This window comes from Defluviimonas sp. SAOS-178_SWC (assembly GCF_039830135.1).
Taxonomy (GTDB): Bacteria; Pseudomonadota; Alphaproteobacteria; order Rhodobacterales; family Rhodobacteraceae; genus Albidovulum.
Window position 1 is genome coordinate 2,278,015 of record NZ_CP156081.1, and the last position, 57,671, is coordinate 2,335,685.

The following is a 57,671-nucleotide window of genomic DNA, read 5'->3' on the forward strand; positions in this document are numbered from 1 at the left end:
GCAGGAGGCCGGGCGGCCCAAGCGGGCAACGTCTCGCGGAGCGCGGGCACGAGGCTCAGGGCCGCGGTCAGGCCAAGACCGATGAGCAGGATCCGGCCCGGCGGCAGCGTCGATCCGGTGGACTGTTGCGACTTCTGGTGCACGGCCGCGACCATCACGCCGCACCGTCCGCGAAGATCGTCGAGATCACCCGCTGCCGGTCGATCGCGCCGATGATCGCGCCCCGCCCGTCCGTGACCGGCACCGGCTGATCGGAGGCCAGCACCCGCGGCGCGATGTCGGCGACCAGCGCCGAGGCGGGGACCGGCGCGCCGGTTGCCAGTTCGGTGGCCGGTCCAACCAGCGATCCCGCCCGCATGACCCGATGGCGCGGAATCTTGCGGGTGAATTCGGCGACATAGGCGTCGGCGGGGTTGAGGATCAGCCCCTCGGGCGTGTCGACCTGCACGATGCGGCCATCATGCATGATCGCGATGCGGTCGGCGATGCGGATCGCCTCCTCGAAATCGTGGGTGATGAAGACGATGGTCTTGTGCAGCGTCCCCTGCAGGCGCAGGAACTCGTCCTGCATCTCGTGCCGGATCAGGGGGTCGAGCGCCGAAAACGGCTCATCGAGGAACCAGACCTCGGGATCGGTGGTCAGGCTACGGGCGATGCCGACCCGCTGCTGCTGGCCGCCCGAAAGCTCGTGCGGAAACCGGTCCTCGCGACCCTTGAGCCCGACGAGTTCGGCCAGTTCGCGTGCCCGCGCCAGCCTTGCGTCGCGGCGCATGCCCTGCACGCGGAGCGGAAAGGCGATATTGTCGAGCACAGTCAGATGCGGCAGCAGCGCGAAATCCTGGAACACCATGCTGATCCGCCGCCGCCGGATCTCGATCAGACGCTGGGGATCGACGCCGCGCAGGTTGTCCTCGCCGATGAAGAGATCGCCGCGCGTCGTGTCCACGAGCCCGGTCATGCACCGCACCAGCGTCGACTTGCCCGAGCCCGACAGGCCCATGATGACAAAAATCTCGCCCTTGCGGATGTCGAGCGTAGCATCGCGCACCGCTGGGATCAGCCCGTGGGCTTGAAGATAGGTATCGTCGAGCGTATCGGCGGGCAACCTCCCGGCTGCTTCGGCACCGGGGCCGTAGAGCTTCCAGACGTTGCGGCAGCGGATGATCGAAGAAGTGTCGGGCATGGCAGCGCCTCGGTTCTCTGGCTTGGTTACGGGTCCCGCGCGCGCATGGGCGGGGCGGATCGTTCTACGGTGAGACGGACGCCGGGCAAGACCTGCCCGGCGCCCAGAGTCGTGGTTTCCGGATGACCTTTACTTCAGCCAGCCGCGCCACACGGTTTCGTTCGCGTCGACCCAGTCCGCGGCCATCTGGTCGTAGGACACGCCCTCGACATCGACCCGCTCCATGCCGTCGGCGACGGTCCGGGCGTCGAGGGTGAAGAGGTAATAGATTCGCGCCGTCGCCGGAGCTTTGAGCGATATGTCACGGTTCATCAGCTTCCAGAGAAAGCCCGACGGCGTCGCGCAGTCATGCGTCTTGTCGGCGATGGGGCCCCAGGCCGGGTCGGTGAAGCAGGCCGGCTCGTAGGCCGGGAACGCCACATAATCCCCCTCGGCCTTGTCGAAGAACCAGTGCGGGCTGTAGCCCCAGCCCATGATCGGCTGCTGCCGGTCATACGCGCCCTTCAGAGTGGCGATAAGCGCACCGGAACTGCCCGAGGTGATCGGTTCGATCTGGAACCCGAAGGCGTCGATCGTCTCGTCGACATAGGTGATCCAGTCGGCCGGCGCGGCGACGAACTGCGCCTTGGGTTCGGTCTCGGCCGTGGCGAGCGCCTTCACGCAGCCCTCCTCGAGGAGCGCCTTGTAGTCCGGCAGACCCGGACACATCGCTTCGAGCGATTTCGGATACCACCAGCCCTCTCGCACCCCGATCCCGGAGGAGCCGGCATTGATGACATCGCCGCTGCCGACCGCTTCCTGGCAGGCGTCCCAGGTCGTGTCCCAGCACAGGAATGTGTGAAGATCGCCCAGTTGCAGCCCGGTCAGGCCGGCGGTGTAGTCCGCCGACACGAACTCGACTTCGAAACCCGCCTTCTGGAGGACATGACCGAGTATGTAGGTCGGCACGTCGGTTTCCGACGAGTTGATGACCGTCAGCCTGATCGTCTCGTCGGATCCGGCAGCCAGGCCCATTGCGGGCATCATCGCGACCGTAGCCACTATGGCAGCGCGGCATCCCGTGCCGACACGCGGTAGTTTCATTTCAGGTTCCCTCCCGGTTCGTATTGGCTGGTCCGAAGACTGCTTTTGACACCACGACGATAGAGCATTTACCGTCCCAGACCAGACGTTAGACAGTCGCCGACTGTCGCAGAAAAAGCGACATTCAGCTACATGCACTACGCAGTCAAACAATCAGCCGGTGCTGTCAGACGGATTCGAACCGGTCTCACCAAGGGCAGGATGTCTGTCCCTTATGCCGCGCCGAGTTGACTCCACTCGGCGAGAGCGGCGGCTCGTTTGGCCTTGAAGTCGGGTCTGCTGGAGAGGCTGTGTTCCGTGTTGAAGAGATTGTAAATCGAGGCGTGAACCGAAGCGAACTTCTGCAACGTTCGCACGCGCCGAAACCGGAGCATCGCCCGCTCCCGCCTTCGGAATGGCAAATGAGAATTCTCTGTTCGGTTGTTCAACCAGCGACCAGTTTCTTGCAGATCCGCCACGCCGATCACCTTCATGGCCGCGCCGGAGGATCGCAGAAGATCAGTGACGATGGCCTCGGGCCGGCCGTAGCGCTTCATTGTTTTATTCAAGAATTTCAATGCGGCTTTCTTGTCCCGTGTCCTTGTGACGAAGCTTTCCAGAACCTCGCCCTCGTGATCGACCGCCCGCCAGAGGTAGTGTCGTTCGCCGTTGATCTTCACGAAAACCTCGTCGAGGTGCCATCGCCATTGGGCCCGGAACGCAGACGCTCGGCGCGCTTATTTCGGATCTCGGAGACGAACATCGGGCCGAAACGCTGCCACCAGAACCGGACCGACTCATGGCTGATATCGATCCCGCGCTCGTGCAGCAGGTCCTCCACGTTGCGGAGAGACAGTGGGAACCGGACGTACAGCATCACCGCCAGGCGGATGATTTCAGGGCTGCTGTGAAAGCCCTTGAACGGGTCAGATTGGATCATGTTCAGACGCTACGAGACCGCCCTGCCCGTCTCAACCGGAATCCTTCTGACAGACCCACCACGGTCGTTCCGCCCGATCAGCCCGTGTAGTCGGCAAGGACCACGCGCACACCGTCTGACCACAGCCGTGCGAGATGGGCCGAGAACGCGGCGGCAAAACGGGGATCGTCGCCGAGTGAGCCGAATACGGTGCGATTGGAGAGGAAGGCCGAGGGGTCCGACTTCGCGGCAAGCGCGCGCGCCTTCAGGTCGGCCGCATTCTCGTCATTCGGCGGGATCGTCTGTCCCGCCTCGTCGGTCCCGGCGCAGTAACGGCACCAGAGCGCGACTTCGAGCGCCAGCCCCTCAAACGGCATCCCTTTTGCCAAGGCATCGGCCAGCGTCGGGAGAATGAATTTCGGCTGACGGTTCGATCCGTCGAGGCAAAGCCGCGGGATCGTGTCGCCGACGGCGGAATTGCCGAAACGCTCAATCACCTTTGCAAGATATGCGCCGTAGCTGACGCCGGGGATCGGCGACAGCGTCGGGATGATCTCGCGCCGTTCCAGCCGGTCGAGCCAGGCCGCGATCAGCGGATCGGCCATTGCGTCGTGAACGAAGTGGTGGCCGAGAAGGGCCGAAGGATAGGCGATGGCCGCATGGCCGCCGTTCAGGATGCGAAGCTTCATCAGTTCGTATGCGGCAACCTTCTCGACGAACTCGACCCCAACCTTTTCAAGGGGCGGTCGTCCGGTCGGGAAATGATCCTCAAGCACCCATTGCCGGAACGGTTCGCAGACGACCGGCACGGCGTCGATCAGCCCGAACTGATCGGCAACCAGTTTCCGCTCCCGGTCGGAGGTGGCCGGGGTGATGCAGTCCACCATCGAATTCGGAAAGGCGACGTTTGCAGTGATCCAGTCGGCAAAGGCCGGATCGGAGAGCCGGGCGAGCCCCGTCACCGTGCGCCGGGTCACATGGCCGTTTTCCGGCAGGTTGTCGCAGGACATCACCGTGAAGGGCGGAATTCCGGTGGCGCGGCGGCGGCGGAGGGCGGCAAGGATCATGCCGAAGACGCTCCGCGGCGCGTCCGGGTGCGCGGCATCCGCCGCCATGTCCGGATGATCCGCGTCAAACCCGCCCGTGCGGGCATCGACGTAATAGCCGCCCTCGGTGATCGTCAGCGAGACGATGCGGACCGACGGATCGGCCATCGCGGCGACAGTCGTCTCGGCCTCAACCGGGACGAAGCCGGTCATGGAACCGATGACGCGGGCGCTCAATCCCTTCGGGTCAAGCTCCACCACCGTCGTCAGCCAGTCCTGCGCGGCGAGCCTTTCGCGCATCGCCGCGTCGCCGGACCGGACGCCGGCGCCGAGGATCGCCCAGTCGTACCCTTCGCCCGTGCCAAAGAGCCGGTCGAGATAGACCGCCATATGGGCACGGTGGAAATTTCCCACGCCGACATGGAGGATGCCGGCTGTCAGCTGTGAACGGTCGTAACCGGGGCCGGAAACGCCCTTGGGCAGCTTGCCGAGCGCGCTGGCGGTTAGCGAAACGGGCATATCGGGCTCCCCTCTCATGTAGTATTCAGCATTCCGCCGTCGACAAAACCGGTGCAGCCGGGCGCGCGGGCGCGTTCGGCAAAAGCGGGTTTCTGTTGCGGCCGAGGTCCATCAGCTCATCCAGTTCCCGCCATCGACGTTGTAGGTCTGGGCGACGATGTAATTGGCCTCGGATGTGGCGAGGAAGATCGCCATGCCGGTAAGGTCCGCAGCCGTACCCATGCGTCCGAAAGGGACGGCTGCGCCGACCTCGCGTTTCTTCTGGCCGGGTGCCTTGCCTTCATACTTCGCGAAGAAGGCGTCGACCCCGTCCCAGTGTTCGCCATCCACCACGCCGGGCGCGATGGCGTTCACGTTGATGCCGTGGGCGATAAGGTTGAGGCCCGCCGATTGGGTCAGGCTGATCACCGCGGCCTTGGAGGCGCAGTAGACCGCGACCAGGCTTTCGCCCCGCCGCCCGGCCTGGGAAGCCATATTGATGATTTTGCCACCTTTCCCCCGCGCAATCATTCCCTTAGCCACGGCTTGCAGCGTGAAAAGCGTGCCGGCCACGTTGACCGCGAAGATGCGGTCGTAATCGGCACGCGTGATCTCGGCGATCGGGGCGGCTGAGAAGAGCGCGGCGTTGTTGATCAGGATGTCTATGCCGCCCAGCGCCACTTCGGTTTCGGCCACGGCGGAGTCAATGCTCGCCTGATCGGTCACGTCCATGCGGACCGCGACCACCGCCGCTCCGATCCCTGCTGCGGCTTTGCGGGCCGCGTCGATATTGATGTCGGCAATTGCCACCCGTGCGCCCTCGGCCACATAGGTCCGCGCGAATTCGAGTCCGATGCCCCGCGCGGCACCTGTGATGAGCGCGGTCTTGCCAGCCAGCCGTTTCATTCGAAGCGCAGGCCTTCCTTGTCGAAGCGGTGGATCTTTTCGGAGTCCGGGGTCAGGTACACGGTGTCGCCGTGATGAAGGCTGACCTCGCCCCCTGCCCGCACCGTGATCGCGTCCCCCAGCCCGGTATCGAGGACATGGAAGAACGTGTCGGAGCCGAGATGTTCGGACACGCCGATCTTTCCCCTCCAGGTGCCGTTCTCGGTCGAAACACCGATATGTTCCGGTCGGATGCCAATGGCCGCGGCGCCATGCTTGGAAGCCTCGGCCCCCTCGATCAGATTCATCTTGGGGCTGCCGATGAACCCCGCGACGAACTTGTTGCGCGGGCGGTGGTAAAGCTCGAGCGGTGAGCCAACCTGCTCAATCCGGCCGGCATGGAGGACGACGATCTTGTCGGCCATCGTCATCGCCTCGACCTGGTCGTGCGTCACATAGATCATCGTGGTGGCAAGCCGGTTGTGAAGCTCCGAAATCTCCAACCGCATGCCGACGCGCAAGGCCGCGTCGAGGTTTGAGAGCGGCTCATCGAAAAGAAAGGCCGAGGGTTCGCGCACGATGGCGCGACCGATAGCCACGCGCTGGCGCTGACCGCCGGAAAGCTGGCCCGGCCGGCGGTCGAGGTAGTTGGTGAGGTTCAGGACAGAGGCAGCCGCCTCGACCTTCTTGTCCTGCTCTTCCTGGCTGAGCCCAGCCATGCGGAGTGGGAAGGCGATGTTCTTGCGCACGGTCATGTGCGGGTAGAGCGCGTAGCTCTGGAACACCATGGCAAGGCCACGCTTCGCGGGCGGAACCGAGGTAGCGTCGTTGCCGTCGATGCGGATCTGGCCGTCCGAGACATCCTCCAACCCTGCGATCAGCCTTAGGAGCGTGGACTTGCCGCAGCCAGAGGGACCGACAAAGACGACGAACTCACCGTCTTCGATTGTCAGGTCCAGAGGGGGGATGACTTCCACGTCGCCGAAGCGTTTGGCAACCTTGTCGAGTGTGATGCGTCCCATCGTTCTTTTCCTTATTTCACGGCGCCGAAGGTCAGACCCCGGACGAGTTGTTTCTGGCTGAACCAGCCCATGACAAGGATCGGCGCGATCGCCATCGTCGAGGCAGCCGACAGCTTGGCGTAGAAGAGCCCCTGCGGCGCCGAGAAGCTTGCGATGAAGGCCGAGAGCGGCGCGGCTTTGGTTGTCGTCAGCGTGATCGTCCAGAACGCCTCGTTCCAGGCCAGAATGACGTTGAGGAGCATGGTCGAGGCGATGCCGGGGATGGCCATCGGGGTCAGGACATAGAGGATCTCGTTGAGGAGACTGGCGCCGTCCATTCGCGCCGCTTCGAGGATTTCGCCGGGAATTTCCTTGAAGTAGGTATAGAGCATCCAGACGATGATCGGCAGGTTGATCAGCATGAGTGCCAGCACGAGGCCGATCTTGGTGTCATAGAGGCCAATGCGCTGGAAGATCAGATAGAGGGGGATCAGCACGGCCACCGCAGGCATCATCTTCGTGGACAGCATCCACATGAGAAGGTCCTTGGTGCGCTTGCCCGGAACAAACGCCATCGCCCAGGCGGCAGGAATCGCCACCGCAAGACCGAGGAGCGTGGATCCAACTGAGATCACGACCGAGTTCCAGAAGAACCGGGGATAGTCCGACCGTGCCCAGACCTCGGCATAGTTCCCAAGCGTCCAATCCGCGGTGAAAAGTTGCGGCGGCGTCGCGACGGCCGACGCCTCGGTCTTGAGGCTGGTCAGGATCATCCAGAGGACGGGAAAGAAGATCAGCAGGGCCACGCTCCAGGCGGCGGCGGTGGTGATCAGTTTGCGGCGGGGTGTGACGGCGCGTGCCATGAGCGTGCCTCCTCAGGCGTCCAGGTTCTTGCCGATGCCACGCATCAGGAAGTAGGCGACGATATTCGCGAGGATGACGGCAATGATCCCGCCCGCCGCGGCGCGGCCGATGTCTTTCGCGACGATCGCCTGCTTGAAGATCATGTACGGCAGCGTCGTCGAGGCGGAGCCGGGACCACCTTGAGTGGTTGTGAAGATCTCGCCGAAGATTCCAAGAAGGAAGATCGTCTCGATCAGGATCACCACCGTGATCGCGCGGGTGAGATGTGGCAGGATGATGAATCGGAACCGCGACATGGCCGAGGCGCCGTCCATCTCGGCCGCCTCCAGTTGCTCGGACGACAGCGACTGGAGCGCGGTCAGCAGGATCAACGTGGCGAAGGGCAACCACTCCCAGGCGACGATGCCTATAACCGACGCCATCGGGTAGCTCTCCAGAAAGAGGATCGGTCGCGCACCGAACCCCTGCGCCAGGGCTGCGAACAGTCCGTTCTGCGGGTGCATGAAGAGGTTTTCCCAGATCGACGCAGCGACGGGCGGCATCACGAAGAATGGCGCGATGACGAGGATGCGGAGTACACCCTGCCCCTTGACCGGCTGATCTATCAGGAGCGCGATCAGCGTGCCGAGGACGACCGTGATGATCAGCACTCCGAGCACCAGCATCAGGGTATTGCCGATCGCCATCCAGAAGTCCGGAGCGTTCAGGAACCATGCGTAATTCCGCACTCCGCTCCAGCCGGTGCGATCGGGCGAGATCAGCCGGTAGATGCGAAACGAGAAGTATAGGGTCATCGCCAGCGGCACGATCATCCAGAACAACAGCAGGATGACCGAGGGAGCGATCATTATGCGGGCGGCGGTACGGGTGGATTGCGTGGACATGTCGAACTTGTCCTCCGGATCGGGGGGGCCGGTGAGCGCGCGGCTTGCGGGCGAGGCGCCGGGCTGGCCGGCGGCGGGAAAGGGACCGGCCGCGAGGCCGGCCCCGGACATGGAGTTACTGGATGTAACCTGCGTCCTTCATCTCGGACGTGACCAGATCCTGGGCTTCGGCCAGCGCGTCGTCGACGCTCTTCTGCCCGGCGAGTGCCGCAGAGAAGATTTCACCGACCGCAGTGCCGATCCCCTGGAATTCCGGGATCGCCACGAATTGCACACCGACATATGGCACCGGCTGGACGGTCGGATGGATCGGATCGGCGGCGTTGATCGAGTTGATCGTCATCTTCGCAAACGGGAGATCCTTGTACTCGGGATTCTCATAAAGCGAGGTGCGGGTTCCCGGCGGGACGTTGGCCCAGCCTTCCTTTGACGCGACAAGGGCGAGGTAGTCCTTGTTCGTCGCCCAGTCGATAAAGGTCTTGGCGGCGTCCTGCTTCTTCGAGGACGACGGGATCGCCAGCGACCACGCCCAGAGCCAGTTCGCGCGCTTGCCCAACCCGGCGTCTGGGGCAAGGGTGAAGCCGACCTTGTCCGCGAACTCCGACTGCTTCGGGTCGAGGAGCGAGGAGGCCGAGACGGTGGCGTCCATCCGCATCGCGCACTTGCCCTGCAACGACAGGGTTAGGTTCTCGTTGTAGCCGTTGCCGCTCGCGCCCGGAGGCCCGTAGTTGGTCAGCATGTCGACGTAGTCCGTCAGAACGGCCTTCCATTCCGGGCTGTCGAATTGCGGGTTCCAGTTTTCGTCGAACCAGCGCGCACCATAGGAGTTGGCCATCGTCGTCAGGAACGCCATGTTCTCGCCCCAGCCCGGCTTGCCGCGCAGACAGATGCCGTAGACGCCATTGGCGGGATCGTTCATGGCGGCGGCGGCGGCCTTGATGTCGTCCCAGGTCGGCGCGTCGGGAATCGTCACGCCCGCCTTTTCGGCAAGGTCCTTGCGGTAGTTGACGAACGAAGATTCTCCGTAGAACGGCGAAGCATAGAGAACGCCATCAACGGAAAGCCCCGCACGGATCGGCGGAAGCAGGTCGTCGATGTCATACTCGGCAGGCAAGTCGTTCAACGGGACAAGCCAACCCAACTTGGCCCAGATCGGCACTTCGTACGTGCCGATGGTCAGAACGTCATACTGGCCGCCGCCCGTGGCGATGTCCGTGGTCACGTTCTGGCGCAGGACGTTCTCCTCCAGCGTCACCCACTCGACGTCGATGTCCGGGTGCTTGGCCGTAAAGTCGTCCATCAAACCCTGCATGCGGATCATGTCGCCATTGTTCACCGTGGCGATGGTCAGCGTCTCTGCCTGCGCCATTCCGGTCGCCATGCATAGCGCCGTTGCGCCCAGAAGGGCGCGCATCGTCGTAGTCATTCTCTCCTCCCTCTTGCCCGTTTTGAGCAATTGCCAACCTGGTGGGCAAATACTCGCTGCGAGAGTGAGTCGTGTCAACAGCAGAGTTCGCGCCGGGGCAGCACCCCGGCGAAAAACCTCACGACGTAAATTTTGGCAGTTATTCTCCCGAGAGCAGTTTCTCGGCCATCGCCTCGTTGGTGATCAGGCCGTTCACCAGCCGCCCGTGGAGAGCGGACGACAATGCCGGTCGTTTTGCCTCGCCCACGGCGACGGCGATCACTCGCCGTTCTGCCGCTTTCGGCAACGGCACGGACGCGACGCGTCGGTTCAAGTCGCAATCGAGCAGGTGGCCTTCTCGGTCGTAGATCCAACTGGTGATCTCACCGGTTGCACCATCTGCGACCAGTTGCTCCATCTCGGCCTCGGCGACGAACCCGTCGACAACCAGCGGAGCCTGCCGCCCCATCTGGCCAATACCCACCAGCGTCAGGTCGGCTTGCTGACCAAGGCTGATCGTGTTGCGGACCGCCTCCTGCGCGTGAAGGATCTCCAATTCGTCGGTGTCGCTCGCCAGAACCGGCAACGGGTAAGGATAGTGCTTCGCCCCGACCCGCTCGGCCATCGCGATGGTTGCGTTATAAGGCGTGGCGGACCCGTCCGACATCATGTTTCCCAGAAGCGAGACAATCCGGTGCTGAGGGCAGGAAAGGCGCGGCAGTTGTTCCACTGTTGCCTTCAGCGCCCGGCCCGTGCCGAGCGCGATGATGCGGCCCTCTTCGGATTTCAGCACCCGTTCCAGTTCAACCGCAGCCGCGATCGCGACGCCGGTCAGCAGACCCGGCGCGTCTGGATCGGAGGGAACGATGTCGCAGAATTGGAGCCCGAAACGCTCTGTCACCTGCCCGGCCAGATCCATGCAGCGACCGATCGGATGATCCAGACGGACCTTCACCAACCGTTCGGAAACGGCAAGCGACACCAGCCGCTGTGCAGTCTGGCGCGATACGGAGAGCTTCCGGGCGATTTCGTCCTGGGTATTGCCGGCAACGTAATAGAGCCATCCGGCCCTCGCAGCATCGTCGAGCCGTGTCGTCTCGGCCGTAAAGCGTCCCTGCGTCACCCGGTCATCCTCAGTCTGCGTTCAACAACACCTGCGGGAAATCCCGCCAGTTGTCAAAACTTCCCACACCGGCCGGCGGAACTGGCCGGTGCCCGCCTCCAGTATAGACCAGAACCTGCATCCCGGCCGCCACTGCCGCCTCGACACCCGGCCGGCTGTCCTCGATGACAAGCGTGCGGGCCGGATCCGCCCCCATCCGCTCGGCTGCGAAAAGGAAGAGGTCCGGCGCCGGCTTGCCGCGCGCGACTTGCGACGCGGTAAAGACATCGGGCCCGAAGACCGGGGCGAGGCCGACGATGTCCAGCGATCGGGCAACGCGCTGCGGGCTGGAACTGGTGGCGACGCATTTCGCCGGGCGGAGCCGGTCGAGCAGCGCTTCGACCCCTGCGGTCGTGCGGAGTTCGGTTTCGAAGCGGGCGAGGAGCGACCTTCGGTATCGCTGTTCGAGATCGCCCGGCAAGGCAATGGCGAACGCCTCGCGGATGCCGCGCGCGACCGTTGGAAAGCTGCGGCCGAGGCAGTTGTCCCGAACATAGTCCGGCGTGATCGTCAGGCCGAGCCGTGCAAGCTCTGCGATCAGCACGGCGGCAGAGATCGGCTCGCTGTCGACGAGCACGCCGTCGCAGTCGAAGATCACGAGATCGGTGTCAGACATGGTGTGGATCACGCGGCGGCTCCGTTCCTGCACATCTCCTTTGACTATCGCGTTTCTGCCTCGCGATGAATCGGAATTCATGCCGGGCGTCGCCGAGGGCGTCCGTGGTGCAAAGCGCCCGAACGCTGGGCCGAGCAGAGCCCGGTGGGCGAACCTTGATCGGTCTCGTTGCATTTTGGCGATTTCCGGCGGATAAATCCGGCATGTCCAAATACGCCTATCAGTTGAAAATGCAGTCGCTTTGCGCGGGTTGATCTCGGTCGGCGAACTTTCAGAGCTACTTGGCGTCTCCGACCAGACGATCCGCCGGGTGATCCGCCCCCTGGTCGACGAAGGCAAGGTCCGCAAGGTTCACGGTGCGATCATCAGCGTCGAAAGGCCGGTGGACGCGCAGTTCCATGCCCGGATGCCGTTGATGCGCGCGGAAAAGACAGCCATCGCAACCTTTGTCGCGTCGCAAATCGCGGATGGGGATTCCCTTGCGATCGCCACCGGGTCCACCTCGGGGTTCATCGCGCAGGCACTGAAGATCCGGCGTAACCTGATGGTCGTTACCAACTCGATCTTCGTGGCGAGCACCCTTTCGACGGTCCCGGGCAACCGCGTCTTCATGGCCGGAAGCCAGCTTCGCGACCATGACGGGGCCGCGTTCGACCGCCAGACCTTCGCCAGGTGCTGTCAGACAGAATCGAACTCGTCTTCGCTAATCGGGTTGCATGTGTGGGCGGCACTGGCCCGCGCGATCGCGGCCATGGCGGCCCGGGCGGACGCGCCGTCACCTTCAAGTCCGCGCTTGGCAAGGTGCAGCAGGAACGGTGGTGTCAGACCAATGCGAACCGGTCTCCACAAGGGCAGGATCGCTGTCCCTTATGCTGCGAAGAGGCCGCGCCACTCGGCGAGAGCGGCGGCGCGGTTTCGTTTGAAACTGGCTCGGGGTGGAGGCTGCGTTCCGTGTCGAAGAGGTTGTAGACCGAGGCGTGGACGGCGGCGAACTTCTGAAGACTTCGCATCCGCCGGAAGCGGAGCATCGCCCGTTCCCGTCTTCGAAATGGCTGGGGCGAGTTTTCCGCCCGATTGTTCATCCAGCGGCCAGTCCGCTGGCGATCGCCAATGCTGAGTTCGCCGAGCGCGGCGCCATAAGAGCGTAGACGGTCAGTCACGAATTCGTCGACGCGACCGTGCCGCCTCATCGATTTTCTCAAGAATTTCAAGGCGGCTTTCTTGTCACGCTTCTTGGTCACGAAGCTCTCGAGCACTTCGTCTTCGTGATCGACCGCCCGCCACAGGTAATGCTGCTCGCCGTTGATTTTCACGAAGACCTCGTCGAGGTGCCAGCGGCTCGAGCGAATACCGCCGACGCGCCGTTTCCGGATCTCGGCGGCGAACATCGGGCCGAAGCGGTTCCACCAGAACCGGACCGTCTCGTGACTGATGTCGATGCCGCACTCGTGCAGCAGGTCCTCCACGTTTCGGAGCGAAAGCGGAAACCGGATGTACATCATCACCGCCAGGCGAATGATCTCTGGGCTCGTTTTGAAGTAGCGAAATGGGGAGCGCTTCGTCATCGGCGGAGGCTACGAAACCGCCCTACCCGCCTCCAGCACAGTTCCTTTGACACTGCCGTTTGACATGTTCGAAACCGGCTAAGCAGTGACAAGGTATTTCCTTCTTTAGCCCTTCCTCTGATCGATCTACTGACGCCGAAGAGATTCCAGGAAACAACCCAAGCAGCACCCTGTTGCCTGTTCGGGCTCGAAGGAAAGGGAGTAAAACATGAAAAATAGGCTTACTCGTCGCAAATTCCTGCGGACGACAGCAGCCGCCGGCCTCGCATCCCCGATGGTGATCGGAGCCACGCGTGCGCACGCCCAAGATTCGCTGATCGTCGGCGACATGGGCGGCGCCTTCTACGAGGGCTTCAAGCTCGGCTTCTATGACGAATTCGAGAAGGAATTCGGGATTTCCATTTCGGCGACGACCATGCAACCCGACCCGCTGCCGCAATACAAGATGGCGGTGGACACGAACACCAACTTGTTCGACGTCGCCCTGATGACCCCCGAGCATGTCTTGCGCGTGCAGAGCCTGGATGGCGAGTATTTCGAACCGCTGAACCTGACCATCGACAATCCGGACGATTTCATCGAAGGCAATTTCACCGACCATTTCGCCGGAGTTGGCATCTACGCGATGGTCATGGGCTACCGGCAGGACACGATCGGGGAAAACGCGCCGAAATCCTGGTCGGGTTTCTGGGATACGGAGGCCTTCAAGGGCCGCCGCGGCCTGTGGCGCAGCCCGGTCATCACCCTGGAAACGGCGCTGCTGGCCGATGGCGTGGCGCCGCAGGACATCTATCCGCTGGATGTGGACCGCGCCTTCGCCGCGCTGGATCGGATCCGGGGTGATATCGACATCTGGTGGACCAGCGGCGCCCAGGCGACGCAGCTCCTGCAGAATGGCGAACTCGACCTGATGTCGGCCTGGTCAACCCGCGCCTATGCCGCCATCGCCAGCGGCGCCCCGGTCGGCCTGATTTGGGAAGGTGTCTACAACATTGACGGCTGGACCATTCCGAAAGGCACACCCAAACCCGACCTCGCGCGCGAGTTCATCAAGTACACCATGGACCCGGAGCGCCAAGCGAAGTTCACCCAGAAGCTCGCACTCGGCCCGACCAACCGGACGGCTTATGACTTCATCGACCCAGAAGTGGCCAAGCAGTTCCCGACCGCACCGGGCAATTTCGACAATCTGATCCTGCTGAACGCCGGATATTGGGCCGAGAACCAGGACGCGCTGACCGAGCGGTTCGAGCAGTGGATCCTGTCATAAAGCCGAACCATCCACAGACATCATCGACCATCGGGCGCGCTGCGGCGCGCCCGTGCAAGGATACCTGGCCCATGCGCGTTTCCCGCGACCCTGCCACCAGCAAGCCCAGACGGCCGTCGCGCAGGATCGATTCGATCTTCCTCGCCGGTCCCGGTCTGCTCTATGTCGCCCTGCTCCTGCTCCTGCCGGCCGGAGCCCTTGTCCTGCTGTCGCTCCAAAACCCCGAGACCGGGCGCCTGGAACTCGCCGTTTATCGCGATCTGTTTTCGGCCGGGATCTATGTGCAGACCCTGCTCAACACCTTCGTGATTGCCGCCCAAGTGACGGTAGTCTGCATTTTCGTGGGATACGTTGTCGCCGCCTGGCTGACCGTCATGTCGGAGGAACGCCGGCGCCTCGCGATCTGGTTGGTGCTTCTGCCAGTCTGGGTCAGCCCGCTTCTGAAGAACTTTGCCTGGATTGTCCTTCTGGCACGGCGCGGTATCGTCGCCCAGCTCCTGACCGGACTCGGCTACGAGGGCGAGATCAACCTGCTATTCGGCCGCGGCGCAGTGGTCTTCGGCATGGCACATGCGCTCCTGCCGATCGCCATCCTGACCATGCTGCCGACCATGATGGGTATTGACCGGCGCCTGCTCAGCGCATCGCAGACCATGGGTGCCAGCCGCAGTCAGTCGTTCTGGCGGATCTTCCTGCCGCTGTCGATGCCTGGTGTCACCGCAGCGGGGCTGTTGATTTTCATCATCGCTATCGGCTTCTTCATCACGCCGGCACTGCTAGGCTCGCCGTCCGAGACGATGATCGGCCAGATGATGATCACCCAGGTGCAGCAGTTTTTCAACATGCGCCTCGCCGGGGCTCTGGCAACCCTTCTGCTGGCGGTTACGCTGGTGGTGGTGGTGGTCTATGACCGAATATTCGGGATTTCCGCGGCCTCCGGCGGCGGTAGTGGCGACGCCCGGCCGCGCAGCACCATCTTGCGGCGGATAGGCCATGGGGTACTTGGCACCGCCTCGGCGCTGACCGATCTGCTCGGGCGCGTCGGCTTCGGCGCCCTGGGTATGCAGGGTCTGTCGATGGCCGCGATCCTTGTGGTCGCGCTGCTGATCGTGCCGGTGGTCGCGTTTCCGCCGATGGCCTTCTCCGGCTCGTCCTTCCTGGAGTTTCCGCCGAAATCTTTCTCGCTCCAGTGGTTTGAACGCTACCTGACCGATCCTCTCTGGACCGGCGCGACGCTGCGATCGATCGGGATATCGATCGTCACCGGCATTCTGGCGACGCTGCTCGCCGGACTTGCCGCCTACGGCATGGCCCGCACCAAGACGCGTCTGGGGAGCATCGCCTTCCTGCTGTTCCTGATGCCGATGATCGTGCCCAATATCGTGATCGCCGTGGCGCTCTTCTACATCTTCGCCAAGCTCGGACTGGTGGCAACGGACCTTGGTATTGCCCTGGGACACACGCTGACCGCCATGCCCATCGTCTTCGTCATCATGCTCACCACATTTCGTGGCTTCGACTGGCGGCTGGGCGATGCCGCCGGCACGCTGGGCGCCTCGCCCTGGCAGCGCATCCGCCATGTCTTCCTGCCGCTGGTGCGGGGGGGAGCCATGTCCGCCTTCCTGTTCGGCCTGCTGCATTCCTTCGACGAGTTGACCATCGCGCTCTTCGTCGGCGGCGGGGTGAAGCAGACTCTTCCCAAGAAGATGTGGGACGACATTCTTCTGAGCGTCAGCCCGACGCTCGCCGCCGCTGCGGTGGTGGTAATCCTTCTGGTGACGATCCTCTTTGTGATCGCCGAACGTTCGAGGCCGAAATGACCTTAGTTCAGACCCAAGCGACCGACCCCTGTGCCGATGGCACCCGAGCGCCGGCCACCGCCGCCACTGAGCGTGCCAAGCTCAGCGTGAACGGCCTCACCAAGTTCTACGGAGACGTCGCGGCACTCGACCGGGTGTCTCTGGATGTCCGCGAGGGCGAGCTGATGACCCTGCTCGGCCCCTCCGGCTCTGGCAAGACCACTCTCCTGCAGCTGATCGCCGGCTTGGTCGAACCCAGTGAGGGCACTGTCATCGTCGACGGCAAGAACTACACCGGGACGCCGATCCACACCCGCGACATCGGCGTAGTGTTCCAGAACTACGCGCTGTTTCCGCATATGACGGTGGGCGAAAACGTGGGCTTTCCGTTACTGATGCGCAAGACGCCGGCGGACGAGACGGCACGCCGCGTGGGCGAGGCGCTGGAGATGGTCGGGCTGTCGCATGCCCACGACCGGTTTCCGCAGCAACTGTCCGGAGGGCAGCAGCAACGCGTCGCCCTGGCCCGCTGCCTCGTCTACAAGCCGGCGATCATCCTGCTCGACGAGCCGCTCGGCGCGCTCGATGCCAAGCTGCGCGAGGTCATGCAGATCGAGATCAAGCGCATCCACCGCGAGACCGGCACCACGATGATCTTCGTCACTCACGACCAGGAGGAAGCGCTGGCGCTGTCCGACCGTGTCTGCCTGATGAACGAGGGTCGCATTGCCCAGGTCGGCACGCCACAGGAGATGTATGATCGGCCCAGAAACCGCTTCACCGCGGATTTCATCGGCCGCTCGACGATCTTCGACGGCACCGTGAGGGACGGCAAGCTGGACACAAAGGTCGGCGCGCTGCCGCTTCCCTCCGACGCCGATGCCGCGGAAGGCGAGACCGGCGCCCTGATGGTGCGGCCCGAATACCTGACCCTGGGACAGGGCGAGCTGCGCGGCCGGGTCGTGGAAACCGTGTTCAACGGCGCGGAAATGCGCGTCCTGCTGCGGGTCGGCGATGTCGAGATCACCGCCTCGGCGCCGGCGCGCAATGCAAGCTATGAAGTCGGCCAGGACATCGCCATCGGTTGGGCGCCAAACGATGCGAGATATGTCCTCAATGACTGACAACCTCTTTGCCCGCCCGATCTTGCTGGACTGCGATCCCGGCGTCGACGACGCGATCGCGATCGCCATGGCGCTGGCCCTGCCCGAGGCGGTGGACCTGCGCGCCATCACCTGTGTCGCGGGCAATGTGCCGCTCAGCGCAACGTCGCGCAATGCACTGCGGATTCTGGAGCTGCTAGGCCGCACCGATATCCCCGTTCATGCCGGAAGTGCGCGGCGGATCATGTCTCCCGAGGGGCGCAATTCGTCGGCCCACGGCGCCGACGGGCTCGGCGGGATCGACCTGCCGGACCCCAAGGCTGCGCTCCAAGACGAGCACGCGGTCGATGCCATTCGCCGGATTGCGCGCGAGACGCCGGGCGGGCTGACGATCTGCGCCATCGGTCCGCTGACCAACATTGCCCTGGCCCTGCTGCGGGACCCCGGCTTGGCCGATCACCTGCGCGAAATCGTGCTGATGGGCGGCGCCTGCTTCGGCCCGGGCAACACCACGCCGCTGGCCGAGTTCAATTTCTACGCCGACCCGCATGCCGCGCAGATCGTCTACGACTTTGGCATCCCGATCGTGCAGTTCGGCCTCGACGTGACCCGCAAGGCATTGCTGAGCGACGGCTTCAGCGCCGCCCTCGCGGAGTCGGGCAATGCGGTGAAGAGCGCGCTCGGACGGATGCTCGGCGCCTACGAGAGCCGCGATCCCTGCCTGCACGATCCCTGCGTGATCGTCTGGCTGGCCCGGCCCGAGTTATTCCAACTGATCGAGGCCCATGTCGAGGTCTTGCATGGCGAAGGTCCTGGGTCCGGGCAATCCCTGGCACGGGTGCAGGAGCGCCACCTGCAGGGCCGAAAGCCGAATTGCCGGATCGCGACCGAGGTGGACCGGGCCGGACTTGAGGCGATATTGTCGGATTGTGTCGACCGGCTTGTCCGGATGCAGCAAGGGGCATGACATGATCACAGTGTTCGGCTCGCTAAACGCAGATCTGTGTTTCGAAATCGCCCGCTGTCCGCAAGCGGGCGAAACCATCGCGTCGACGTCCATGACCATGCATGCCGGAGGCAAGGGCGGGAATCAGGCGCTTGCCGCCGCGAAAGCGGGGGCACAGGTGACTTTCGTCGGGGCCGTTGGCAGCGATGACCTGGCTGCCCTGGCTCTGTCGGGTTTGAAAGCCGCGGGCGTTGATCTGTCCGGCGTTCGGCGCGACCAGGGCAGGACAGGCTGTGCCGCCATACTGATCGACGAAAGCGGCGACAACCGCATCGTTCTGAGTGCCGGCGCGAATGGCGACGTGAACGCTGCGCAACTCTTGGACAGCGACCTTGCGAAGTCGCGCTTTCTGCTCATGCAGATGGAAATCCCAGAGCAGGCGGTTGTGGCTGCGATCGACCTTGCCAGGGAAGCCGGTGTGCGCACCATCCTCAACCTTGCCCCCGCCGGTCCTTTGCCACCGGACGCACTTCGCAAGGTCGATCTTCTGGTGGTGAACGAATCCGAGGCGGAATTCGTGGCTGGGATGTGCGCCTCCCCGAGTGACGCCAGATCCCTCGCCGCCGCCCTGGGTACCGGCGTGATCCGGACCCTGGGGGCGGATGGCGTCGAAGCCTGTATCGACGGCATCTCCCACCGCGTTGCCGGAATTCCGGTCGACGTGGTCGATACGACCGCGGCGGGCGATTGTTTTATCGGCGTTCTGGCGGCCGAACTCGATGCGGGCCAGGAGATAGGTGCGGCGTTGAGCCGCGCGACCACGGCCTCGGCCTTGACCTGCACGAGGCGCGGCAGTCAGACGAGCCTGCCGAGTACAATAGAAGTGAATGATTTCTTGTCGTTGATCCACGCGTGAATGGATTCTGCCGAGGTACGCCGAGATTTGCAGAGGCGTTGCCCCCTGGGACGGTGACCGTATCCGTGTGCCGGCTGGTTTGTAGGATTTGCTCTGACCCCCGATGCTCATCCATCTGTGACCGGAGTCCTCGGATGAATTTGGCGCCGTTGCGCCGAGGGAGCAATTGGCGAGCGGCGCAACGGTTCAGTTGCGTGGACCCGGTCGCCCATTGCGGTGAGTTTGGCGGCGTATTCCATCGGCGTCTGATAGCCGAGGGCCGAGTGAGGGCGTGCCGCGTTGTAGTCTTCGACCCATCGCGCGATGGCTGAGCGGCCCCGTCGCTTGCGCACCGACAGGCCCTCCTCGCGGTAGAGCCGCTGGGCCTTCTTCCGGTTCACGACATGTCCCTCCTGCCTGAGCAGCACGTGCAGCCGCCGGTAGCCGAACCGACGACGTTCGCCGGCCAGCGTGCGCAGGCGCTCGCGCAGCTCGGCATCGTCCGGACGACTGCTGCGGCAGCGGATCGTCGAGCGATCCGCCCCGATCACGGAGCGCGCCCGCCGCTCGCTCATCCGATAGGTCTTCACCAGATGCGCGACGGCTTCTCGCCTGACAGCGGGCGTCACCACTTTCGTGACAGAAGATCTTTCAGCGCCGCCTGATCCAGCATCGCCTCGGCGAGGAGCCGCTTCAGCTTCGCGTTCTCCTCCTCCAGCGCTTTGAGCCGCTTCGCGTCGGTGACATCCATCCCTCCGAACTTGGCCTTCCAGGCGTAGAAGGTGGCCTCCGACATGCCGTGCTTGCGGCACAGCTCCGCCGTCTTCGTCCCGGCCTCATGCTCGCGCAAAATGCCGATAATCTGCTCGTCCGTGTATCTCGATCGCTTCACTGTCCGGTCCTTTCGTTGGGCCGGACTCTAGCATCAGATGGAGGAGCTTTCGGGGGTCAGAGCAGCTCGATGCCGAGCTCGGCACAGACGCGGTCGAAATAGTGGCTGCCCGTCGCGGGGCGTTTGCGCAGGCCAAAGAGCCGGTCGGTGAACTCCTTGCCGTTGTCAGTCAGCACGCGGATGATCTTCATCGGCGCGCTCCAAGTCTCGCAGGAACCGCCGCGCGTTGACCTTGCGAATTAGTTTAATGCCGTACCGGGGCCGATGTTCGAGATACGACGCTTCAGAAACTGCCGCGCAGCTGCGCCGCCGTGCGGGCCATGTCGGCCTCGGGTAGTGCCGGCGGAACCGCGAACCTGCCCGGTTCGTCGGACAGATAGGCCTGCGACGTCACGTCGTGGACATCGTGCATCGGCACCACATGGGCATGGACATGCGGCACATGGGTGCCGGTGTAGAACATCGCCACGCGGTCGACCCGGTAGAGCGCCTTCAGGCCGCGCGCGATCCGCTGGGCCAGATGCGTGATTTCGGACGCCAAGTCGGCCGGCAGATCCTCGAACCAGCGGTGATGCTGGCGCGGGACGATCAACGTATGCCCCTCGCGGATCGGATGCAGGTCGAGAAACGCGACGATGCGGCCGTCCTCGTAGACCCGATAGGCGGGCAGGTCTCCGGCGGCGATTCGGCAAAAGAGGCACGAACTCGACAAAGCTGGTCTCCGGAAGCGGGGCAGGAAGTTGTGTGCGGTAGGCTGCTTCAAACGCGCCAAAGCGTCAATCGGCTGCTCAGCGCAGGAGACGCAAGACCGACGCTGGCGGAGTTTCCTGGGCGAAGACTGGCAGATTGGGTTTCCTATTGGCACGGAGCGGCCAAGCACCGCGACGAAGCCGATTTCCAGGACCTGTTCGAAATGTCGCGCCGGGCCGGAATGGAGCGGTGAGACTTGGCCGGAACACGTGCAGAGGTGTCGGCAGACGAATCCACCCGGAATCCACCTCGCAAGCGCCGGGCGGAATACCGCATCCAAGCCAAAGGTTTACGGAATCACGAACTGGCCGGGGCGACTTCCCGGCGGCAAGTCAGGAAGCCGCGTCGTCAAAGCCTCACAAGCCGTCCATCTCATTCTTCCGGCGGCGAAGCTTCGGGAGAACGCGGCGATCCGGCGAATGCCTACGCCTCTTCTGCCAGCGCTGCGGCGAGACCGGTCAGGACCTTGTCGGCCTCCTCGGTATCGAAGTCCATCTGGTACCGCTTCCTGACACCATGATCGGAGAGAAGATGGTATTCGGATGGCTCGACGCCGTGGCGCGCGAGGCAGTTGCGGACGCAGGCCAATGCGCAGCCGTCGATGCCAATGATGCGGCGTCCGGATTTGGCAAGGCGCACCAGCTTGGACACATCACCACCGACACCAGCAATGCAAGACATCTCGGCCAGCCCGCGCCGGTCCAGTGCAATTGCCAGATAGTTGGCCATCTGTGCCGCGCTGGAGCAGCCCGAACAGGAATAGACCAAGGGAAGATGGTCGCGTGAGGACATGGCGGGCTCCAGCGGTGTTTCATTGATCCGAACACGGGTCTGACGAATTGTCGACTGACAAAGAGTCGCGGCGCCGGTGTCATTTGTGGACGTATACCTCATTCCTCGTAGCCCCCATCCCCGATCATAGTTTTTCAGAAGTCGGTTCTCGAGTGTCAGCTCGGCGACCACCCCCTTGCTGGTGCGCGAGGAATGCAGAGATCTGTTGCAGCAGATTGAAGACAAAACAGTTCGCGTCGACGCGAGGACCCAGAAGGCGCATCGAATTTCTGAAGATGCAGAGACGGCGAAACGCCTGCGAACTCTTCCGGGCGTCTGCCCGATCACCGTCTTGGCTTTTGAGGCCTTTGCACCGGATATGAGAACCTTCCGGCGCGGACGGGACTACGCTGCCTGGCTGGGGCTTGTGCCGCGCCAGCACTCCTCGGGAGGCAAGGAGCGATGGGCGCGGGTCACGAAAGCGGGTCAGGCGGACATCAGGCGCCTGCTCATCATCGGTGCAATGTCACAACTTAACCGGTTGGGACGATTATGCATCGCGCAAGGTTCGTGGCTAGAGCGGATGCTCGCAAGGAACCGGCCAAACCGCGACGATGTCGATTCCAGCGGCGTACCGTTTGCGCGAACCTTGGAAACATCTGCGTCGCTGACCGGAAGGCAACTTTGGGGGCAGCACGTCAGGGGAAGATCACCTGCGACAATTGCCGCCGCCCCCGATGAAAGGACCAGGGTGTTGTCAGAAGAACTTGAACTGCTAGGCTGGTAACGGCTCGGGTGTTGGTCTCGTCGGCGCTCTGCAAGGTCTTTTCCCTTACAGATCAACTTTTTGCGTCTTATTTCCACAGTAAGAGGCAGGAAGGGGCGGCTAGGCCCGATTCCTCTGACATTACCCCGGGTCACGCCGCCAACGCGGTCGAAGTTGCAGACTGGGTATAGGGTTGCCGGCCACAACCAGAGGGCATTACGGACCCAATACAGCATCGTCGATCAGCCGTCGTCATTATTTGTATTTATCTATTTAGCATAATCTTTTGGCCCCAAGATGTCTGGGAGGGAACCGGGAGGCGGGACGGGTGCTGGCATGTGTGGACGGCTCCGTTTGCGCAAGGGTTGATTTAAGCTGAGAACGATCGTTGCGGGGTGCGGTTATGTGTCCGGCCTCTGCGCGCGGTGCTTGTGACCGCTGGCCCAGATGAAGTCCGCTAGGTTCCGGACTTCGGTAACGGGGCGGTCCTGGTCAAGCACTTTTGCGCATGCCACAAGGGCCGCCGAGCTGCAGCCTTGTCGTTCTTGCGATTGACATGCTTCCCTGTTTGGCGGCCTTTGTCTGAGATCGACCCGGGTGCATGCTTCGGTCCGTGGTCGGCGCGACGGCCGCCAACATGATGCTGGTTCAATGCAATTCCGGTGTGCCCATCTCATTGGCGTGCTCGACATGGTCGGCAACAGTCCTGAGCACGGCATCACCGCAATCGCGTCCCGTGGGGACCTCGAAGGCCCGCGATCAGGCGGGCAGCAGTCTGGAACTGTTATCTTCAGCCGGCGTGTATCACCGGAGTATCGAAGCGGAAGTCGGCGTCGTCTGTCCACATGCGGTGCAGGATCACGGCGATGCGCCGCGCCAGTGCAACCATCGCGCGCTTCGCGCCACGGCGCCGTGCAAGTTTTGCGGCCCAGGTTCTCAGCCATGTTGCCCGTCCGCGATGCATCATGACGGTTGCCGCCTGGCACAACGCACGGCGCAGGTTGACGTCACCCGCCTTGGTGATCCCACCAGTGACATCCCGCTCGCCCGATTGGTTGCGAGATGGCGTCAGGCCGACCCACGGCCCGACCTTCTTCGAGGACGTGAACCGGGCCGGGTCATCGACCGCAGATCGATATGTCAGTGCCACGACCGCGCCGATCCCGGGCATCGACATGAGGCGCAGACAGACGGGATCCTCATGGGCGAGTTCGCGGACATGGCGTTCAAGGCCCGCCAGCTCTCGTCGCAGCACCGACCGTGCGCGGAGCATGGGTTCGGTTGCAGCTTCCAGCATCGGATTGCCTGCCGCCAGTTCTCTGATCCGTTGTTCGAACCGGCCACGAGATATGGTGCCGACCTTGAGGCCGAAGTTTCGCAAGAGCCCGCGCAGGGACATCTCCAAAGTGATGAATCCTTGTTGCACGGCCTTGCGGGCGGTGAGCACAGCGCGAACCTCTTGTGCCGACACCGATTTGCAGTGAACCGGTCGGAACCAGCCGAGGTGGAGCAGACGCGCGATCCCTTCGGCATCACGACGGTCCGTCTTGATCGGCATCGCCTTCAGGGCGCCTTTCACTTGCCGGGTTTCCATCAGCACGACAGGTTGTCCCGCCTCGGATAACCCGCGATGCAGCCACTGCGACAAGAGGCCAGCCTCAAGTCCGATGGCCGCAATGACGCCGTCCTGTTCGCGGATCCAGCGCAACAGCGCTTCGGGCTCGCTGGCCGCCTGCGCCTCCCTCACGATCTTCCCATGCTCGTTGATCACGCAAATCGCGGTTTTCTCCAGTGACACATCCAGCCCGACAAACAACCTCATCCCGTAGTCCTCCCTTTGGATCCGATATGGGAATGGCGCCAGCTTGCCCTCGATCGTGCAATGGTAACGGGCAGGTTGCGACGCAGGCCCCGTTACGGCATCTCATTGAGTTTCAAAGCCAGAACAGAATGGTTGCGGCCAGCATGATCGCGGAGAAGAACGTTTCCGGGCATCGGTCGTATCGGGTGGCGACGCGCCGCCAGTCCTATAGGCGACCGAACATGATCTCGATGCGGTTGCGCCGTTTGTAACGTCGCTTGTCGTATTGGATCGCCTTCTCTCGGGACTTCCAGCCTGGGATGCAGACTTTTATCCCCTTGCCTTTCAATGCATCTCTGAACCAATCAGCATCACAGCCGCGATCTGCCAGCAGCCAGCCCGCCTTCGGCAGGCTGCCCAGCAGAGCCGCCGCGCCAGTGTAATCACTCACCGGACCGGCTGACATGTAGAACCCGATCGGTCGCCCCTTGGCGTCGGCCACGGCGTGCAACTTGGTATTCATACCGCCTTTTGTCCGCCCGATCTGGCGTCTGCGCCCCCCTTTTTCACGCACAGGCTTGAAGCCGTGCGGTGCGCTTTCAGATACGTCGTGTCGATCATGATCGTCCTGTGCTCGGCGCTTTCGGCGGCCAGGCCGATCATGATCCGGGCGAAGACACCGTTGTCGCTCCAGCGCTTCCAGCGGTTGTTGAGCGTCTTCCCGGGCCCGTATTCCCTTGGCGCATCGCACCAGCGCAAACCATTGCGATTGATGAAGATTATACCGCTCAGGACGCGCCGAGGTGGTGTCAGACCAATGCGAACCGGTCTCCACAAGGGCAGGATCGCTGTCCCTTATGCTGCGAAGAGGCCGCGCCACTCGGCGAGAGCGGCGGCGCGGTTTCGTTTGAAACTGGCTCGTGGGTGGAGGCTGCGTTCCGTGTCGAAGAGGTTGTAGACCGAGGCGTGGACCGAGGCGAATTTCTGGAGCGTTCGCATCCGCCGGAAGCGGAGCATCGCCCGCTCCCGTCTTCGGAATGGCTGGGGCGAGTTCTCCGCCCGATTGTTCATCCAGCGGCCAGTCCTCTGGCGACCGCCAATGCTGAGTTTGCCGAACGCGGCGCCATAAGAGCGTAGACGGTCAGTCACGAATTCGTCGACACGACCGTGCCGCTTCATCGATTTCCTCAAGAATTTCAAGGCGGCTTTCTTGTCACGCTTCTTGGTCACGAAGCTCTCGAGCACTTCGCCTTCGTGATCGACCGCTCGCCGTTGATCTTCACGAAGATCTCGTCCAAGTGCCAGCGCCAGCGGCTTGATTTCATCCCCTCGATGCGCCGCTTGCGGATCTCGGCGGCGAACATCGGGCCGAAGCGGTTCCACTAGAACCGCACCGTCTCGTGGCAAATGTCGATGCCACGCTCATGTAGCAGGTCCTCGACATTGCACAGAGAAAGCGGAAAGCGAATGTACATCATGACCGCCAGACGGATGATCTCGGTGCCCGTCTTGAAATAGCGGAAGGGCGATCGTTTCGTCATCCCGAAAGGCTACGTGACCACCCTGCCCCGCTCAAGCCAAGTTTCTTTGACACAGCCCACGAGAAGGACAATTACCCTAGTCATTGGATAGGCGCTCTCTATATCTTGTCTCGCTGTGGCGGCGGGCAGCGGGCAGCAAGATCCGGTGATGATTTCCAATTGGCGTTTCATCTCCTGCCGGAACAAACCTTGCAGACCGTTTGCCGCCATGGCATGAGCCCAGCCTGGCGTCGAGGAAGTCGGCTCGCGGCCCGGTGTGTGGACCTTGATCTGCTCTCCGACAGGCCAAGGGTCGACTGGCAGCGGGTGGGCCGCTGATCCGCCATGTCGGTCTTGAGAATCGCGTCCCAGTGCCGCCGAATTCAGGCACGGCGCACTCTGAACGCGAAACCGGTCGGACGCGATTGCTTCGTCGGCCGGGGACATGCCTCTCAGAGGTAGAGCTGCCGGACGGTATCGTCGCGGAGCAATTCCGCACCGGCGCCACTGGCGGCGATGCGGCCGCGGACCAGAAGGTATCCGCGATCCGCGATGGACAGCGCCGTCTCGGCGTTCTGTTCGATCAGCAAGACCGTGGTGCCACTCCGGTGGATATCGGCGACGACAGCGAAATACTCGTCGATCAGCTTCGGCGAGAGGCCCAGCGACGGTTCGTCCATGACGACGAAGGCCGGGTCGCCGATCAGCGCGCGGGCCAGCGCCACCATCGCCTGCTCGCCGCCCGATAGGGTGCCTGCCTGCTGGCCCAGGCGTTCGCGGATGCGCGGGAACAGCTCGCCCATCGCCGCAAGCCGTTCCTCGAACGGTACGGCGCAGGCCGAGGCATCGTAACCGAGCCGGAGGTTCTGCCGCACGGTGAGCGAGGGGAAGAGCCGCCGGCCTTCCGGCACAAAGCCGACACCAAGCGCGCCGAGCCGCTCGGTTCCGGTTGCCGCGACGTCGTGGCCCATGATCGTCAGCCGCCCCCGGTCGGGCGCGATCAGGCCGCAGATCGTGTTGAACGTGGTGCTTTTGCCTGCGCCGTTCGGGCCGAGTAGGCAGACCAGCTCGCCCTTCGCCACGGTCAGCGACACGTCGCGCAGCATCGGCACGGGACCATAGCTCGTTGAGATGTCGGAAAGCTCAAGCATGGGCTGCCTTCTGGCCCAGATAGGCCTCCTGGACACGCGGATTTAGCCGCACCTCGGCGAACGGCCCCTCGGCGATCTTCTCGCCGTAGTCGATCACCATCACCCGTTCGGGCAGTGCCGCGACCAGCCGCATGTCGTGTTCGATGATGACGTAGGACAGACCGGGCCGCTCGGCCATCGTCATGTGGATGTCCTCGATCAGCGCGTCGGTGTCGCGATCATCCATGCCAGACGACGGTTCATCCAGCATGATGATCTTCGGCTCGGAGGCGAGCGCGCGGGCGATCTCCAGCCGCCGCCGGTCCGCCTGCGGCAACGATCCGGCAAGCGTGTGGCGGCGCGTGTAAAGGTCAGGCGAGACCAGCCGGAGCAATTCGCCCGCGCGCTCTGCCGCCGCCTCCAGTTCGGCGCGGGCGCTGCCCGGGCGCAGAAGCGCGTCGAGCACGCCGCTGCGGGTCCGGCAGTGCATGCCGATGACGACATTGTCGATCAGCGTGAGGTCTGTGAACAGGCGGCTCGACTGGAAGGTGCGCGCGATACCCGCCGCCGCGATGCGGTGGGCGGGCTGGCCGGTGATGTCGCGGCCGGCGAGGCGCACGCTGCCCGAGCTTGGCCGGTAGATGCCCGAAATCAGGTTGAACAGCGTCGACTTGCCGGCGCCGTTCGGGCCGATGATGCACAGGACCTCCCCCGCCGAGAGGGTAAGGTCGACGCCGGAAACGGCGACCAGGCCGCCGAAGCGGATGGACAGGTTGCTTGCCTCGAGAACCGGCACGGCCATCACCGCCCTCCGTAGCTGCGTGGGCGCTGCGGGAACAGGCCCTGTGGGCGCAGCACCAGGAACAGGATGACGACGACGCTGACGAAAAGCAGGCGATATTCGGCGAAGATGCGCAGCTTTTCGGGCAGCAGCGTCAGCAGCAACGCCCCGAGGATGACGCCGAGCGTGTTGTCCATGCCGCCGACGATCACCATGGTCATGATCGTGACCGAGACGAGGAAGGTGAAGTTGTCCGGTGAGATATAGCTGACATAGGCGGCATAGACCGACCCGGCGAAGGCGGCGAGGAAGGCGTCGACAGCGAAGGCCAGCATCTTGTACCAGACGACGTTGATGCCCTGGCAGCGCGCCGCGAGTTCGTCGCCCCTGAGCGCGTTCCAGGCCAGCCCGACGCGGCTGTCGTGCAGCCGGCGCGCGCTGACGATGGCAAGTGCCACGAGCGCGGCGGCAAGGTAGTAGAAATTGGCCTGGCTCGGCAGGCGCCGGCCGAACAGTTCGATCGGAGCGGTGAAGGAATGCCCGGCAATCGACGGCGCGGGAATGCCGACAAGGCCGTTCGGCCCGCCGGTCCAGTCGAAATTGTTGAGAAGCTGGTGGACGACGATGCCGAAGGCGATCGTGACCAGCGCCAGATAGGTCTCACGCGTGCGCATCGAGGGGAATCCCAGGATGAAGCCGAAGGCGGTGGCCACGGCCGCCGCGATCGGCAGCGTCAGCCAGAACGACACGCCGAAGTTGATCGCCAGCAGCGCCGAGGTATAGGCGCCGATCCCGTAGGAGGCGCCGGTGGCGAAGTTCGGAATATTGGCGCTGCCGAGCTGGAAGTTCAGCGCCAGCGCGAGCACGGCGTAAAGCTGGGCGACGACGAGCAGATGCAGCGCGTAGCTGCTGCCCTGCATCATGAACGGGTAGACGAGCACGATCGCCAGGCCGAGACCGAGTGCGGCCGCCCGCGCGCCGCGGAAGGCGCCGACAATGCGGTCCTCGATCGCCGGACGGACCTGGAGCAGCGCGAAACCCGCGGCGAACACCGCAAGCAGCACCACGATCAGCCGCCAGTCGTCGGCCAGGAGGAAAAGACCGAGCAGGACGGCCGCGCCGATCTCGGTGGCGGCGACGATCGCCAGATCCGCGCGGTAGGACCGGCGGTCCGGCGCGGCGATCAAGGGAGCGGTTGCCATCATCTCACACCTTCTCCATGACCGGCCGGCCGAGAATGCCCGATGGCTTCAGCACCAGCACGACGATGACGAGTAGGAAGGCGAAGACCAGCCGGTAGGACGCGCCCTCGGCCATCGTCGCCTGAACGAGCGTGTCGATCCCGGCGATCAGGAGGCTGCCGAGAATGGCGCCCTGAATGCTGCCCAGCCCGCCGATGACGGCCGCCGAAAAGCCGATCAGGCCAAGCTGGATCCCGAAGTCGAAGCGGACGACGCCGGCATAGCTGGCAAAGAAGATGCCGCCGATTGCGCCCACCGCCGAAGCGATGAAGAAGGTCGCGGCGAAGATCCGCCCCGGCCGGATCGCCATCAGCCGCGCGGTGTTGCGATCCTCGGCCACGGCGCGGATCCGCATGCCGAGCGGGGTGTAGCGCATGACCGCGAAAAGCAGCATCATCATCAGGACCGAGACGGCGATGACGAACAGGCTGAACAGCGGCACCGGCAGATCGCCCAGCATGATGCGGGCTTCGATCAGGCGCGGGAAGGGCTTGGGATTGCTTCCCTGCGGATAGATCATGCGGATAAGCTCTCGGATCACCGTGCCAAGCGCCACGGTCGCGACCAGCGCCATCATCGCCGGCGCGTTGCGGAAGCGCCGGATGACCAGCCAGTCCGCCAGAACGCCGATCAGCCCGACCACCCCGATCGCCAGCGCGCAGGCAAGCACGAGCGCGCCGGGCGTGGCCGCCGGGAACACGTTTGCCAGCAGCGCCTGGACGGTCGCCAGCACCACGAAGGGCGCCACGATCGACACGTCGCCATGCGAGAAGTGGATTACGTTCAGCACCCCGAAGAGCAGGCTGAACCCAAGGGCCACCAGCGCGTAGATGCTACCCAGAACCAGCCAGTTCATCAGGTTCTGCACGACGAACGCGTCCATCCGATCCTCCGTGGCACGGAATTGACAAGGGGCGTCGCGGTCATTGCCGGGACCACGGCGCATCCCGCACGAAGCGGCGGGATGCGCCAGGCACCGTCCTAACCCGACACGCGGCGGCTTACTCCTCGAGAGTCACCCATTCTCCGCCCTTCACGACCTTGATCTCGACCTCCACCGGGATCTGCGTCTGCCCGTTCGCGTCGAAGGTCGTGGTGCCAAGAACGCCGTCATAGGAGATGCCGCGGATCGCAGCGGCCAGTGCCGCCTTGTCGTCGATACCCGTCTCGCGGATCGCCGCGAGCAGGATGTTGGCCGCGTCATAGGCGTACTTGGTATAGGGGCTTTCCGGTTCGGCGAAGCCATGTGCGGCGTAGTCGGCGTGCATCTGGTCCAGCTTCGGATTCGACTGCGCCGCCGGATAACTGACCATCGTGCCTTCGGCCGCACCGCCCGCGAGCGCGATGAACTCGGGGTCGTAGAAGCCGGAAATGCCGAACATCGGGATGTCCAGTCCCAGTTCCACCTGCTGCTTGCGCAGGATGCCCGCCTCGGTGATCACGCCACCGAAATAGATCGCGTCGGCGCCCGCATCCTTGATCTTGGTCAGGATGGCGCGGAAGTCCGTGGTGCCCACGGGAAGCAGGTCGGTCGAAACGATCTGCCCGCCGGCTGCGGCAAAGAACGACCCGAACGCATCCGCGTTGCCGGTGCCGTAGTCGCTGGTGTCGGCGACGATGGCAACCGACTTGACCCCGAGATCGCTCGCCGCCCACTGCGCCAGGGGCAGGTTCTCGGCCAGCAGGGTCGGCGTGACCCGCGTCACCTCCGGCAGGTTCTGATCGGTGATCTTCGGGCTGATCGCGCCCCAGACGATCAACGGCATCTGGAAGCGGTTGAAGACCGGCATGGTCGCCAGCGCCACCGGGCTGTTCCAGTGACCGATCGCCGCCACGACCTCGGGGTCGTTGACGAGCTTCATCGCCGCGCCCACGCCGGTCTGCGGGTCGGAGGCATCGTCGAGCGCCACCCCCTCGACCTGATAGGGATAGTCACCCGCATTCGCCTGGTCGATGGCGAGCAGGAACCCGTTCTGCGCCCCGAGACCCTGCTGCGCATTGCCGCCGCTCACCGGCCCGATGAACCCCAGCTTGATCTTGGGCTTGTCCTGGGCCACCGCGCCCAGCGGCGCCAGCGCCACCGTCGCCGCAAGCGCAAACGTCGTCAACACACCACGTCTAGACAGATTGTCGGTCATTTTTCCAGTCCTCCCTGGTTATTGCTCTTGCCACCCGGTCACCATGACCCGCGATGGCCGCGTCCCATTTCAATTCCGTGCGCGGACCTTGCCGTCGGACACCGCACGTTCGGTCGCCGCCCCTAGCGGCCAATCCACAGTCCCAACGCGATCGCCGCGACCGCGATGAGTGCGCCCCACAGGAGCCACGGCTTGGATGTGCCGGCGGGCGCAGCCTTGGGCAGCTTGGGCCCCTCAGCCGGCGCTTCGCTGCCAAGCGTCTCGCCCAGGCGGCCGAAGAACTCCTCCGACAGCTTCTTCGCCGTACCCTGGATCAGCCGCGACCCGACCTGGGCGAGCTTGCCGCCGACATTGACATCGGCCTTGTAGCGCAGCCGGGTGCCCCCGGCCTCATCCGCGAGATCGACGCGGGCGCTGCCGCGGGCGAAGCCGGCCGCCCCGCCCTTGCCCTCGCCGGTGATCGTGTAGCCGCGATCCGGCTCGATCTCGCTCAGCGTGATCTTGGCGCCAAACGTGGCGCTGACCGGGCCGATGGCGGCACGCACCGACGAGGTAAAATCCGTGTCGGACAGCTGGTCCAGCGACTGGCAGCCCGGAATGCAGGCGCGCAGCACCTCGGGATCGTTAAGCGCCTTCCACACCTTGTGGCGGTCGGCCGGTATCAGCGTGTCACCTTCAAGTATCATTGTTCGCTGCTCTCCCTTTCCGCGCGGGCCTGACGGATCTGTTCGAAGACATAGGCCGGCCTCAGCGGCACCCGCGTGATGTTGACGCCGAGACCGGACAGGGCGTCGCTGACCGCGTTGGCGATTGCCGGCACCGCGCCGGTCAGCCCGCCCTCGGCCGCGCCCTTGATGCCACCGACGGTGTCGATGCTCGGCGTTTCGATATGCGAAAGCTCGAGATTGGGAACATCCATCGCGGTGGGGATCAGATAATCGAGCAGGTTGGCGTTCAGATGCTGGCCCTCGTCGTCGTAGACGATCTCCTCCATCAGCGCCTCGCCGATGCCCTGCACCGTCGCGCCGTGGACCTGCCCCTCCACGATCTTGGGGTTGATGACCCGCCCGCAATCGTGCACCACGGCGTAGCGTTCGATCTCTACCCGGCCGTCCTCGGGATCGACGGCGACCTGAACCACATGGGTGCCATTGGCCATCGTCACCATCGGCGGATCGTAATAGTCGGTCGCCTCAAGCCCGTGCTCTTCGCCCTGCGGCAAGCCGAGATTGTTCATCGAATAGGCGGTCTCGGCGACCTCGCGCAGGCTGAGGCTGCGGTCGGCGTCCTCGGGGTCGATGACCCGCCCGTCCTTCAGCACCAGGCGTTCCGGATCGGCATTCAGCATGTACCCGGCAATGCGCCGGATCTTCACGCCCACCTTGTCGCTGCACCGGATGACGGTGCCGCCGCCGACGACCGATCCGCGGCTGGCGAAAGTGCCGGTGCCGTAGGGAGTCTTGGCGGTATCGCCCTCGACCACCATCACGTCCTCCCAGGACACGCCAAGCCGGTCGGCGGCGATCTGCGCGAAGGTCGTATAGTGGCCCTGCCCGGCATCGGCCTGGCTGACATAGACGGTGATCTTGCCGTCGGGCTCGACCACGACGCGCGAACTGTCGAAGCCCGGCATCTTGGCGAAGCCGCGCACCCGCCAGCCGGGCGCGCCGGTGCCGGAAACCTCGGTATAGTTGCAGATGCCGATGCCGCGATACTTGCCATCGACCAGCCGGTCCTTCGGCTGCGCCGCGCGAAACGCGTCATAGCCGACCATCTCGAGCCCGCGTTCGAGCGACTGGGAATAGCTGCCGGTGTCGTAGCGCACGCCGACGACGTTCACATAGGGAAATTCCTCGGGCTGAATCACGTTCCGGCGCCGCACGTCTGCCGGGTCGAGCCCGAGGCGCCGGCCGATGCGGTCCATCATCCCCTCGATGGCCAGGAAGGCCGAGGGCTGCCCGGTGCCGCGATAGGCGCCGGTCGGCGCCGTATTCGTCGTGACCGAGCAGACATCGTACTTGTAGTTCCGGATCCGGTAGGGCCCCGGCATCATCCGCACCGCCGCCGTCGCCTCCAGCGTCGGCGAATAGGGATGGTTGGGATAGGCGCCGCAATTGGTCCTGACGTCGAGATGGGCGGCGCGGATCTCGCCATCATTCGCGACCGCCACCCTGAGCTTCAGGATATGTTCGCGGGCATGGGCATTTGTCAGCAGATCCTCGCGCCGGTCCTGCACCCATTTCACTGCCCGGCCGTAGCGTCGCGCCAGCGCGACGACGATCAACTCGTCGGGATAGACATGGGCCTTGGTGCCGAAGCCGCCGCCGACGGCGGGCGTCACCACACGCAGCACCGATTCCGGGATGTCGAGGTGGTCGGCGATCGCGGTCCGCACGATGTGCGGGATCTGCGTCGGCGTCCAAAGCGTCATGTTGGTGGCGATCGGGTCCGGCCAGGCCATGCAGCCACGCGGCTCGATCATCACGCCGGTGACGCGGCCGAGCTGGAACTCCTCCTCCAGCACCACGTCGCCTTCGGCGAAACGCGCGTCGAAATCCTCGGTCTCGAATGCGGTCCGGAAGATCAGGTTGTCGCCAAGATGGTCATGCAGCACCGGCGCGTCGGGCGAAAGCGCCGCCTTGATCCCCGCGACCGAGGGCAGCGGGTCGTAGTCGATATCGACCAGATCGAGCGCGTCCTGCGCGGCATAGGGGCTTTCGGCCAGGATGACCGCGACATATTCGCCGACGAAGTTCACCCGGTCGATGGCCACGACCGGGCGGCGGACGTCGTGATAGCCGTCGATCTCGATCACCGGGGCAAAGGTCTTGATGTCGCCGGCAAGATCCTTGCCGGTCAACACGTCGATCACGCCGGGCAGGGCCTTGGCCGCGCTGGCATCGACCGACAGGATGTCGGCGCGCGCATAGGGGCTGAGGACGAAGGCGATGTGGATCAGCCCCTTCGGTTCGGGAAGATCGTCAAGGAACTGCGCCTTGCCGCGCATAAGATAGCTGTCCTCGCGGCGCAGGACGGTCTTGCCGATCAGCGTGAAATCCTCGATCGCCTTCATGCCTCGCGCGCCCCCTCGCGCAGCCGCTTCGCCGCGTCCTCGACCGCGTCGATGATGTTCACGTAGCCGGTGCAGCGGCACATGTTGTTGGTCAGCGCCTGCTGTATCTCGTCACGGTCGGGTTCGGGGTTCGTCTTCAGGAACTCGATCGTGGTCATCAGGAAACCCGGCGTGCAGTAGCCGCATTGCAGCGCATGGGCGTCGTGGAACGCCTCCTGCACCGGGTGGAGCGGGCCGTCGCCGGCGATGCCCTCGACCGTGGTGATCTCGGCCCCGTCCAGCGCGGCGGCGAATTGCAGGCAGCTCCGGCCCGTCTTGCCGTTGATGAGCACCGTGCATGCGCCGCAGACACCATGCTCACAGCCAATATGGGTGCCGGTGAGTTGCAGTTCGTGGCGCAGGAAATCCGCCATCAGATAACGCGGCTCGACCTCCCGGACGTAGTCCTTGCCGTTCACCTTCATCCGGACGGTGACCTTCTTGGCACTCATGGCATCTTCCTCGCGGTCCATTCCGCGGCATGGCGGCGGAGGGGGTTTGGGTGCTTGGCCTGGCTCATCTTTCGACCACCGCTCCCTGCATCTGCCGCAGGACCTTGCGGACGAGCGAACCGATGACTTCGGCGCGATAGGCCGAGTCCGCATGCACGTCGCCGGCCGGATCGGCCGCTGCCGCGGCCTCGGCGCCCGCCGCGCGGATCAGCGCATCGTCAAGCCGCTGGCCTTCGATAAGCGCCTCGACCGAGCCGAGCCGCGCCGTGGTATCGCCTGCGCCCATCGCCGACAGCCGGGCGCGAGAGCATCGCCCGTCAGGGCCGAATTCGACGCAGGCCGCGATCCCCGCGACGGCAAATCCGTGCGCGCGGTTCGCGATTTCGAGGAAAGCGCAGCGCGCGCCCTCGGGAATGGCCGGCAACCGCACCTCGGCCAGCATCTCGTCCGGCTCGAGGCAGTTGGTCAGCGCTGAAACGAAAAACTCGTCGGCCCCGACCTCGCGCCGCCCGCGGCTGCTGGCGATGACGAAGGTTGCGTCGAGTGCGGACGCCACGCTCGGCAGTTCCGCCAGCGGATCGGCATGGGCGAGACTGCCGCAGACCGTGCCGAAATTGCGGTTGGCGCGCACCCCCACATGCGGCATCGCGGCCGCCATCAGCGGCAGCCGGGCGGCGACAAGATCGCTCGTCTCGGCCTCTCCCTGCCGGGTGAGCGCGCCACAGGCGATCACGCCGCCCTCCTCGCGCAGATAGGCCAGATCGCGGCAGCGGTTGATGTCGATCAGCACCGCCGGAGACAGGATTCGCATGTTCATCAGCGGGACCAGGCTCTGACCGCCGGAAAGAATGCGGGAATCCGCGCCGTGTTCGGCGAGGAGCGCGCAGGCCTCCTCGATGCTGTCCGGGCGATGGTAGTCGAATGCCGCGGGTTTCACTTCTGTCTCCTTGCTCCGACGCAGCGCCGGCAGATGATCGCCGGGCTGGCGAACCGGGCCGCTACCTGTACGGCTCCGGTTGGGACCAGCCTTGCATGGCGTTGTTCATGTGGAAAATGTATTTTTTCTTACTATTGTAAAGTTAAAATCTATATCTTAAACACTCCACAATCACGGCATTGAAACGCCTGAATGAACAGATTTCCTGTTGTTGCCTGCCGCAACATAGATAGATACTTGTAAGAAAACTTTGCGCTGTTCCGCACATCGAGGGAAAGCATGCTCAAGGTCTCGCTACGCCAGATCAGCTACTTCGTTGCCGCCGCCGAGACGGGCAGCATCGCGGAGGCCGCGCGCCTGGCAAATGTCGCGCAACCGTCCGTGTCCTGGGCGATCCTGAAGATGGAGGAACTGCTCGACCTGGAGCTCTTCGTCCGCCAGCATGCCAAGGGGGTGTCCTTGACCGCCGCCGGGCATCGGCTGCTGCCGCAAGCCCGCAACCTTCTGCGCCAGGCCGAGGATTTCGAAGCGTTGGCGCGGGTCCAGGGCCACGAGCTGACCGGCACGCTGACGGTCGGATGCTATTCGACGCTCGCGCCCGTTTATTTGCCACGGATCATCGCCGAATTCGCGCGCCAGCACCCAAGGGTGAAGTTGGAGATTCACGAGGACACGGTCGACGACATGCTCGAGAAACTGACAACCGGCGAGATCGAGGTCGCGCTCGCCTACGACATTGATCTGCCGGACGAGTTCCTGAAACTCCGCATTCACACCGCCCCCCCGCAGGCCGTGTTGCCTGAGGGGCATCGCCTGCTCGACCGGCCCGCGGTGTCGCTCGCCGAGTTGCGCGACGAGCCTTTCATCCTGCTCAACTCAAAGCCGGCAGAGCGCTATTTCCTCACGCTGTTCGATGTCGTCGGAATTGCACCGCAGATCGCCCACACGGCACAATCCTTCGAGGTGGTTCGCAGCCTCGTCGGCCAGGGGCGCGGCTATTCGATCCTGGTGACGCGCCCGCTTTCGGACATGACCTATGACGGGATCAGAATCCACTACCGGCCGTTGACCGACGAGTTGCCCATGCAGCACATGTGCACGGTCCGGGCGCCGACATCCCGCCTGACACGTCGCTGCCAGACGTTCCAGGACATCTGCGTCAAGCTCTACTCGCCCAAGGGGCGGCCGCTTACAACCGCGTCGTGATGCATTTGACGCGATAATAGCTGGCCAGCGCGGCAAGGCCCTTCTCGCGTCCGAAGCCGCTCATCTTGGTGCCGCCGAAGGGCGTGGGCACGCCGCCGGCGAAATACTGGTTGATGAAGACCTGGCCGGCATCGACGTCGCGGGCAAACGCCATCGCGCGCGAGATGTCGCGGGTGTAGATGCCCGCGCAGAGTCCGAATTCGGTGCCGTTGGCGACCGCAATCGCCTCTTCGGGCGAATCCACGATCTGCACGGTCAGCACGGGGCCGAAGATCTCTTCCTGCACCACGCGGGCGTCCATGGGGGCATCGTCGATGATCGTCGGGGCGTAAAAATGTCCCTTCTCCATCCCTGCGGGCGACAGCCTGCGCCCACCGGCAACGACGTTGAGGCTGTTGGCCTTGCGGGCATCGTCGACAAAGCCCGCGACAAGCCCGACCTGCGCGGCCGAGACCAGCGGGCCGATCGCGGCATCGTCAAGTCCGTGGCCCGGCATCATCGCCTCGACCCGTGGAACCAGCCGCTCCATCATCGCGGCATGGACCTTGCGCTCGACCACCAGACGCGATCCGGCCGAGCAGACCTGGCCAGCATTCATGTAGATCGCCTTCAGCGTGCCCTCGACCGCTGCATCCAGATCGGCGTCGGCCAGAACCACAAGGGGCGACTTGCCGCCCAGTTCCAGCGTCACCGAGGCGACATGCGTGGCGGCGCTCTGCATGATGCCGATGCCGGTGGCGACCGATCCGGTGAAGGTGACATGCGCGATGTCGGGATGGGCGACCAGCGCGGACCCGGCCTCGCGCCCGTGGCCCGGCACGACGTTGTAGACCCCGGCCGGCAAGCCCGCCTCTTCAAGGATGTCGGCCATCAGGATCGAGGTCAGCGACGTCAGCGCGGCGGGCTTCACCACAGCGGTGCAACCCGCCGCCAGCGCCGGGGCGACGCCGCGCGCGGTCGTGGTCAGCGGAAAGTTCCAGGGGATGATATGGGCGGTGACGCCGACCGGCTCGTGCAGCGTGAAGGACATGTAGTCCGGCCCGAGCGGGATGCTGTCGCCCTGCAGCTTGTCGGCCATGCCGGCATAATATTCGAAATAGCTGGCCGAAGTCTCGATGTCGCCTTTCGCCTCGCGCAGCGGCTTGCCGCTGTCGAGCGTCTCGACCCGGGCCATCCGCTCGGCCTCGCGCCGCAGGATCGCCGCCGCGCGGGCCAGTACGCGCCCCCGCGCGGTCGGTGTCATCGACCGCCAGTCGCCCTTGAGCGCGGCGCGCGAATTCTCGACCGCGCGGCCGACATCGTCGGCGGTGGCGGCGGGGAAACTGCCGATCACCCGGCCGGTCGCCGGGTCCTCGGTCTGGATCCGGGCGCCGTTCGACGCCTCGATCCGCTCGCCGCCGATGACCATCTTGAGGTCGAGGTCGTCGGCGACGCTCCATTTGTCCATATGTGTCATGGCTGTTCCTTTCCCTTGACCTCCCCGATCGGCGCGTGGCCGAAGCGGCGCTATTGCCTGGCGAGTTCCGCCGCCAGGTCGTCGAGCGCGCGGCCGAAGCGGTCGAACATATCGTCGACCTGAATGTCGCCGATGATCAGCGGCGGGCAGAAGGCGAGCGTGTCGTTGACCAAAGCCCGCACGATCAGCCCGTGATCGGCGGCAAGCGCCATCGCCCGCGGTCCGACCTTGCGCGCCGGATCGAAGTTGCGCTTCGCCGCCTTGTCCTCGACGAGTTCCACCGCGCCGATCAGACCGAGACCGCGGGTCTCGCCCACCAGCGGATGATCTGCGAGGGCGTGCAACCGTCTCAGGAACCGTTTCGACACCGATTTGACATGGTCGCCGATCTTCAGGTCGTCGTAGACGCGCTGCGTCTCAAGCGCCACCGCGGCCGGCACCGGATGACCGGAATAGGTGAAGCCGTGGCCGAACATGCCAAATTTGCGGCTGCCCTCGAGCAACACCTGGTAGATCCTTTCCGACACCATCACGGCGCCGATCGGCTGATAGGCCGCCGACAGCGCCTTGGCCATCGAGATCAGGTCGGGTTTCAGACCGTAGGTCTCGGTCGCGAAACGGTCGCCGGTACGGAAGAAGCCGCTGATCACCTCGTCGACGATGAAGAGGATGTCATGACGCTCCAGGATCGGCCGGATCAGTTCGAAGTATCCCTTCGGCGGCTCGATCACGCCGCCGGCCCCGAGGAACGGTTCCGCGATGAACGCGGCGATGGTGTCGGGGCCCTCGGCCTCGATGAGCTGTTCCAGGTTCGCGGCAAGGCGCCTGGCGAAGTCCGCCTCGCTCTCGCCGTCCTCGCCGTAGTGATAGTGGTGCGGGCAGTCGGTGTGGATGATGTTCGCGATCGGCAGGTCGAAGGCGTTATGGGCATATTGCAGCCCTGTCAGGCTGGCGGCGGCGACAGTGATGCCGTGATAGGCGCCGCGCCGCGCGATGATCTTCTTCTTTTCTGGCCGGCCGAGGATGTTGTTGTAATACCAGACCAGCTTGACTTGGGTATCGTTCGCCTCCGACCCCGAATTGGTGAAGAAGACCTTCGACATCGGCACCGGCGCGTGTTCGATCAGGTAGTCGGCCAGTTCGATCGAAGGCTCAACCGCCTTGCTCGCGAAGTTGTGATAGAACGGCAAGGCCTCGAGCTGACGTGTCGCGGCGGCGACGAGCCGCTTCTCGCTGAACCCGAGCGACGCGCACCAAAGCCCGGAAAGCCCCTCGATATAGCGCTTGCCGTCGTCGTCGTAGACGTAGATCCCTTCGCCGCGGTTGAAGACGACCGGCCCGCTCTCCTCGAGCTGGGCGAGATTGGTGAACGGGTGAAGGTGATACTTCACGTCGCGGGCCTGAAGTGAGTTGGGGGTACTGTGTTTCATGTCGTCCTCCGAATATGCCGGCCGGGGTCAGCCGCGCGCCCTTTCCCCCTTGGGATCGAAGAACGCCTGCAGCGACGCCTGCGCCGGGTGGCGTTCGCCGGCGATTTCGATCTCGAAAGTGTTTTCGCGCAGAAGCGCGGCGGACACGCCGCCCTCGTGCCGGACATAGCCCATGCCGATCGCCCGGCCGAGCGTGAAGCTGTAGACACCGGAGCGAAGATAACCGACGACCTCGCCGTTCATCCGGATCAGTTCGTCCTTGTGCAGATCCGGCCCCGGATCCTCGAGGCAGAACATCACCAGGCGCTTGTTCAGAACCTGCCCGCGTTGCGGGGCGATCGCGTCAAGGCCGATGAACCCGCCCGGCTTGTCGAGCTTGACGGCAAAGCCAAGCCCCGCTTCATAAGGCGTGTCATCAGGCGTCAGGTCGAGGCTGAATTCGCGATAGGCGCGTTCCGAGCGCAGATGCTCCAGTGCGTGATATCCGGCGTGTTGCAGCCCGACGCCCGCACCGGCCGCAGCGATCCGGTCGTAGACGTCCTGGACAAATTCGGTGGGGACATAGAGCTCCCAGCCCAGTTCGCCGACGAAGGTCAGCCGGTTGGCCAGAACCCGGGCGTAACCGATGTCGATCTCGCGCGAACTGGCGAAGGGGAATGCCTCGTTCGACAGGTCGGCATCGGTCAAACCCTGTAGCAGGCCGCGCGATTGCGGCCCCTGCACCGACAGCACCGCCCAGCCCGAGGTGACGTCGCTCACCCACACCCGGTCATCGGGCGCGACATGCCGCTCGATCCAGGCCCGGTCGCGCGGCTGGAACGCCGCCGAGGAGACGACCATGTAACGGTCCTCGGCAAGGCGATTGACGGTGACGTCCACCTCGATCCCGCCCCGGCGATTCAGCATGTGGGTATAGACGATCCGCCCCGGTGCGACGTCCACGTCGTTGGCGCAGAGCCGTTGCAGCAGGCGGCAGGCGTCGCGGCCCTGCACAAGATGCTTGCCGAAGGAACTGAGGTCGAACAGTGCCACGTTCTCGCGCGTGGCGCGGCATTCGGCGGCGGTGTGTTCGTACCAGTTCGGCCGGTGCCAGGAATAGCGGTCGCGCGGCTCCACGCCGGCGGGCGCGTACCAGTTGGCGCGCTCCCAGCCGAGCGTCTCGCCGAAACAGGCCCCGCGCGCGGCGAGCCGGTCGTGCAGCGGGCTTTTCCGCGCGGGCCGGGCCGAATGGCGTTGCAGGTTCGGCCAGTGCATGTGGAAGATCGAACTCAGCGATTCCGCCGCGCGGGCCTCGACATAGGATGTGTTCATCTGGAACGGATGGAAGCGCGCCACGTCGACGTCGGCCAGATCCATCGTGGCTTCGCCTTCGACAATCCATTCCGCCAGTGCGCGCGATGCGCCCGGCGCCATCTCGAACCCTTCCGAGTTGTAGCCGGCGGAGACGAACAGCCCCGGCAGGCCCGGCACCTCGCCGATGGCGAAATTCGCGTCCGGCGTGAAGCTTTCGGGGCCGTTCATGAAATGGCTGATGCCCACCTTCTCAAGCGCCGGCACGGATTCGCAGGCCTTCGAATAGGGCAGCGCGAAATGGTCCCAGTCCTCGGGAAGTTCGATGAACTCCGCCCGCGCCGGCAGGGCACGCATCGGCAGCGGTTTCGCCTGCGGCTCGAAGGCGCCGACCAGAAGCTTGCCGGCATCCTCCTTGATGTAGACATAGCCGTCGGTGTCGCGCAGCACAGGCAGCCCGGGCTTGGCGATGTCGAGCGCGTCGGTCACGACGTAGAAATGTTCGCACGGGTTGAGCGGCACGACCGCCCCGAGCCGCGCCGCCAGCTCACGCGTCCACAGCCCGCAGGCCAGCACCAGCGTATCGCAGGTGATGGTGCCCTGGGGCGTGGTCACCCGGTAGCCGCCGGTCGCCCCCAGACGTGCGATGTCGGTGACCGGGCTGTTCTCGAACACCCGCGCCCCGTTCCTGCGCGCGCCGGCCATGAAGGCCATCACGGTATCGACGGCATTGAGCTGGCCGTCCTTGGGGATGAACAGCGCCCCCTCGACCACCGAGGTGTCAAGACCCGGGTAAAGCTCGCCCGCCTCGCGCGCGGTGATGAGATCGGCGGCGATGCCATATGTCTTGGCGATCGAGGCCCGGTGTTTCAATTCGTGCAAACGATCGGCGTTGCGCGCGATGGCCAGTGTGCCGTTCTGCTTGAACCCGGTGGACAAGCCGGTCTCCGCCTCCAACTCCGGATAGACCTCGGCGTTGAACCGCGACAGGTCGGTCATCGCATGGGTGGCGCGAATCTGCATGATCAGGCCGGCCGCGTGCCACGACGTGCCGCAGGTCAGTGTGCCGCGCTCGACAAGGACGATGTCGCGCTTGCCCAGCCGCGTGAGCTGCCAGGCAAGGCTCGCCCCCGCGACGCCGCCGCCGACGATCACGATTTCCGCATGTGTGGGTAGGTCGCCCGCCATCTTGTCACCGTTTGTGTTGACGTGCCCTGGCGCCGCAATCCAGCGCCCGGGCGATTTCACGGATCGTCAGGCTGTCCAGCCGCCGTCGATGGCCATTTCCTGGCCGGTGATGTTCTTCGAGTCGTCGCAGGACAGGAAGATGACCGCGTTGGCGATGTCCTCGGGATAGGTCACGCGGTGCAGTGGCATCTCGGACAGGTACTCATCGTAGACCTGCTCGTAGGTCCAGCCGCGCTTCTCGGCCTTCACCCGGCAGAGCTTTTCCATCCGCGGCGTTTCGACGATGCCCGGCATGATCGCATTGACGTTGATGTTGTATTCGCCGGCATCCAGCGCCGCCGACCGGGTCAGACCACGGACACCCCATTTCGAGGCGCTGTAGGCGGCGCGGTAGCGATAGCCGCGCAGGCCGGACCCGCCGCCGATATTGACGATCTTGCCGTAGCGCTGTTTGACCATCGTCGGCATCACATGTTTCATCGGCAGGAACGGGCCGATGATGTTCTTGCGCAGAAGATCGGTGAAATCGTCGGACTCAAGCTCCCAGACCGGGGTCTCGATCGGGCCGGTGGCGCCGGCGGCATTCACCAGCACGTCGATCCTGCCGTCGAAGAACTTGAGCGCGGCGGCGACGACCGCCTTGACGTCCTTCTCGATGGTGCAGTCGCCTTCCAGGAAGTCGACCTTGACGCCCTTGCCTTTCAACTCCTTGGCCAGTTCCTCGATCGGGCCACGCGTGCGGGCGGTGAGGAACAGTTCGGCCCCTTCGTCGGCGAGCTTGCGGGTGATGACACCACCCATGCCCTGTGCGGCGCCGGTGATGATGACTTTGCGGTTTTCGAGTTTCATGATTTCTCCTGTTTCCTCGCTTGTTCTGCCGGCACGCCGTATCCGCCGCCGCCGCTTGTTTTCATGATGACGCAATCGCCTTCGAAGAGCGTCACATGGGTCTTTCCGGAAATCTGACGACGCTCGCCGTTTGCCCGCTCTATGGTGATCTCGAACGGTTGGCCCGACTCGCCGCCCTGCAACCCGTAGGGCGGGATCACGGTGCGCTCGACCATGCTCGTCATCGCCATTTCGTGGGCGAGAATGCGGTAGTGGCGTTCCTGCCCCGGCCCGCCGCGATGCCGGCCCGCGCCACCGGACCCATGACGCAGCGCCTGGCGCTCGATCCGGATCGGGTAGAAGGTCTCGATCATTTCGGCGGGCGTGTTCATCACGTTCGACATGTGCGGACGCGCCGTCGGACAGCCGTCACGCTCGGCCCGTGCCCCCTCGCCGCCGGCATGGACCTCGTAGAGCGTGGTCCAGCCGCCGGTGCGCGGATCGGTGCCACCGAACAGCAGCAACCCCGAGGTCGTCGAACCGCCGGCGCTGAGCCGTTCCGGCACCACCGCCTCCATCGCCTTGAAGATCGCGTCGACCATGCGCTGCGAAGTCTCGTGGTTGCCGCCCACGACCGGCCGGCTCCAGGGCGGATGCACCAGCGAACCGGGCCGTGTGATGACCTTGAGCGGCCGGCCGCAACCGGCGTTGGGTTGGATGTCCGGCCCGGCGATCGCCTTCATCGCGTAAAAGACGCTGGCGCCCGCGGTGAACGGCGTGGCGTTGAGCGGCCCCTTGGCGGCGTCGTCCGTCTTGCTGAAGTCGAACGTCGCTTCATCACCGGCGATGGTGACGCGCACCCGCACCGCGATCGGATGATCGTCGATACCGTCATGGTCAAGGAAGTCCTCGCCGACATATTCGCCATCGGGAATCTCGGTGATGGCCGCGCGCATCTGGCGTTCGGACTGGTCATGAATGTCGGCAATCGCCGCCTGGACCGTCGCGGCGCCGTAGCTCGCGAACAGTTCCTGCAACCGCTCGTCGGCCGAACGGGTCGCCGCCATCTGCGCCAGGATGTCGCCCTCGCGCTCCTCGCTGCCGCGCACGTTGGCAAGGATCACGTCCAGCTTCTCGCGGTCGGTGCCCTCTTTGGTGAAGACGCGCAGCGGCGGAATTCGCAGCCCCTCCTGCCAGGCGTCGCGGGCGTCGGGAACGTAGCTTCCGGGCCGCGCGCCGCCGACATCGGCCCAGTGCGCCAGACAGACGGCGAACGCCTGAACCGCGCCCTCGGCAAAGACCGGGCGGATCGCCTTGACGTCGGGCAGGTGGTTGCCGCCGACCTCGGGCATGTTCAGGAACCACACGTCACCCGGTTGCAGCCGGCCCTTCGGGACGCGCTTCAGGAATTCCTGGACCGTCGACCCCATGATCCCGAGATGGGCCGGAATGTCGCGCCCCTGCGCGATCAGCCCACCATCGGCATCGGTCAGGGCCGAGGACAGATCGCCCGCCTCGCGCAAGAGCGGCGAGCGTGCCGAGCGCATGATGACCAGGGACATCTCCTCGGCGATCGCGGTCAGCGCGTTGCGGATGACCTCGGTCGTGAAGGGGTCGGGTCTGATGTTGACTTCGGGTTTCATGCTCGGTCCGCCTCCACGGCAATGTGCAGATGCTCGTGCGCGTCGACCCAGGCCGTCGCGCCAGGATCGACAATGATGGTCGACCAGGCATCCTCGATGATGGCCGGTCCGGCGACCTTCCAGTCCACCGGCAGGCGGTCACGGTCGTAGTAGGGGGTGTCGCGTTCGGTGCCGCCCTCGAACCAGCACTTGCGGAGCGCAACCGGCTCCGGCGCCGTATCCGCCGTGTGCGCGGCAAGCGCCGACAGGTCCTGTTTGGGCGGAGAGGACACCGTGACGCGCAGCGTGTCGATCTCCCACGCCTCGTCGGTCGCAAATCCGTAGAGCCGTTCGTGCGTGGCCTTGAAGGCCGCATCGACCGTCTTCAGGTCGTAGGGCGCGGCAAGCGAAATCTCGACCGCGTCGCTCTGCCCGGTGTAGCGCAGCAGCCCGGCCACCGCCACGCGCTGGTCTACGCGGGCGCAGCCCGCCCGCGTCAGCGGATCGGCAAGCCGGTCGGCCATCGCGTCCACGGTGGCCACCAGTTCCGCCGCGTTCCAGGCCTTGCTTTGCATGTGCAATGGTCGCTGCTCGGCATAGCTCATCTCGGCTGTCATGCAGCCGAAGGCGGAGAAGGCGCTGGAGAAGCGCGGCACCACGACCTTCCGGATGCCGAATTCGCGGGCCAGAGAGACCGCGTGCATCGGCCCGGCGCCGCCGAAGGCCAGCAGGGTGCAGGCGCGGGCATCGACCCCGTGCTCGACGGTAACGCGGCGGAGCGCGCGCGCCATGTTGGCGTTGGCCACCCGCCGCACACCCAGGGCGGCTTCGTGGATGGTGGTGCCGAAAGCCTCGGCCAGCGGGGCGAAGGCCTGCTCCGCCTTTTTCACATCGAGGCGCACGGTGCCGCCGAGTTCGCGACCCGACTCGATATAGCCGAGAATGATATTGGCGTCGGCCACCGTCGGCTGGGTTCCGCCCAGCCCGTAGCAGGCCGGTCCCGGACTGGCGCCGGCGCTGTCCGGTCCGACGCGCACGGCCGTTCCGTCGCGCCGCGCGATCGAGCCGCCGCCAGCGCCGATGGTTTCGACGGCCACCATCATCTGCCGGATCGGATAGCCCGCCATGCGCTGGTTGCTGTCGATCTGCACCTTGCCGTCGACGATGATGCTGACATCCGTCGTGGTACCGCCCATGTCGAACGAGATGACATGGTCGAGATCGAGCCGCCGCGCCACCGACGCCGCCGCCGCGACGCCCGCCGCGGGCCCCGACAGCGCGAGGGCCAGGGGCCGCGACGAGATTGAGGCCGCCGAGGCCATGCCGCCGGCCGAATGGAACATGTGCAGCCCGGTCTGCGAGCCGATCCGGTCAAGAAGCCGTTCGAGGTAGCGTGCGACGAGCGGCATCAGCGCGGCGTTCATCGCCGTCGAATTCGTCCGCTCGTATTCGCGCGGTTCGGGATTGAGCTGATGCGAAAGCGCCACATATGGCACGATGCCCTTCAGGCCGTCGCCGATCCGCGACTCGTGCGCGCCGTTCTGGTAGCTGTGGATCAGCGAGATTGCCACCGACTCCACCCCGAAGGCCCTCACATCGCGTGCCAGCCGCGCAATCTCCTCGTCGCTCAGCGGCGTGATCGCGTCGCCCTGGGCGTCGATGCGCTCTTTCGCCTCAAGACGGCGGTCTCCGGGAACCAGCGGTTCGGGACGTGGCGTCACGGCCATCTTGTAAAGTTCGCGCCGGTTCTGCCGGCCGATGTCGAGAACCTCGGCAAATCCCTCGGTGGCGATCAGCGCGATCGGCGCCAGCCGGCCTTCGACGATGGCGTTGGTCGCCATGGTCGTGCCATGCATGATGTCGGTCACATCGGGAAGTTCAAGCCCGACCGATCCGCAGGCGGCGAGGATGCCCTCGACCGGATCGGTCTGGCTCAACACTTTCGCCATCCTGACGCTGCCGGCCGCGGGATTCACCGCGACCACGTCCGTGAAGGTTCCGCCGATATCTATCCCCAGCTGCCAGGCTGCCGTCATGATTCAGTCCCCAATTCAACCCTGCGCATCGCCGCTGCCGGCAATCACGCTCGTTGGGGTCAACATCACATTGCGAGCAGCATCAGATAAAATATGTTATACTTTCTTATAGAATAGATAGTTTCTATGCAGAGGTTCGGTTGCGGACGCCCGCTTCGGTTCGCACACGAATTGGTACCTGATCTGCTTTTGCCCGGCCGTGATCGGTCAGGCGCGGTGTCGCCCCGGATGCGTCCGGGTCAATGTGCTGGCGGTACTCGCCAACCAGCCCCATCCGAGGGCCGCAATAAAGCGGTCCGGCGGCCTGCAAGCGCTGGCCGCCGGGGGTGTGATGTCTCGAATCTCGGAACGCGTTCGCCGACGCAATTACGCGCCTTCAAGCCCGCGCCGCTTCGAGCGCGCGCCAGATTCGTTCCGGCGTGATCGGCATTTCGAACACTCGCACGCCGATCGCGTCGGCGATGGCGTTGGCGACGGCCGGTGCGACGGGGGTCATCGACGGCTCGCCGATCCCCTTGGCCCCGAACGGGCCGAGACCGCTGCGCGATTCAAGGATGATCGATTCGACCGGCGGCATGTCCATCGCCGTCGGCATCAGGTATTCGCTGAACGACGGCGTGATCAGGCGGCCTTCCTTGTAGAGCATTTCCTCGCTCAGCGCGTAGCCGAGGCCGTTCTGGACGCCGCCGTGGATCTGACCCTCGACCGCGGCGCGGTTGATGCACTGGCCGACATCGTGGGCAGCGACGGATTTCAGCACCGTCACCTCGCCGGTCTCGGTATCGACCGCGACTTCGATCGCATGCGCCCCGTAGGCATAGTCTGGATGTGCCTGCCCCTGCCCGGTCTCGGGGTCGAGCACATCGGTGAACGGCGCGCGGAAGATGGCAAGTTCGGACCGGTGCACACCGCGCGACGCGCAGACCTTGACCAGTTCGGCAAGGCCCATGCACCGCTCGGGATCATCGGTGACGAAGACACGGTTGAACTCCATGCCGATCTGCGCGGGCGCCGCCCCGAACAGCTCCGCCGCCACGTCGGCCAGCCGGTCGCGCACCGCCTGCGCGGCGAGTCGCGCGGCATTGCCGGTCATATAGAGCGCGCGCGACGCGGTGGTGGTGCCGGCGAGCGGCGTCACCTGCGAATCCGAGTTGTAGACGGTCACATTGGGCAGCGTCACGCCAAGCACCTCTGCCGCGATCTGCGCCAGCGACGACGCCTGCCCGGCGCCTATATCGGTGACGCCCGAACGCACGGTCACGGTGCCGTCCATCTCGATGCCGACCCAGGCTTCGGAGGTGTCGTGCAGGAAGGTCAGGCGGCCATAGCTCTGCTGGCAGGCGGCGATGCCGCGGCCGATCCTCACCGACCCGCCCGGTGCGGGTGTCGGCTCTCCCAGCGCCTGCCAGGCGAGATCGGCGCATTTCTCGGTCCAGATCGCGCTTGGCGGCACGAAGCCGGTGGAGATCGCATCGCCGGTCTGAAGGTAGTTGCGGCGGCGGAACTCCAGCGGATCCATGCCGATCGCGCGGGCGGCCTCGTCCATCTGCTGCTCATAGGCGGCAGCGGCCTGGATGCCGCCGAACCCGCGGAATGCCGAGGTGAACATGTTGTTCGTGGCCACCGCGCGGGCGAAGACGTTGAGGTTGTCGACCCGGTAGGGCCCCGGCGCATTGACCGCGCAGTAGAGCAGCACGTAGGGGCTGAGATAGACATAGGCGCCGGCATCGGCGATGACCTGCACGTCGAGCGCGGTGATCCTGCCGTCGCGGGTCACGCCGGTGCGGTATTTCAGCTTCATCGCATGGCGGTTGCCGTGGCCGACGAAGGAATCCTCGCGGCTGAACTCAAGCCGCACCGGCTTGCGCGTCTTCTGCGCGAGAACCGCCAGATAGGTCTCGACGGTCACGTCCTCCTTGCCGCCGAAACCGCCGCCGACAAGCGCGCCCATGATCCTGAGCTTGTTGTGCGGCACGCCGACGGCATCGGCCACGGCGCGGAAATGTTCGATCACCTGGGTGCTGACGCGGATGGTGATGACCTCGTTCTCGTCGATCCAGGCAAGCCCCACCTCGGGTTCAAGAAAGGCGTGTTCCTGAAAGGGCGTGACATAGGTGTTCTCGACGATCGCGTCGGCGGCGGCAAAGCCCGCCTCGGAGTCGCCCTTGCGGATCTTGTGGGTGGCGACGACATTGTCGGTGCCCTGAACGACCGGCGCGCCGGGCTTCATGGCCTCTTCGGGGTCGTAGACGCCGGGGATCGGCTCCAGCTCGAACTCGATCAGGCGGCGCGCCTTCTCGGCGATGTCGGCCGTCTCGGCGGCGATCAGCGCGAGCGGCTCGCCGAAATAGCGCACCCGTTCCTTGACGAGGATCTGCTGGTCGGTCTTCAGCCGGTCACGCCCGGTCTGGCCGGGAATGTCGGTGGCGATGGTGCGGTCGGGCATGTCTGCGGCGGTCAGCACGCAGGCCACGCCCGGCAACGCGCGCGCCTTCGACACGTCGAGCCGCTTCAGCCGGGCGCTCGCGATATCGGCGCGCAGCACCTTGGCATGCAGCATGCCCGGCATCACGTAGTCGCCGGCATAGGGCGTGCGCCCCGTGGTCTTGCCCGGCGCATCGGTGCGGGTCAGCGACTTGCCGACCTGGCTGAACCTCAGATTGGGCTGGGTCGTGTCATGGGCGGTCATATCGTCTCTCCCGTCTGGCGCATCACGGCGGCGGCGGCCTGGACGGCCTCGAAGATCTTCACGTAGCCGGTACAGCGGCAGAGATTGCCGCTCAGCGCGATGCGCAGTTCGTCGTCGCTCGGCGCCGGGTTCTTGCGCAGCAGGGATTCCGAGGCGATGATCATGCCGGGTGTGCAGTAACCGCACTGCGCCGCGCCAAGCTCGGCGAAACTCTGCTGGAGCGGATGGGGTGCTTCCGGCGTGCCGAGGCCCTGCAGGGTCGTGATCTCCCGCCCTTCCGCAGACCGGGCCAGCGTCAGGCAGCTATCGACCGCCTCGCCGTCGACTAGGACGGCGCAGGCGCCGCAGTCGCCCTTTTCGCAGCCGCATTTGACATCGACATGGCCAAGCCCGCGCAGCGCCTCGAGAAGCGTCCTGTGCGGCGGCACCTCGGCGGTTTCGTCGCACCCGTTGATGCGAAGCGTGATCGTCTTTTCCGTGCCCATCTTTCGCACTCCCTCATTTTCCGGCCTGAACGGCGCTGTTGACCAACCGCGCCACGAGAACCTCGACCATCTTTCGCCGGTATTCCCCGGTGGCGCGGACATCGTCGATGGGGCTGCATTCCTCTGCCGCGATGCGCGCCGCCTCGGCGATCCGCTCCGCCGTCGGCGCTTCGCCCTCGAGCACGCCTTCTGCCTTGCGGGCGCGTATCGGGCACGGCGCGACCGAGCCGAGCGCGATCCGCACCCCGGCGCAGCACCCCTCCTTGCGGCCGAGGCCGACCGCGACGCCGACAACGGTGATGGCATCGCCCTTGCGGCGGGCCAGCTTGTAGAAGCTGCCGAACGTGCCCTTCACCGGCACCGGCCAAGAGATCGCGGTGATCAATTCGTCGGGCGCCCTCTGATCCGCCTTGTAGCCGGTGTAGTAGTCGCAGAGCGCGACCGTCCGGCTGCCGCGCGCGCCGGTCAGCGTGACCTCGGCATCGAGTGCCAAGAGCGGCGGAACCAGATCCGCGGCGGGTGAACCGCAGGCGATGTTTCCCGCCACGGTCGCGGCGTTGCGCACCATCTGACCGGCGAAGACGCGCGCCGCGTCCCCAAGCGCGGGGGCGGTCCTCGCGATCTCGTCCGAGGCGAGCAGCTCGCTTATCGTGGTGCGTGGCCCGAGCGTCACGCGCCCGCCTTCGACACTGATGCCGCGCAGCCCGCCGATACGGCCGAGATCGACGATCCGGTGCGGCGCGAGGCGCTGCGAACGCACATCGACAAGCACGTTGGTTCCACCGGCAAGCGGCACCGCACGCTTGCCGGCGGCTGCCAGGACTTTCACCGCCTCCTGCAATGTCTCCGGAATAGTCAGATCGAATTCGCCATACATGGTCTTGTCCTCATCCCTTGTCGTCAGATGCGCGCCGTGATGCACTTCACCTGGTAATGGGCCGCGAGTGCCGCGAGTCCCTTCTCGCGCCCGAAGCCCGAGAGCTTGGTTCCGCCGTCGCCTTGTGCAGCGTGACGGCATGTAGTCCGGCTTCGGCGGGATGCGGCCACGGTCAGACGTCCCACCCGCCGTCAACGGCGATGTGCTGGCCAGTGATCTGGCGCGCGTCCTCCGAGGCGAGGAAGAGCACCGCGTTGGCGATGTCCTGGCCAAGCGTCACCCGCTTCAGCGCCATGTCCTGGACGTATTCCTCGTAGACCTGTTCGACGGTCCAGCCACGGACCTTGGCCTTGCCCTCGCAGAGCTTCATCATCCGCGGCGTCTCGACGATGCCGGGGCAAACCGCGTTGACGTTGATGTTGTGGGGGCCAAGTTCCAGGGCCACGGTCCGGGTGATGCCGCGCACCGCCCATTTCGAGGCACTGTAGGAGGTGCGCATCGGATAACCCCTGAGCCCCGACGTGCCCGAGATGTTGACGATCTTGCCTTCCTTCTGCGCAATCATGGTCGGCACAACATGCTTGATCGGCAGGAAGGTGCCGCGTTCGTTGGCGATAATCACATAGTCGAAATCGTCGACCTTGATGTCCTGCACCGGCGTCTCGATCGGGCCGGTGACGCCGGCGACGTTGACGAGGATGTCGATCCGGCCATCGAAGAGCTCGAGCGCCTTTCTGACCATTGCCGCGACCTGATCCTCCTCGATCACATCGCAGGCGACGACGTGCGCCTTGCGGCCGAGGTCGCGGACCTTCCCGGCCACATCGTCGAGGGCGGCGGTATCGCGCGCGGTCAGGACGATGTCGCAGCCCTCGCGCGCCAGCGTGGTGGTGATGTCGGCGCCCATGCCCTTGGCGGCGCCCGTGACGATGGCCTTCTTGTTCTTCAGTTTCATGCGAGTTCACTCCTCTGGTTCGTGGATTCCTGTTTGATCTCTGCTCCGGCAGGCGGGCCGTAGCCACCTCCGCCGCAACTTTCGACGATCACCCGGTCGCCGGGGCCGAGCCGGATGTTGGCCTTGCCGGGCAGGTCGTAGGCGTCGCCTTCCCTCGGCCTGACCTCGACGCGGAAGCAGGCGCCCGGCTTGCCGCCGTCAAGCCCGTAGGGCGGGATCACCCGGCGCTCGAACATCGACGTTACCGACATGTCCTCGCACAGGATCCGGTAGACCCGGTGCAGCCCGTCGCCGCCGCGATGCCGCCCCGCCCCGCCGGAGCCGCGGCGCAGCGCCTGGGCCTCGATCATCAGGGGATATTCCGCCTCGATCACCTCGGCCGGCGTGTTCATCACATTCGACATGTGCACCCGGATCACCGGCGCCCCGTCGCGGTCGGCGCGCGCGCCCTCGCCGCCGCCATGGGTCTCGTAGAGCGTGGTCCAGACGCCGTCGGCCCGCCGCCCGCCGAAGAGGATCAGGCCCGAGGTCGTCGGCCCGCCGGCCGTAACCCTTTCCGGCACGACACCGGCGAAGGCACGGAACACCGCATCGGCGATCCGCTGCGAGGTCTCGTGGTTGCCGCCGACGACCGGCTTGTCCGGCCCCGGGTCCAGAACGCTGCCGGGCCGTGTGATGATCTCGAACGGGCGGTAGCAGCCGCCGCTCGGCTGGATCTCCGGCCCGAAGAGCGCCTTCATCACGTAAAAGACCGAGGCGGCGGTGATGAAAGGCGTGGTGTTGACCGGCCCGCGCGCCGCATCGTCACAGCCGCTGAAATCGAAGCGCGCGGTCGCGCCCGCGATCCGCACGCGGACCCGGATCGCCAGGGGACCGCCCCCGCCGGCATCGTCGTCAAGAAAGTCTTCGCCTTCGTAATCGCCGTCGGGGATCGCGACGATCGCCGCGCGCATCTGCGCCTCGGCGCGGTCGTGGATCGCCGCCATGGCCGCCCGAAGCAGCCCCGTCCCGTGCTGGCGCGCGATCTCCTGCAGGCGCAGCTCGGCCGCCCGCGTCGCGGCCACCTGAGCGAGGATGTCGCCCCTGCGTTCCGGCGCGCCGCGCACATTGGCCAGGATGATGCCGAGCTTCTCTTCGTCCGCGCCGGCCGCGGTGAAGACGCGCAAGGGCGGAATTCGCAGCCCTTCCTGCCAGGCGTCGGTCGCACCCGCAACGTAGGAGCCGGGCACCGCGCCGCCGATATCGGCCCAGTGCGCGAGGCTGACCGCGAAGGCCGCAAGGTCGCCGCCGATGAAGACCGGGCGTATCGCCTTGACGTCGGGCAGATGGTTGCCGCCGATGGCGGGGATGTTCAGGAACCACACGTCGCCGGGGGCGAGCCTTTTCTTCGGCACCAGCCGCAGGAATTCCCGAACCGTGAAGCTCATCACCCCCATATGCATGGGCACGTCGCGCCCCTGGGCGATGAGGAAGCCGTCGGCATCGGTGATCACCGAGGAATGGTCGCCCGCCTCGCGCAGAAGCGGCGAGCGGGCCGAGCGCATGACGACGAGCGATATTTCCTCGGCCGCGGCGATGAGCGCGTTGCGGATCACCTCGAGCGTCACGGGATCGATGCGGAACGTCATTGGCTCACTCCGGTCAGGATGTGCAGATGCCCGCGGTCGTCGGCCGATGCGCTGGCGTCCGGGGGAATGACGATCGTGGCGGAGGCATCCTCGACGATGGCCGGGCCGGCGATGATCTGGCCGGCACCGATATCGTCGCGGCGATAGCGCGGCGTCGGCACCGGACCGGAGGCGTCGAAGACGCAGGGCCGGATCTTGACCGGCCGCGCGGCAGTGCCGGCCATCGCCGGCATGCCCAGCGGGCCGCGCCCGTGCGGCACCGCCGCGCGCATGCGGATCGCCTCGAGTTGCCAGGGCTCGTCCGTGGCGTAGCCGAAAAGCCGTTCGTGCAGCGCGACAAACCGGCGACCGAGCGCCTCGGGGTCGGCGAAATCGGGATCGGGAACCTCGATCGCGTAGCTCTGGCCGCTGTAGCGCAGTGCCGCCACCTCGCGCGTGACGATGTCGGCATCGCCGAAGCCTGCGGCGCGGAGCGGCGCGGAGATCGTCCCGCTGAGGTCGCGCCGAATCCTCCCCAGCACCGCGACGTCCCAGTCGCCGACCGCCATCCGCACCGTCTGCTGCTGCGCATAGGACATCTCGGCGCTGACGCAGCCGAGCGCCGAAAAGACACTCGAATGCGCGGGCACGATGACGCGGGACATGCCGAAGGCGCGCGCCACCGCGACCGCATGCATCGGCCCCGCGCCGCCGAAGGCGACAAGCGTCGCCTCGCGCCCGTCGATGCCGTGTTCGACCGTGGAGCGACGCAGCGCCTGCATCATCGCGGCGTTTGCGAACTCGATCACGCCAAGCGCGGCCTGCTCGACCGGGCGACCAAGCCCGGCGGCGAGCGGCGCCATCGACTCGCGCGCGCGCCCGGGGCTGAGCCTGAGACCATCGCCGAGGGTCTTTTCAGGCTCCAGATAGCCGAGAATGAGGTTCGCGTCGCTGACCGTCGGCAGCGTCCCGCCGCGTCCGTAGCAGGCCGGGCCGGGGAACGACCCGGCGCTGTCCGGCCCGACGCGAAGCGTGCCGTGATCCAGCCGGGCGATGGAGCCGCCGCCGGCGCCGATCGAATCGACGGCGATCATCGGCTGGCGCAGCGGCCGCCCGCCAAGCTCCCGGTCGCTCGACACCTGCGCCTGGCCCTCGCGGATCAGGCAGATGTCGGTGGTCGTGCCGCCCATGTCGAAGCTGATCGCAAGGTCGAGCCCGAGATCACGGGCGAGCGTGCTTGCGGCGACGACACCGGCCGCCGGGCCCGACATCGCCATCGCCAGCGGCAGGTCGCGCAGCGCACTGGGAGAGGCCATGCCGCCGGCGGAATGGAAGAGGTGCAGATGGGTGGTCTTGGGACAGATGGCTTCCAGCCGGTCGAGATAGTCGCCGACCAGGGGCATCAGCCCGGCGCTGAGCGCAGTGGTCGCGGTGCGTTCGTACTCGCGCGCCTCGGGATTGATCCGGTGCGACATGGCGACGAAGGGCACGCGGTCCTTCAGCGCCGCGGCCAAGCGTCGTTCGTGGGCGCCGTTGGCATAGGAATGCAGCAGCGACACCGCCACCGCCCGAACGCCGGATTCGGCGATCCGCTCCGCCACCTTGGCGATACCGGCCCCGTCCACCGGCTCGATCTCCGCCCCGGTGTGATCGAGGCGCCCGCCGATCTCCATGCGCCGCGCCTCGGGTACTTGCGGCGTTGGCTTCGACTGCAGATCCAGCCGGTAGAGATGGCGCCGGTTCTGCCGCCCGATCGCCAGCGTGTCGGCAAACCCCCGCGTCGCCACCAGCGCCACGTCGGCCAGCCGGTCCTCGACGATCGCGTTGGTAACCATGGTCGTGCCGTGGATCAGGTCACCGACATCCTCCCAGCCAAGCCCGACCGCATCGAGCGCGGCGATAAGGCCCAGAACACGGTCGTCGGTGCGCGTGTCGACCTTCGCCGTCCTGATCGCGCCGTCGGGCGCGACGGCTACGACATCGGTGAAGGTGCCGCCGATGTCGATGCTAACCCGCCAGCCGCCGCCCATCTCTTCGCCCTCCCCGCGCATGGCGTCTCAGGCCCCGATCTCGAAGACCGCCAGCGCATCGTCGAGCGCGCGGCCGAGTGCGTCGAAAAGCTCGTCGATCTGCGGCTCGGCGATGATCAGCGGCGGACAGACCGCGATCGTGTCGTTGATCAGCGGCCGCACGATCAGCCCGTGTTCCTGGGCACGGTTCGCCACCCACGGGCCGACCTTGCGCGCGGGGTCGAAGTTACGCCGCGCCGCCTTGTCCTCGACCAGTTCCAGCCCGCCGATCAGCCCGACGCCGCGCGCCTCGCCGACCAGCGGGTGATCGCCGAGCGCCCGCAGCCGCGACTGGAAGCGGCCCGCCACACGGCCCACATGCGCCCCGGTATCGTCGGCGTCGTAGATGCGCTGGGTCTCCAGCGCGACCGCCGCCGGCACCGGATGGCCGGAATAGGTAAAGCCGTGACCGAAGAGCCCGAAGCGGCGGCTGCCCTCGACCAACACCTCGTGGACCTCGTCGGAGATCATCACGGCGCCGATCGGCTGGTAGCCCGCCGACAACGCCTTGGCCATCGAGATCATGTCGGGGCGCAGCCCGTAGGTGTCGCAGCCAAGCAGCCCGCCGGTGCGGTGGAATCCGGTGATGACCTCGTCGGCGATGAACAGGATGTCGTGCTGCCTGAGAAGCGGCTGGATCGCCTCGAAATAGCCCGCAGGCGCGGGAATGACACCGCCGGCGCCCAGCACCGGCTCGGCGATGAAGGCGGCGATCGTCCCGGGACCCTCGCGCTCGATCAGCTGTTCCAGTTCGCAGACGAGGCGCGAGGTGAACTCGGCCTCGCTCTCGTTCTCGCGGGCCTGGCGGTAGTAGTGCGGGCAGGTCACGTGCAGGATGCCCGGCAGCGGCACGTCGAACGCATTGTGGGCATATTGCATGCCGGTCAGGCTCGCCGCCGCGAGTGTTATGCCGTGATAGGCGCCGCGCCGGGCGATGATCTTCTTCTTCTCCGGCCGGCCGCGCAGGTTGTTGTAGTAGCGGACCAGCTTGACCTGGGTGTCGTTCGCCTCTGACCCGGAATTGGTGAAGAACACCTTGCCCATCGGCGCCGAGACCCGGTTCACCAGATAGTCGGCAAGCTCGATCGCGGGCTCCACCGCCTTGTGGGCGAAGTTGTGATAGAACGGCAGGTCGCGCATCTGCCGCATCGCCGCATCGACCAGACGCGATTCAGAGAAGCCGAGCGACGCGCACCAGAGCCCGGCCAACCCCTCGATATAGCGCCGCCCCGCGTCGTCGATGACGTGGATGCCGTCTCCGCGCGCGAAGACCGTGGGGTCGCAATCGGGATGCGCCGCCAGATTGGTAAAGGGATGCAGATGCGAGCGCTTGTCGCGGGCATGTACGGAGTTCACGAGGGCGTCCATTGCCAATTTCCTATTTTCGGAAGTTTATTCTGTTTATAAGAAATCTGTGGCTGCCATCGCGATTCGGTCAAGCAAATTTTCCTGTACTTCCATCGCTGGCCACGATCCGTCGCAAGGGGGCTTCCCGGTGTCCACGGTGCATCCATAGGATATTACAGCACATTCAATATGTTACATAACTCCCCTCGCGAAAGGGAAATACCGCCCGGCGTCAAGCCGGAATGACTTGCCGTATTGTGGAAATTCAGGTATCTATTCCATAAATCGGAAATAAGAGGCTCAATGTCGCTATCGGCCACCCCATTGGCGCGCTATGTGCGCATCCTCGAAGTCCTGGTGTCCTGCCCGCAGGGCCTGACCCTGACCCAGATCGCGCAGACCGTGGGGCTTCAGGCCAGCAGCGCCCATCGCCTCGTCAACGCGCTTGGAGAGATCGGGCTGGTCGAGCGCCGGGCCGACAGCAAGACCTACGCTCTCGGCGCGCGGATGGAGCGGCTCTGCCGGCTCGCGGTTGCGCCACCCTCCGTGGTCGACATGGCCGAGCCCGAGTTGCACGAACTGGTGCGCGAGTTTTCCGAGACCGCCTATCTGGCGCAGCTGAACGGGACATCGGTGGAATCGATCGCGATTGCGGTACCGCAGGACGGCGAAATGACCTATGTCCAGCCCGGACGCGTCATGCCGATCCACGCCACTGCCTCCGCCAAGGCGATCCTGGCGCATCAGAAGCCGGACTTCGTGCGCCGGCTGCTCAGCCAGCCGCTGACGCGCTACACCGACAATACCTCGACCGATCCGCAGCAGGTCATGCAGGAACTGGAGCGGATCCGCCACCAGGGCTTCGCCGTGTGCGACAACGAACTCGACCCCGGCGTGCTGAGCTTCGCGGTCCCGGTCCAGGGCGCCGACGGCACCGTGCAATACGCGATCGGCATCTCGGGGTTCTCGCAGCGCATGCACAACAAGCCAGTGAAGGAAGTCGCCGCGAGCCTGCGCCGCGCGAGCCGGACACTCGCCGCGAAGCTTCAGCAATTCCGCATGGCCTAGGCGTCGCACCGGCCCGCCGTCCGCGGCGGCATCCCGGTACCAGGCCAGCGCAATGATTGACCGCAACGGAGGACAGTCATGTCGCAAGCAGGCAGCATCGGACGGCAACCGGCGCAGGGCGCGA

At 65.2% G+C, this 57,671-nt stretch carries 45 protein-coding genes and 7 pseudogenes (1 of these 52 running past the window's edge); 9 read left to right on the forward strand and 43 right to left on the reverse strand.

The genetic code is table 11. The features are described 5' to 3' along the window. The 12 genes and pseudogenes from V5734_RS12020 to V5734_RS12075 all read right to left on the reverse strand — a co-directional run. A protein-coding gene (locus V5734_RS12020) for an ABC transporter permease (protein WP_347313627.1) crosses the window boundary here: on the reverse strand, positions 1–155 show its start. It extends 1,858 nt beyond the left edge of the window; only the first 155 of its 2,013 coding nucleotides appear in the window; its start codon is at positions 153–155; its stop codon lies off the left edge, out of view. Next, the gene (locus tag V5734_RS12025) at positions 155–1,183 is read right to left on the reverse strand and encodes an ATP-binding cassette domain-containing protein (protein ID WP_347309894.1); all 1,029 of its coding nucleotides are present in this window, start codon (positions 1,181–1,183) and stop codon (positions 155–157) included. The genes V5734_RS12020 and V5734_RS12025 overlap by 1 nt, the downstream gene beginning before the upstream one ends. Positions 1,184–1,312: 129 nt before the next feature. Then, complete coding sequence (locus tag V5734_RS12030; RefSeq protein ID WP_347309895.1) at positions 1,313–2,266, reverse strand: glycine betaine ABC transporter substrate-binding protein; 954 nt, start codon at positions 2,264–2,266, stop codon at positions 1,313–1,315. A gap of 212 nt (positions 2,267–2,478) precedes the next feature. Next, positions 2,479–3,185 (reverse strand): annotated as a pseudogene (locus V5734_RS12035) (IS6 family transposase). Between the two features lie 77 nt (positions 3,186–3,262). Then, complete coding sequence (locus tag V5734_RS12040; RefSeq protein ID WP_347309896.1) at positions 3,263–4,729, reverse strand: mannitol dehydrogenase family protein; 1,467 nt, start codon at positions 4,727–4,729, stop codon at positions 3,263–3,265. A gap of 111 nt (positions 4,730–4,840) precedes the next feature. Beyond that, entirely contained in the window at positions 4,841–5,614 is a 774-nt protein-coding gene (locus tag V5734_RS12045; protein WP_347309897.1) for an L-iditol 2-dehydrogenase, read from the reverse strand. After that, on the reverse strand, positions 5,611–6,615 hold the full coding sequence (locus V5734_RS12050; protein ID WP_347309898.1) for an ABC transporter ATP-binding protein: 1,005 nt from the start codon (positions 6,613–6,615) through the stop codon (positions 5,611–5,613). Before V5734_RS12050 ends, V5734_RS12045 begins: the two co-directional genes overlap by 4 nt. An 11-nt stretch (positions 6,616–6,626) precedes the next feature. Beyond that, positions 6,627–7,457, reverse strand: a complete 831-nt coding sequence (locus tag V5734_RS12055; protein ID WP_347309899.1) for a carbohydrate ABC transporter permease — start codon at positions 7,455–7,457, stop codon at positions 6,627–6,629. 12 nt (positions 7,458–7,469) lie between these two features. Further along, positions 7,470–8,342, reverse strand: a complete 873-nt coding sequence (locus tag V5734_RS12060) for a carbohydrate ABC transporter permease (RefSeq protein WP_347313628.1) — start codon at positions 8,340–8,342, stop codon at positions 7,470–7,472. Between the two features lie 115 nt (positions 8,343–8,457). Next, the gene (locus tag V5734_RS12065) at positions 8,458–9,768 is read right to left on the reverse strand and encodes an ABC transporter substrate-binding protein (protein WP_347309900.1); all 1,311 of its coding nucleotides are present in this window, start codon (positions 9,766–9,768) and stop codon (positions 8,458–8,460) included. Between the two features lie 139 nt (positions 9,769–9,907). Continuing rightward, positions 9,908–10,870 (reverse strand): sugar-binding transcriptional regulator, encoded by a 963-nt coding sequence (locus V5734_RS12070; RefSeq protein ID WP_347309901.1) that lies wholly within the window; start codon positions 10,868–10,870, stop codon positions 9,908–9,910. 10 nt (positions 10,871–10,880) lie between these two features. Beyond that, complete coding sequence (locus tag V5734_RS12075; protein ID WP_347309902.1) at positions 10,881–11,525, reverse strand: HAD family hydrolase; 645 nt, start codon at positions 11,523–11,525, stop codon at positions 10,881–10,883. Between the two features lie 250 nt (positions 11,526–11,775). On the opposite strand from V5734_RS12075, the pseudogene V5734_RS21585 reads away from it, so the two are divergent. Continuing rightward, positions 11,776–12,129, forward strand: a pseudogene (locus V5734_RS21585) (DeoR family transcriptional regulator); the annotation flags it as partial. 263 nt (positions 12,130–12,392) lie between these two features. Here the strand turns inward: V5734_RS21585 and V5734_RS12085 are convergent. Continuing rightward, positions 12,393–13,090, reverse strand: a pseudogene (locus tag V5734_RS12085) (IS6 family transposase). Positions 13,091–13,298: 208 nt separating this feature from the next. Here V5734_RS12085 and V5734_RS12090 point away from each other — a divergent pair. From V5734_RS12090 to V5734_RS12110, 5 genes are all read left to right on the forward strand, one after another. Next, positions 13,299–14,360: an ABC transporter substrate-binding protein gene (locus V5734_RS12090; protein ID WP_347309904.1), complete on the forward strand. Its 1,062-nt coding sequence runs from the start codon at positions 13,299–13,301 to the stop codon at positions 14,358–14,360. A gap of 71 nt (positions 14,361–14,431) precedes the next feature. Further along, positions 14,432–16,180: an ABC transporter permease subunit gene (locus tag V5734_RS12095; protein WP_347309905.1), complete on the forward strand. Its 1,749-nt coding sequence runs from the start codon at positions 14,432–14,434 to the stop codon at positions 16,178–16,180. An 86-nt stretch (positions 16,181–16,266) separates the two neighbouring features. Then, positions 16,267–17,283 carry an ABC transporter ATP-binding protein gene (locus V5734_RS12100; protein WP_347309906.1) on the forward strand — a complete coding sequence of 339 codons (1,017 nt, stop codon included), beginning with the start codon at positions 16,267–16,269 and terminating at the stop codon, positions 17,281–17,283. Continuing rightward, the gene (locus V5734_RS12105; protein ID WP_347309907.1) at positions 17,276–18,229 is read left to right on the forward strand and encodes a nucleoside hydrolase; all 954 of its coding nucleotides are present in this window, start codon (positions 17,276–17,278) and stop codon (positions 18,227–18,229) included. The genes V5734_RS12100 and V5734_RS12105 overlap by 8 nt, the downstream gene beginning before the upstream one ends. 1 nt (position 18,230) lies before the next feature. Beyond that, positions 18,231–19,124: a ribokinase gene (locus V5734_RS12110; RefSeq protein ID WP_347309908.1), complete on the forward strand. Its 894-nt coding sequence runs from the start codon at positions 18,231–18,233 to the stop codon at positions 19,122–19,124. Positions 19,125–19,231: 107 nt separating this feature from the next. Here V5734_RS12110 and V5734_RS21590 read toward each other — a convergent pair whose 3' ends face one another. From V5734_RS21590 to V5734_RS12130, 5 genes and pseudogenes are all read right to left on the reverse strand, one after another. Further along, positions 19,232–19,456, reverse strand: coding sequence for an integrase core domain-containing protein (locus V5734_RS21590; protein WP_432759683.1), 225 nt, complete (start codon positions 19,454–19,456; stop codon positions 19,232–19,234). Next, positions 19,436–19,995 (reverse strand): annotated as a pseudogene (locus tag V5734_RS12115) (transposase); the annotation flags it as partial. The pseudogene V5734_RS12115 and the gene V5734_RS21590, both read right to left, overlap by 21 nt. 65 nt (positions 19,996–20,060) lie before the next feature. Then, positions 20,061–20,223 (reverse strand): annotated as a pseudogene (locus tag V5734_RS21595) (IS481 family transposase); the annotation flags it as partial. A gap of 55 nt (positions 20,224–20,278) precedes the next feature. Next, on the reverse strand, positions 20,279–20,707 hold the full coding sequence (locus V5734_RS12125) for an HIT family protein (RefSeq protein WP_347309909.1): 429 nt from the start codon (positions 20,705–20,707) through the stop codon (positions 20,279–20,281). A gap of 461 nt (positions 20,708–21,168) precedes the next feature. After that, positions 21,169–21,537, reverse strand: coding sequence for a putative zinc-binding protein (locus V5734_RS12130; protein WP_347313629.1), 369 nt, complete (start codon positions 21,535–21,537; stop codon positions 21,169–21,171). Between the two features lie 181 nt (positions 21,538–21,718). Between V5734_RS12130 and V5734_RS21600 the strand changes: the two genes are divergently transcribed. After that, positions 21,719–22,303, forward strand: coding sequence for a transposase (locus V5734_RS21600; RefSeq protein WP_432759684.1), 585 nt, complete (start codon positions 21,719–21,721; stop codon positions 22,301–22,303). A gap of 769 nt (positions 22,304–23,072) precedes the next feature. Here the strand turns inward: V5734_RS21600 and V5734_RS12140 are convergent. The 12 genes and pseudogenes from V5734_RS12140 to V5734_RS12195 all read right to left on the reverse strand — a co-directional run bounded on the left by V5734_RS12140 (position 23,073) and on the right by V5734_RS12195 (position 35,394). After that, positions 23,073–24,104 carry an IS110 family transposase gene (locus V5734_RS12140; protein WP_347309910.1) on the reverse strand — a complete coding sequence of 344 codons (1,032 nt, stop codon included), beginning with the start codon at positions 24,102–24,104 and terminating at the stop codon, positions 23,073–23,075. A 112-nt stretch (positions 24,105–24,216) separates the two neighbouring features. Then, positions 24,217–24,884, reverse strand: a pseudogene (locus V5734_RS12145) (IS5 family transposase); the annotation flags it as partial. A gap of 54 nt (positions 24,885–24,938) precedes the next feature. Beyond that, positions 24,939–25,624 (reverse strand): annotated as a pseudogene (locus V5734_RS12150) (IS6 family transposase). A 431-nt stretch (positions 25,625–26,055) separates the two neighbouring features. After that, positions 26,056–26,754 carry an ABC transporter ATP-binding protein gene (locus tag V5734_RS12155; RefSeq protein ID WP_347309911.1) on the reverse strand — a complete coding sequence of 233 codons (699 nt, stop codon included), beginning with the start codon at positions 26,752–26,754 and terminating at the stop codon, positions 26,056–26,058. Next, complete coding sequence (locus V5734_RS12160; protein ID WP_347309912.1) at positions 26,747–27,535, reverse strand: ABC transporter ATP-binding protein; 789 nt, start codon at positions 27,533–27,535, stop codon at positions 26,747–26,749. The genes V5734_RS12155 and V5734_RS12160 overlap by 8 nt, the downstream gene beginning before the upstream one ends. Beyond that, positions 27,535–28,719, reverse strand: coding sequence for a branched-chain amino acid ABC transporter permease (locus V5734_RS12165; protein WP_347309913.1), 1,185 nt, complete (start codon positions 28,717–28,719; stop codon positions 27,535–27,537). Before V5734_RS12165 ends, V5734_RS12160 begins: the two co-directional genes overlap by 1 nt. A 1-nt stretch (position 28,720) precedes the next feature. Next, positions 28,721–29,638: a branched-chain amino acid ABC transporter permease gene (locus tag V5734_RS12170; protein WP_347309914.1), complete on the reverse strand. Its 918-nt coding sequence runs from the start codon at positions 29,636–29,638 to the stop codon at positions 28,721–28,723. A gap of 118 nt (positions 29,639–29,756) precedes the next feature. After that, positions 29,757–30,893, reverse strand: a complete 1,137-nt coding sequence (locus V5734_RS12175) for a branched-chain amino acid ABC transporter substrate-binding protein (RefSeq protein ID WP_347309915.1) — start codon at positions 30,891–30,893, stop codon at positions 29,757–29,759. Between the two features lie 122 nt (positions 30,894–31,015). After that, the gene (locus tag V5734_RS12180; RefSeq protein WP_347309916.1) at positions 31,016–31,579 is read right to left on the reverse strand and encodes a CoxG family protein; all 564 of its coding nucleotides are present in this window, start codon (positions 31,577–31,579) and stop codon (positions 31,016–31,018) included. Then, the gene (locus V5734_RS12185; RefSeq protein ID WP_347309917.1) at positions 31,576–33,966 is read right to left on the reverse strand and encodes a xanthine dehydrogenase family protein molybdopterin-binding subunit; all 2,391 of its coding nucleotides are present in this window, start codon (positions 33,964–33,966) and stop codon (positions 31,576–31,578) included. Before V5734_RS12185 ends, V5734_RS12180 begins: the two co-directional genes overlap by 4 nt. Further along, the gene (locus V5734_RS12190) at positions 33,963–34,457 is read right to left on the reverse strand and encodes a (2Fe-2S)-binding protein (RefSeq protein ID WP_347309918.1); all 495 of its coding nucleotides are present in this window, start codon (positions 34,455–34,457) and stop codon (positions 33,963–33,965) included. Before V5734_RS12190 ends, V5734_RS12185 begins: the two co-directional genes overlap by 4 nt. 64 nt (positions 34,458–34,521) lie before the next feature. Next, positions 34,522–35,394 carry an FAD binding domain-containing protein gene (locus tag V5734_RS12195; RefSeq protein WP_347309919.1) on the reverse strand — a complete coding sequence of 291 codons (873 nt, stop codon included), beginning with the start codon at positions 35,392–35,394 and terminating at the stop codon, positions 34,522–34,524. A 279-nt stretch (positions 35,395–35,673) separates the two neighbouring features. On the opposite strand from V5734_RS12195, the gene V5734_RS12200 reads away from it, so the two are divergent. Beyond that, entirely contained in the window at positions 35,674–36,600 is a 927-nt protein-coding gene (locus tag V5734_RS12200; RefSeq protein WP_347309920.1) for a LysR substrate-binding domain-containing protein, read from the forward strand. On the opposite strand, the gene V5734_RS12205 is transcribed toward V5734_RS12200, so the two are convergent. The 13 genes from V5734_RS12205 to V5734_RS12265 form a co-directional block, all read right to left on the reverse strand. Next, a complete protein-coding gene (locus tag V5734_RS12205; RefSeq protein ID WP_347309921.1) occupies positions 36,584–38,056 on the reverse strand; it encodes an aldehyde dehydrogenase family protein in 1,473 nt (490 codons plus the stop codon). The genes V5734_RS12200 and V5734_RS12205 overlap by 17 nt on opposite strands. Positions 38,057–38,106: 50 nt before the next feature. Continuing rightward, complete coding sequence (locus tag V5734_RS12210) at positions 38,107–39,486, reverse strand: aspartate aminotransferase family protein (RefSeq protein WP_347309922.1); 1,380 nt, start codon at positions 39,484–39,486, stop codon at positions 38,107–38,109. 27 nt (positions 39,487–39,513) lie between these two features. Further along, entirely contained in the window at positions 39,514–41,964 is a 2,451-nt protein-coding gene (locus V5734_RS12215; protein ID WP_347309923.1) for a GcvT family protein, read from the reverse strand. 66 nt (positions 41,965–42,030) lie between these two features. Continuing rightward, positions 42,031–42,813: an SDR family NAD(P)-dependent oxidoreductase gene (locus tag V5734_RS12220; protein WP_347309924.1), complete on the reverse strand. Its 783-nt coding sequence runs from the start codon at positions 42,811–42,813 to the stop codon at positions 42,031–42,033. After that, the gene (locus tag V5734_RS12225; protein WP_347309925.1) at positions 42,810–44,435 is read right to left on the reverse strand and encodes a hydantoinase B/oxoprolinase family protein; all 1,626 of its coding nucleotides are present in this window, start codon (positions 44,433–44,435) and stop codon (positions 42,810–42,812) included. Before V5734_RS12225 ends, V5734_RS12220 begins: the two co-directional genes overlap by 4 nt. After that, on the reverse strand, positions 44,432–46,450 hold the full coding sequence (locus V5734_RS12230; RefSeq protein WP_347309926.1) for a hydantoinase/oxoprolinase family protein: 2,019 nt from the start codon (positions 46,448–46,450) through the stop codon (positions 44,432–44,434). Before V5734_RS12230 ends, V5734_RS12225 begins: the two co-directional genes overlap by 4 nt. A 376-nt stretch (positions 46,451–46,826) precedes the next feature. Further along, entirely contained in the window at positions 46,827–49,139 is a 2,313-nt protein-coding gene (locus tag V5734_RS12235; RefSeq protein WP_347309927.1) for a xanthine dehydrogenase family protein molybdopterin-binding subunit, read from the reverse strand. Continuing rightward, on the reverse strand, positions 49,136–49,624 hold the full coding sequence (locus tag V5734_RS12240) for a (2Fe-2S)-binding protein (protein ID WP_347309928.1): 489 nt from the start codon (positions 49,622–49,624) through the stop codon (positions 49,136–49,138). Before V5734_RS12240 ends, V5734_RS12235 begins: the two co-directional genes overlap by 4 nt. Before the next feature lie 13 nt (positions 49,625–49,637). Continuing rightward, a complete protein-coding gene (locus tag V5734_RS12245; protein ID WP_347309929.1) occupies positions 49,638–50,501 on the reverse strand; it encodes an FAD binding domain-containing protein in 864 nt (287 codons plus the stop codon). Positions 50,502–50,673: 172 nt separating this feature from the next. Beyond that, entirely contained in the window at positions 50,674–51,456 is a 783-nt protein-coding gene (locus V5734_RS12250; protein WP_347309930.1) for an SDR family NAD(P)-dependent oxidoreductase, read from the reverse strand. Next, on the reverse strand, positions 51,453–53,084 hold the full coding sequence (locus tag V5734_RS12255; protein WP_347309931.1) for a hydantoinase B/oxoprolinase family protein: 1,632 nt from the start codon (positions 53,082–53,084) through the stop codon (positions 51,453–51,455). Before V5734_RS12255 ends, V5734_RS12250 begins: the two co-directional genes overlap by 4 nt. Then, positions 53,081–55,114: a hydantoinase/oxoprolinase family protein gene (locus V5734_RS12260; RefSeq protein ID WP_347309932.1), complete on the reverse strand. Its 2,034-nt coding sequence runs from the start codon at positions 55,112–55,114 to the stop codon at positions 53,081–53,083. The genes V5734_RS12255 and V5734_RS12260 overlap by 4 nt, the downstream gene beginning before the upstream one ends. 6 nt (positions 55,115–55,120) lie before the next feature. After that, positions 55,121–56,500: an aminotransferase gene (locus tag V5734_RS12265; protein ID WP_347309933.1), complete on the reverse strand. Its 1,380-nt coding sequence runs from the start codon at positions 56,498–56,500 to the stop codon at positions 55,121–55,123. 282 nt (positions 56,501–56,782) lie between these two features. Between V5734_RS12265 and V5734_RS12270 the strand changes: the two genes are divergently transcribed. Then, positions 56,783–57,547, forward strand: coding sequence for an IclR family transcriptional regulator (locus V5734_RS12270; RefSeq protein ID WP_347309934.1), 765 nt, complete (start codon positions 56,783–56,785; stop codon positions 57,545–57,547). The last annotated feature ends 124 nt before the right edge of the window (positions 57,548–57,671 follow it).

What these genes read in the sequence shown, in the direction of transcription:
- V5734_RS12060 (WP_347313628.1), bottom strand. Translation starts at nt 8,342, where the DNA reads ATGTCCACGCAATCCACCCGTACCGCCGCCCGCATAATGATCGCTCCC.
- V5734_RS12025 (WP_347309894.1), bottom strand. Translation starts at nt 1,183, where the DNA reads ATGCCCGACACTTCTTCGATCATCCGCTGCCGCAACGTCTGGAAGCTC.
- V5734_RS12185 (WP_347309917.1), bottom strand. Translation starts at nt 33,966, where the DNA reads ATGAAGGCGATCGAGGATTTCACGCTGATCGGCAAGACCGTCCTGCGC.
- V5734_RS12170 (WP_347309914.1), bottom strand. Translation starts at nt 29,638, where the DNA reads ATGGACGCGTTCGTCGTGCAGAACCTGATGAACTGGCTGGTTCTGGGT.
- V5734_RS12040 (WP_347309896.1), bottom strand. Translation starts at nt 4,729, where the DNA reads ATGCCCGTTTCGCTAACCGCCAGCGCGCTCGGCAAGCTGCCCAAGGGC.
- V5734_RS12265 (WP_347309933.1), bottom strand. Translation starts at nt 56,500, where the DNA reads ATGGACGCCCTCGTGAACTCCGTACATGCCCGCGACAAGCGCTCGCAT.
- V5734_RS12200 (WP_347309920.1), top strand. Translation starts at nt 35,674, where the DNA reads ATGCTCAAGGTCTCGCTACGCCAGATCAGCTACTTCGTTGCCGCCGCC.
- V5734_RS12130 (WP_347313629.1), bottom strand. Translation starts at nt 21,537, where the DNA reads ATGTCCTCACGCGACCATCTTCCCTTGGTCTATTCCTGTTCGGGCTGC.
- V5734_RS12225 (WP_347309925.1), bottom strand. Translation starts at nt 44,435, where the DNA reads ATGAAACCCGAAGTCAACATCAGACCCGACCCCTTCACGACCGAGGTC.
- V5734_RS12050 (WP_347309898.1), bottom strand. Translation starts at nt 6,615, where the DNA reads ATGGGACGCATCACACTCGACAAGGTTGCCAAACGCTTCGGCGACGTG.
- V5734_RS12235 (WP_347309927.1), bottom strand. Translation starts at nt 49,139, where the DNA reads ATGACCGCCCATGACACGACCCAGCCCAATCTGAGGTTCAGCCAGGTC.
- V5734_RS12140 (WP_347309910.1), bottom strand. Translation starts at nt 24,104, where the DNA reads ATGAGGTTGTTTGTCGGGCTGGATGTGTCACTGGAGAAAACCGCGATT.
- V5734_RS12205 (WP_347309921.1), bottom strand. Translation starts at nt 38,056, where the DNA reads ATGACACATATGGACAAATGGAGCGTCGCCGACGACCTCGACCTCAAG.
- V5734_RS12255 (WP_347309931.1), bottom strand. Translation starts at nt 53,084, where the DNA reads ATGACGTTCCGCATCGATCCCGTGACGCTCGAGGTGATCCGCAACGCG.
- V5734_RS12105 (WP_347309907.1), top strand. Translation starts at nt 17,276, where the DNA reads ATGACTGACAACCTCTTTGCCCGCCCGATCTTGCTGGACTGCGATCCC.
- V5734_RS12175 (WP_347309915.1), bottom strand. Translation starts at nt 30,893, where the DNA reads ATGACCGACAATCTGTCTAGACGTGGTGTGTTGACGACGTTTGCGCTT.
- V5734_RS12160 (WP_347309912.1), bottom strand. Translation starts at nt 27,535, where the DNA reads ATGGCCGTGCCGGTTCTCGAGGCAAGCAACCTGTCCATCCGCTTCGGC.
- V5734_RS12230 (WP_347309926.1), bottom strand. Translation starts at nt 46,450, where the DNA reads ATGACGGCAGCCTGGCAGCTGGGGATAGATATCGGCGGAACCTTCACG.
- V5734_RS12190 (WP_347309918.1), bottom strand. Translation starts at nt 34,457, where the DNA reads ATGAGTGCCAAGAAGGTCACCGTCCGGATGAAGGTGAACGGCAAGGAC.
- V5734_RS12260 (WP_347309932.1), bottom strand. Translation starts at nt 55,114, where the DNA reads ATGCGCGGGGAGGGCGAAGAGATGGGCGGCGGCTGGCGGGTTAGCATC.
- V5734_RS12110 (WP_347309908.1), top strand. Translation starts at nt 18,231, where the DNA reads ATGATCACAGTGTTCGGCTCGCTAAACGCAGATCTGTGTTTCGAAATC.
- V5734_RS12055 (WP_347309899.1), bottom strand. Translation starts at nt 7,457, where the DNA reads ATGGCACGCGCCGTCACACCCCGCCGCAAACTGATCACCACCGCCGCC.
- V5734_RS12030 (WP_347309895.1), bottom strand. Translation starts at nt 2,266, where the DNA reads ATGAAACTACCGCGTGTCGGCACGGGATGCCGCGCTGCCATAGTGGCT.
- V5734_RS12045 (WP_347309897.1), bottom strand. Translation starts at nt 5,614, where the DNA reads ATGAAACGGCTGGCTGGCAAGACCGCGCTCATCACAGGTGCCGCGCGG.
- V5734_RS12220 (WP_347309924.1), bottom strand. Translation starts at nt 42,813, where the DNA reads ATGAAACTCGAAAACCGCAAAGTCATCATCACCGGCGCCGCACAGGGC.
- V5734_RS12075 (WP_347309902.1), bottom strand. Translation starts at nt 11,525, where the DNA reads ATGTCTGACACCGATCTCGTGATCTTCGACTGCGACGGCGTGCTCGTC.
- V5734_RS12215 (WP_347309923.1), bottom strand. Translation starts at nt 41,964, where the DNA reads ATGGCGGGCGACCTACCCACACATGCGGAAATCGTGATCGTCGGCGGC.
- V5734_RS12155 (WP_347309911.1), bottom strand. Translation starts at nt 26,754, where the DNA reads ATGCTTGAGCTTTCCGACATCTCAACGAGCTATGGTCCCGTGCCGATG.
- V5734_RS12210 (WP_347309922.1), bottom strand. Translation starts at nt 39,486, where the DNA reads ATGAAACACAGTACCCCCAACTCACTTCAGGCCCGCGACGTGAAGTAT.
- V5734_RS12095 (WP_347309905.1), top strand. Translation starts at nt 14,432, where the DNA reads ATGCGCGTTTCCCGCGACCCTGCCACCAGCAAGCCCAGACGGCCGTCG.
- V5734_RS12165 (WP_347309913.1), bottom strand. Translation starts at nt 28,719, where the DNA reads ATGATGGCAACCGCTCCCTTGATCGCCGCGCCGGACCGCCGGTCCTAC.
- V5734_RS12250 (WP_347309930.1), bottom strand. Translation starts at nt 51,456, where the DNA reads ATGAAACTGAAGAACAAGAAGGCCATCGTCACGGGCGCCGCCAAGGGC.
- V5734_RS12065 (WP_347309900.1), bottom strand. Translation starts at nt 9,768, where the DNA reads ATGACTACGACGATGCGCGCCCTTCTGGGCGCAACGGCGCTATGCATG.
- V5734_RS12090 (WP_347309904.1), top strand. Translation starts at nt 13,299, where the DNA reads ATGAAAAATAGGCTTACTCGTCGCAAATTCCTGCGGACGACAGCAGCC.
- V5734_RS12245 (WP_347309929.1), bottom strand. Translation starts at nt 50,501, where the DNA reads ATGTATGGCGAATTCGATCTGACTATTCCGGAGACATTGCAGGAGGCG.
- V5734_RS12180 (WP_347309916.1), bottom strand. Translation starts at nt 31,579, where the DNA reads ATGATACTTGAAGGTGACACGCTGATACCGGCCGACCGCCACAAGGTG.
- V5734_RS12270 (WP_347309934.1), top strand. Translation starts at nt 56,783, where the DNA reads ATGTCGCTATCGGCCACCCCATTGGCGCGCTATGTGCGCATCCTCGAA.
- V5734_RS12240 (WP_347309928.1), bottom strand. Translation starts at nt 49,624, where the DNA reads ATGGGCACGGAAAAGACGATCACGCTTCGCATCAACGGGTGCGACGAA.